Origin of the sequence: Frondihabitans sp. VKM Ac-2883 (assembly GCF_015350875.1) — a bacterium.
GTDB lineage: Bacteria > Actinomycetota > Actinomycetes > Actinomycetales > Microbacteriaceae > Frondihabitans.
On sequence record NZ_JADKSF010000004.1, the window covers coordinates 344,563 to 402,233 of the forward strand.

General features: G+C 67.9%; 57 protein-coding genes and 1 tRNA gene (1 of these 58 running past the window's edge). 53 read left to right on the forward strand and 5 right to left on the reverse strand.

Annotated features, from left to right (window positions below; genetic code table 11):
* Window positions 1–60 precede the first annotated feature (60 nt).
* Genes alaS through ITJ49_RS10110 form a run of 7 tightly spaced genes read left to right on the forward strand, consistent with a single transcriptional unit; the run spans window position 61 to window position 8,055 of the window.
* Window positions 61–2,721, forward strand: coding sequence for an alanine--tRNA ligase (alaS, locus tag ITJ49_RS10080; protein WP_194604700.1), 2,661 nt, complete (start codon window positions 61–63; stop codon window positions 2,719–2,721).
* Window positions 2,722–2,723: 2 nt separating this feature from the next.
* On the forward strand, window positions 2,724–3,239 hold the full coding sequence (gene ruvX, locus ITJ49_RS10085; protein ID WP_194604900.1) for a Holliday junction resolvase RuvX: 516 nt from the start codon (window positions 2,724–2,726) through the stop codon (window positions 3,237–3,239).
* 3 nt (window positions 3,240–3,242) lie between these two features.
* Window positions 3,243–4,670: an endolytic transglycosylase MltG gene (gene mltG, locus ITJ49_RS10090; protein ID WP_194604702.1), complete on the forward strand. Its 1,428-nt coding sequence runs from the start codon at window positions 3,243–3,245 to the stop codon at window positions 4,668–4,670.
* A gap of 52 nt (window positions 4,671–4,722) precedes the next feature.
* Complete coding sequence (gene aroC / locus ITJ49_RS10095) at window positions 4,723–5,940, forward strand: chorismate synthase (protein ID WP_055957967.1); 1,218 nt, start codon at window positions 4,723–4,725, stop codon at window positions 5,938–5,940.
* A complete protein-coding gene (locus ITJ49_RS10100; RefSeq protein ID WP_194604705.1) occupies window positions 5,940–6,455 on the forward strand; it encodes a shikimate kinase in 516 nt (171 codons plus the stop codon). Before aroC ends, ITJ49_RS10100 begins: the two co-directional genes overlap by 1 nt.
* A complete protein-coding gene (gene aroB / locus ITJ49_RS10105; RefSeq protein ID WP_194604708.1) occupies window positions 6,452–7,579 on the forward strand; it encodes a 3-dehydroquinate synthase in 1,128 nt (375 codons plus the stop codon). Before ITJ49_RS10100 ends, aroB begins: the two co-directional genes overlap by 4 nt.
* Complete coding sequence (locus ITJ49_RS10110; RefSeq protein ID WP_194604711.1) at window positions 7,576–8,055, forward strand: type II 3-dehydroquinate dehydratase; 480 nt, start codon at window positions 7,576–7,578, stop codon at window positions 8,053–8,055. The genes aroB and ITJ49_RS10110 overlap by 4 nt, the downstream gene beginning before the upstream one ends.
* Before the next feature lie 28 nt (window positions 8,056–8,083).
* Here the strand turns inward: ITJ49_RS10110 and ITJ49_RS10115 are convergent, their stop codons facing one another.
* Window positions 8,084–8,590 (reverse strand): hypothetical protein, encoded by a 507-nt coding sequence (locus ITJ49_RS10115; protein WP_194604714.1) that lies wholly within the window; start codon window positions 8,588–8,590, stop codon window positions 8,084–8,086.
* 53 nt (window positions 8,591–8,643) lie between these two features.
* On the opposite strand from ITJ49_RS10115, the gene ITJ49_RS10120 reads away from it, so the two are divergent.
* The 9 genes from ITJ49_RS10120 to ITJ49_RS10155 all read left to right on the forward strand — a co-directional run bounded on the left by ITJ49_RS10120 (window position 8,644) and on the right by ITJ49_RS10155 (window position 13,129).
* Window positions 8,644–9,450 (forward strand): dienelactone hydrolase family protein, encoded by an 807-nt coding sequence (locus tag ITJ49_RS10120; RefSeq protein ID WP_194604717.1) that lies wholly within the window; start codon window positions 8,644–8,646, stop codon window positions 9,448–9,450.
* A 140-nt stretch (window positions 9,451–9,590) separates the two neighbouring features.
* Complete coding sequence (gene efp, locus ITJ49_RS10125; RefSeq protein WP_055957947.1) at window positions 9,591–10,154, forward strand: elongation factor P; 564 nt, start codon at window positions 9,591–9,593, stop codon at window positions 10,152–10,154.
* A 14-nt stretch (window positions 10,155–10,168) separates the two neighbouring features.
* On the forward strand, window positions 10,169–10,585 hold the full coding sequence (gene nusB / locus ITJ49_RS10130; protein WP_055957945.1) for a transcription antitermination factor NusB: 417 nt from the start codon (window positions 10,169–10,171) through the stop codon (window positions 10,583–10,585).
* Between the two features lie 135 nt (window positions 10,586–10,720).
* Window positions 10,721–11,161: a MarR family winged helix-turn-helix transcriptional regulator gene (locus ITJ49_RS10135; RefSeq protein WP_194604720.1), complete on the forward strand. Its 441-nt coding sequence runs from the start codon at window positions 10,721–10,723 to the stop codon at window positions 11,159–11,161.
* 43 nt (window positions 11,162–11,204) lie between these two features.
* Window positions 11,205–11,648 (forward strand): OsmC family peroxiredoxin, encoded by a 444-nt coding sequence (locus ITJ49_RS10140; RefSeq protein WP_055957942.1) that lies wholly within the window; start codon window positions 11,205–11,207, stop codon window positions 11,646–11,648.
* Between the two features lie 208 nt (window positions 11,649–11,856).
* Window positions 11,857–12,183, forward strand: coding sequence for a DUF2185 domain-containing protein (locus ITJ49_RS10145; protein ID WP_370544460.1), 327 nt, complete (start codon window positions 11,857–11,859; stop codon window positions 12,181–12,183).
* On the forward strand, window positions 12,180–12,623 hold the full coding sequence (locus ITJ49_RS18205; protein ID WP_370544462.1) for a hypothetical protein: 444 nt from the start codon (window positions 12,180–12,182) through the stop codon (window positions 12,621–12,623). Before ITJ49_RS10145 ends, ITJ49_RS18205 begins: the two co-directional genes overlap by 4 nt.
* Window positions 12,551–12,748, forward strand: coding sequence for a suppressor of fused domain protein (locus tag ITJ49_RS18210; RefSeq protein ID WP_370544461.1), 198 nt, complete (start codon window positions 12,551–12,553; stop codon window positions 12,746–12,748). The genes ITJ49_RS18205 and ITJ49_RS18210 overlap by 73 nt, the downstream gene beginning before the upstream one ends.
* A gap of 39 nt (window positions 12,749–12,787) precedes the next feature.
* Complete coding sequence (locus tag ITJ49_RS10155) at window positions 12,788–13,129, forward strand: DUF2185 domain-containing protein (RefSeq protein ID WP_194604725.1); 342 nt, start codon at window positions 12,788–12,790, stop codon at window positions 13,127–13,129.
* Between the two features lie 34 nt (window positions 13,130–13,163).
* Here ITJ49_RS10155 and ITJ49_RS10160 read toward each other — a convergent pair whose 3' ends face one another.
* A complete protein-coding gene (locus ITJ49_RS10160) occupies window positions 13,164–13,793 on the reverse strand; it encodes a hypothetical protein (protein ID WP_194604728.1) in 630 nt (209 codons plus the stop codon).
* A 111-nt stretch (window positions 13,794–13,904) separates the two neighbouring features.
* Between ITJ49_RS10160 and pyrR the strand changes: the two genes are divergently transcribed.
* The 10 genes from pyrR (at window position 13,905) to ITJ49_RS10210 (ending at window position 24,472) form a co-directional block, all read left to right on the forward strand.
* Window positions 13,905–14,471, forward strand: a complete 567-nt coding sequence (pyrR, locus tag ITJ49_RS10165) for a bifunctional pyr operon transcriptional regulator/uracil phosphoribosyltransferase PyrR (RefSeq protein ID WP_194604731.1) — start codon at window positions 13,905–13,907, stop codon at window positions 14,469–14,471.
* Window positions 14,468–15,418, forward strand: a complete 951-nt coding sequence (locus tag ITJ49_RS10170) for an aspartate carbamoyltransferase catalytic subunit (RefSeq protein ID WP_194604734.1) — start codon at window positions 14,468–14,470, stop codon at window positions 15,416–15,418. The genes pyrR and ITJ49_RS10170 overlap by 4 nt, the downstream gene beginning before the upstream one ends.
* Window positions 15,419–15,431: 13 nt before the next feature.
* Window positions 15,432–16,790: a dihydroorotase gene (locus ITJ49_RS10175; RefSeq protein WP_194604737.1), complete on the forward strand. Its 1,359-nt coding sequence runs from the start codon at window positions 15,432–15,434 to the stop codon at window positions 16,788–16,790.
* The gene (locus ITJ49_RS10180) at window positions 16,787–17,290 is read left to right on the forward strand and encodes a hypothetical protein (protein WP_055957923.1); all 504 of its coding nucleotides are present in this window, start codon (window positions 16,787–16,789) and stop codon (window positions 17,288–17,290) included. Before ITJ49_RS10175 ends, ITJ49_RS10180 begins: the two co-directional genes overlap by 4 nt.
* Window positions 17,287–18,468, forward strand: a complete 1,182-nt coding sequence (carA, locus tag ITJ49_RS10185) for a glutamine-hydrolyzing carbamoyl-phosphate synthase small subunit (protein WP_194604740.1) — start codon at window positions 17,287–17,289, stop codon at window positions 18,466–18,468. Before ITJ49_RS10180 ends, carA begins: the two co-directional genes overlap by 4 nt.
* On the forward strand, window positions 18,468–21,761 hold the full coding sequence (gene carB / locus ITJ49_RS10190; RefSeq protein ID WP_194604743.1) for a carbamoyl-phosphate synthase large subunit: 3,294 nt from the start codon (window positions 18,468–18,470) through the stop codon (window positions 21,759–21,761). Before carA ends, carB begins: the two co-directional genes overlap by 1 nt.
* Window positions 21,758–22,642 carry an orotidine-5'-phosphate decarboxylase gene (pyrF, locus tag ITJ49_RS10195; protein ID WP_194604746.1) on the forward strand — a complete coding sequence of 295 codons (885 nt, stop codon included), beginning with the start codon at window positions 21,758–21,760 and terminating at the stop codon, window positions 22,640–22,642. Before carB ends, pyrF begins: the two co-directional genes overlap by 4 nt.
* Window positions 22,630–23,553 (forward strand): guanylate kinase, encoded by a 924-nt coding sequence (gene gmk / locus ITJ49_RS10200; RefSeq protein ID WP_055957916.1) that lies wholly within the window; start codon window positions 22,630–22,632, stop codon window positions 23,551–23,553. The genes pyrF and gmk overlap by 13 nt, the downstream gene beginning before the upstream one ends.
* 8 nt (window positions 23,554–23,561) lie before the next feature.
* Window positions 23,562–23,828, forward strand: coding sequence for a DNA-directed RNA polymerase subunit omega (gene rpoZ / locus ITJ49_RS10205; protein ID WP_055957913.1), 267 nt, complete (start codon window positions 23,562–23,564; stop codon window positions 23,826–23,828).
* A gap of 245 nt (window positions 23,829–24,073) precedes the next feature.
* Window positions 24,074–24,472, forward strand: coding sequence for a hypothetical protein (locus ITJ49_RS10210; RefSeq protein WP_194604749.1), 399 nt, complete (start codon window positions 24,074–24,076; stop codon window positions 24,470–24,472).
* On the opposite strand, the gene ITJ49_RS10215 is transcribed toward ITJ49_RS10210, so the two are convergent.
* Window positions 24,469–25,971, reverse strand: a complete 1,503-nt coding sequence (locus ITJ49_RS10215) for a SulP family inorganic anion transporter (protein WP_194604752.1) — start codon at window positions 25,969–25,971, stop codon at window positions 24,469–24,471. The genes ITJ49_RS10210 and ITJ49_RS10215 overlap by 4 nt on opposite strands.
* Window positions 25,972–26,156: 185 nt before the next feature.
* Here ITJ49_RS10215 and ITJ49_RS10220 point away from each other — a divergent pair, with 185 nt between their 5' ends.
* The 22 genes from ITJ49_RS10220 (at window position 26,157) to ITJ49_RS10320 (ending at window position 52,331) form a co-directional block, all read left to right on the forward strand.
* Window positions 26,157–26,606 carry a MerR family transcriptional regulator gene (locus ITJ49_RS10220; protein ID WP_194604756.1) on the forward strand — a complete coding sequence of 150 codons (450 nt, stop codon included), beginning with the start codon at window positions 26,157–26,159 and terminating at the stop codon, window positions 26,604–26,606.
* A gap of 195 nt (window positions 26,607–26,801) precedes the next feature.
* Window positions 26,802–27,788 (forward strand): aldo/keto reductase, encoded by a 987-nt coding sequence (locus tag ITJ49_RS10225; RefSeq protein ID WP_055957895.1) that lies wholly within the window; start codon window positions 26,802–26,804, stop codon window positions 27,786–27,788.
* 232 nt (window positions 27,789–28,020) lie between these two features.
* Window positions 28,021–29,250 carry a methionine adenosyltransferase gene (gene metK, locus ITJ49_RS10230; protein WP_194604759.1) on the forward strand — a complete coding sequence of 410 codons (1,230 nt, stop codon included), beginning with the start codon at window positions 28,021–28,023 and terminating at the stop codon, window positions 29,248–29,250.
* 26 nt (window positions 29,251–29,276) lie between these two features.
* Window positions 29,277–31,376 (forward strand): primosomal protein N', encoded by a 2,100-nt coding sequence (locus ITJ49_RS10235; protein ID WP_194604764.1) that lies wholly within the window; start codon window positions 29,277–29,279, stop codon window positions 31,374–31,376.
* 45 nt (window positions 31,377–31,421) lie between these two features.
* Window positions 31,422–32,381 (forward strand): methionyl-tRNA formyltransferase, encoded by a 960-nt coding sequence (gene fmt / locus ITJ49_RS10240; protein ID WP_194604767.1) that lies wholly within the window; start codon window positions 31,422–31,424, stop codon window positions 32,379–32,381.
* Window positions 32,378–33,943, forward strand: a complete 1,566-nt coding sequence (locus ITJ49_RS10245) for a transcription antitermination factor NusB (protein ID WP_194604770.1) — start codon at window positions 32,378–32,380, stop codon at window positions 33,941–33,943. The genes fmt and ITJ49_RS10245 overlap by 4 nt, the downstream gene beginning before the upstream one ends.
* A gap of 112 nt (window positions 33,944–34,055) precedes the next feature.
* Window positions 34,056–34,736, forward strand: coding sequence for a ribulose-phosphate 3-epimerase (gene rpe / locus ITJ49_RS10250; protein ID WP_194604773.1), 681 nt, complete (start codon window positions 34,056–34,058; stop codon window positions 34,734–34,736).
* A 5-nt stretch (window positions 34,737–34,741) separates the two neighbouring features.
* On the forward strand, window positions 34,742–35,005 hold the full coding sequence (locus ITJ49_RS10255) for a phosphoribosyl-ATP diphosphatase (RefSeq protein ID WP_055957877.1): 264 nt from the start codon (window positions 34,742–34,744) through the stop codon (window positions 35,003–35,005).
* Window positions 35,006–35,062: 57 nt separating this feature from the next.
* Complete coding sequence (hisG, locus tag ITJ49_RS10260; RefSeq protein ID WP_194604776.1) at window positions 35,063–35,902, forward strand: ATP phosphoribosyltransferase; 840 nt, start codon at window positions 35,063–35,065, stop codon at window positions 35,900–35,902.
* A gap of 13 nt (window positions 35,903–35,915) precedes the next feature.
* Entirely contained in the window at window positions 35,916–36,707 is a 792-nt protein-coding gene (gene hisF / locus ITJ49_RS10265; RefSeq protein ID WP_370544452.1) for an imidazole glycerol phosphate synthase subunit HisF, read from the forward strand.
* A 45-nt stretch (window positions 36,708–36,752) separates the two neighbouring features.
* The gene (hisI, locus tag ITJ49_RS10270; RefSeq protein ID WP_194604781.1) at window positions 36,753–37,145 is read left to right on the forward strand and encodes a phosphoribosyl-AMP cyclohydrolase; all 393 of its coding nucleotides are present in this window, start codon (window positions 36,753–36,755) and stop codon (window positions 37,143–37,145) included.
* Entirely contained in the window at window positions 37,138–38,679 is a 1,542-nt protein-coding gene (locus ITJ49_RS10275) for an anthranilate synthase component I (protein WP_194604784.1), read from the forward strand. The genes hisI and ITJ49_RS10275 overlap by 8 nt, the downstream gene beginning before the upstream one ends.
* Window positions 38,680–38,720: 41 nt before the next feature.
* Window positions 38,721–39,353 carry a Trp biosynthesis-associated membrane protein gene (locus tag ITJ49_RS10280; RefSeq protein WP_194604787.1) on the forward strand — a complete coding sequence of 211 codons (633 nt, stop codon included), beginning with the start codon at window positions 38,721–38,723 and terminating at the stop codon, window positions 39,351–39,353.
* 61 nt (window positions 39,354–39,414) lie between these two features.
* On the forward strand, window positions 39,415–39,681 hold the full coding sequence (locus ITJ49_RS10285) for a DUF6704 family protein (protein ID WP_055961830.1): 267 nt from the start codon (window positions 39,415–39,417) through the stop codon (window positions 39,679–39,681).
* Window positions 39,682–40,455, forward strand: a complete 774-nt coding sequence (gene trpC / locus ITJ49_RS10290) for an indole-3-glycerol phosphate synthase TrpC (protein ID WP_194604790.1) — start codon at window positions 39,682–39,684, stop codon at window positions 40,453–40,455. It abuts the gene before it with no gap.
* Complete coding sequence (gene trpB, locus ITJ49_RS17605) at window positions 40,455–41,684, forward strand: tryptophan synthase subunit beta (RefSeq protein WP_228514302.1); 1,230 nt, start codon at window positions 40,455–40,457, stop codon at window positions 41,682–41,684. Before trpC ends, trpB begins: the two co-directional genes overlap by 1 nt.
* On the forward strand, window positions 41,681–42,481 hold the full coding sequence (gene trpA, locus ITJ49_RS17610; RefSeq protein WP_370544453.1) for a tryptophan synthase subunit alpha: 801 nt from the start codon (window positions 41,681–41,683) through the stop codon (window positions 42,479–42,481). The genes trpB and trpA overlap by 4 nt, the downstream gene beginning before the upstream one ends.
* A 99-nt stretch (window positions 42,482–42,580) precedes the next feature.
* Window positions 42,581–43,597 carry a prolipoprotein diacylglyceryl transferase gene (gene lgt / locus ITJ49_RS10300; RefSeq protein ID WP_370544454.1) on the forward strand — a complete coding sequence of 339 codons (1,017 nt, stop codon included), beginning with the start codon at window positions 42,581–42,583 and terminating at the stop codon, window positions 43,595–43,597.
* Between the two features lie 380 nt (window positions 43,598–43,977).
* Window positions 43,978–48,549 (forward strand): glutamate synthase large subunit, encoded by a 4,572-nt coding sequence (gene gltB / locus ITJ49_RS10305; protein WP_194604793.1) that lies wholly within the window; start codon window positions 43,978–43,980, stop codon window positions 48,547–48,549.
* A complete protein-coding gene (locus tag ITJ49_RS10310) occupies window positions 48,542–49,999 on the forward strand; it encodes a glutamate synthase subunit beta (RefSeq protein WP_194604796.1) in 1,458 nt (485 codons plus the stop codon). Before gltB ends, ITJ49_RS10310 begins: the two co-directional genes overlap by 8 nt.
* A 132-nt stretch (window positions 50,000–50,131) precedes the next feature.
* Entirely contained in the window at window positions 50,132–51,577 is a 1,446-nt protein-coding gene (gene pyk, locus ITJ49_RS10315; RefSeq protein ID WP_194604799.1) for a pyruvate kinase, read from the forward strand.
* 130 nt (window positions 51,578–51,707) lie between these two features.
* Window positions 51,708–52,331: a hypothetical protein gene (locus ITJ49_RS10320; protein WP_194604802.1), complete on the forward strand. Its 624-nt coding sequence runs from the start codon at window positions 51,708–51,710 to the stop codon at window positions 52,329–52,331.
* A gap of 107 nt (window positions 52,332–52,438) precedes the next feature.
* On the opposite strand, the gene ITJ49_RS10325 is transcribed toward ITJ49_RS10320, so the two are convergent.
* Window positions 52,439–52,642 (reverse strand): cold-shock protein, encoded by a 204-nt coding sequence (locus ITJ49_RS10325; protein WP_055957839.1) that lies wholly within the window; start codon window positions 52,640–52,642, stop codon window positions 52,439–52,441.
* A gap of 323 nt (window positions 52,643–52,965) precedes the next feature.
* Here ITJ49_RS10325 and ITJ49_RS10330 point away from each other — a divergent pair.
* Together ITJ49_RS10330 and ITJ49_RS10335 are read left to right on the forward strand one after the other, a co-directional pair.
* Window positions 52,966–53,047: transfer RNA gene (locus tag ITJ49_RS10330), tRNA-Leu, on the forward strand.
* Window positions 53,048–53,132: 85 nt separating this feature from the next.
* Window positions 53,133–53,738 carry an ANTAR domain-containing response regulator gene (locus ITJ49_RS10335; protein ID WP_055961824.1) on the forward strand — a complete coding sequence of 202 codons (606 nt, stop codon included), beginning with the start codon at window positions 53,133–53,135 and terminating at the stop codon, window positions 53,736–53,738.
* A gap of 186 nt (window positions 53,739–53,924) precedes the next feature.
* Here ITJ49_RS10335 and ITJ49_RS10340 read toward each other — a convergent pair whose 3' ends face one another.
* On the reverse strand, window positions 53,925–54,278 hold the full coding sequence (locus tag ITJ49_RS10340) for a hotdog fold thioesterase (RefSeq protein ID WP_084816109.1): 354 nt from the start codon (window positions 54,276–54,278) through the stop codon (window positions 53,925–53,927).
* Between the two features lie 158 nt (window positions 54,279–54,436).
* Here ITJ49_RS10340 and polA point away from each other — a divergent pair, with 158 nt between their 5' ends.
* The 3 genes from polA to ITJ49_RS10355 form a co-directional block, all read left to right on the forward strand.
* Window positions 54,437–57,124, forward strand: a complete 2,688-nt coding sequence (gene polA / locus ITJ49_RS10345) for a DNA polymerase I (RefSeq protein WP_194604805.1) — start codon at window positions 54,437–54,439, stop codon at window positions 57,122–57,124.
* Between the two features lie 134 nt (window positions 57,125–57,258).
* Entirely contained in the window at window positions 57,259–57,570 is a 312-nt protein-coding gene (locus tag ITJ49_RS10350; RefSeq protein WP_194604808.1) for a PTS lactose transporter subunit IIB, read from the forward strand.
* A gap of 36 nt (window positions 57,571–57,606) precedes the next feature.
* Window positions 57,607–57,671, forward strand: partial view of a DUF885 domain-containing protein gene (locus ITJ49_RS10355; protein ID WP_194604811.1) — the 5' portion only. It continues 1,639 nt past the right edge of the window; the window shows 65 of its 1,704 coding nt (coding positions 1–65); its start codon is at window positions 57,607–57,609; its stop codon lies beyond the right edge, outside the window.

Here is a 57,671-nt window from a genome sequence, read left to right on the forward strand (position 1 = left end):
CCGTCGCGCCTCGAATCCGACGCACCAGCGACTCCGACACACCAGATCTGAGAGACCACCATGCAGACCGCTGAAATCCGCAACCGCTGGCTGAAGTACTTCGGCGACCGTGGGCACACCGTCGTGCCGTCCGCCTCCCTCGTGAGCGACGACCCCAGCCTGCTCTTCGTCGTGGCCGGCATGGTGCCGTTCATCCCGTATCTCTCCGGCCTGGTGCCGGCGCCGTACCCGCGGGCGACGAGCGTGCAGAAGGTCATCCGCACCAACGACATCGAAGAGGTCGGCAAGACGCCGCGCCACGGCACCTTCTTCCAGATGAACGGCAACTTCTCGTTCGGCGACTACTTCAAAGAGCGGGCGATCACCTATGCGTGGGAGTTGCTGACGACCCCGGAGGCCGATGGCGGGCTCGGGTTCGACCAGAAAGACCTGTGGGTCACCGTCTACAAAGACGACGACGAGGCCATCGCCCTCTGGAAGTCGATCGCGGGCCTCCCCGACGAGAAGATCCAGCGTCTCGACAAAGACACCAACTACTGGCACACCGGGCAGCCGGGCCCTGCCGGCCCCTGCTCCGAGATCTTCTTCGACCGCGGCCCCGCTTACGGCATCGACGGCGGCCCCGCCACCGACGACGACCGCTACGTCGAGATCTGGAACCTCGTGTTCATGCAGTACCAGATCGACAACGTGCGCTCGAAGGTCGACTTCGACATCGTGCGAGAGCTGCCCAACAAAAACATCGACACCGGCATGGGTCTCGAACGTGTCGCCTTCCTCAAGCAGGGGGTCGACAACATGTACGAGATCGACCAGGTGCGCCCCGTGCTCGACCGTGCCGCCGAGCTCTCCGGTCGGGCCTACGGCGCCGACCACGACGACGACGTCCGTATGCGCGTCATCGCAGACCACGTCCGCTCCGCGCTGATGCTCATGAGCGATGGCGTGACCCCGTCCAACGAGGGCCGCGGCTACATCCTGCGCCGCCTCCTCCGACGGAGCGTGCGCTCGATGCGACTCCTCGGTGTCGAAGGCGCGACCTTCCCCGAGCTCTTCGCCGCCTCGCGCGACGCGATGAAGGCCGCCTACCCCGAGGTCGAGACCGACTACAGCCGCATTTCGCGCCTCGCTTTCGCCGAGGAAGAGACCTTCCTCCGCACCCTGGCCTCCGGCACCGCGATTCTCGACGAGGCGGTCGACCAGACCGTCGCCGCCAGCAAGAAGGAGCTCAAGGGCGACACCGCCTTCCTTCTCCACGACACGTTCGGGTTCCCGATCGACCTCACCCTCGAAATCGCCGAGGAGGCCGGCCTCACCGTCGACCGCACCGCGTTCGACACCCTGATGCAGGAGCAGCGCTCCCGCGCCAAGGCCGACGCGAAGTCGCGCAAGACGGCCCTCGCCGACCTCAGCGTCTACTCGGCCTTCCGAGCCCAGGGCGAGACGGTCTTTACCGGCTACGACTTCCTCAACACCGAGTCGCGCATCCTGGGCCTGATCGTCGGGGGCGAGTCGGTCCATCGAGCAGTGGCCGGCGACATCGCCGAGGTCATCCTCGCCGAGACCTCGCTCTACGCCGAGTCGGGTGGCCAGGAGGCCGATGCGGGCAGCATTGTCGGCAACGGGTTCGACCTCGAAGTACTCGACGTGCAGAAGCCCGTAAAGGGCCTCATCAGCCACCGCGTGCAGGTGCGATCCGGCGAGGTCGGCGTCGGCGACGCCGCCACCAGCGTGGTCGACCCCACGTACCGTCGCGGAGCGACACAGGCGCACTCGGCGACGCACCTCATTCACGCCGCCCTGCGGCAGGTGCTCGGCCCGGAGGCGCACCAGGCCGGCTCGTACAACAAGTCGGGCTACATGCGCCTTGACTTCAACTGGTCGAACCCCCTGTCGGCGGGCACCCGCAGCGAGATCGAAGACATCGCCAACTCCAAGATCCGCGACGACCTCGAGGTCACGACTCGCATCCTCCCGCTCGACGAAGCGCGCGCGGCCGGAGCCATGGCCCTGTTCGGCGAGAAGTACGGCGAGGAGGTGCGCATGGTCGACATCGGCGGCCCCTGGTCGCGCGAGCTCTGCGCCGGCACCCACGTGTCGCACTCGTCGCAGATCGGGCTGATCAACCTCGTCGGTGAGTCATCGATCGGATCGACCAACCGCCGCGTCGAGTCGCTCGTCGGCGTCGACGCCTTCCGCGACTTCGCCACCGAGCGTTCGCTGATCAACCAGCTGACCTCGTCACTCAAGACGCCGCGCGAGCAGCTTCCCGATCGGATCGCCGACCTCGCCGGCCAGTTGAAGGCGGCCGAGAAACGGATCGCCGAGTTCGAAGCGGCCGCCCTGCAGACGCGCGTTCCCGCACTCGTCGAGAAGGCTTCGGCCGTGGGCGATCTGCGCGTCGTCTCAGAACACGTCGGTCAGGTGAAGTCGGCCGACGAACTGCGGAGTCTGGCGACGAACGTTCGCGAGCGTCTCGGATCCTCGGTTCCCGCCGTCGTGGCACTCGCGGCCGACGTGTCGGGCAAGCCAGCGGTCATCGTGGCGACCAACGCCCCGGCGCGCGACGCCGGCGCCAAGGCCGGCCTCCTGGCCCGCACCGCAGCCGGCATCCTCGGTGGTGGCGGAGGCGGTAAAGACGACCTCGCTCAGGGCGGAGGCTCCGATGTGTCGGCGATCCCCGCCGCACTCACCGCCATCGTCGAAGCGCTCAGGTCCTGATCATCGATACGGGGTTCCGCCGTGGGGCGCGGATCGGCGTCGATGTGGGCAAAGCCCGCATCGGCGTCGCGCGCACCGATCCCGACGGTCTGATCGCCACGCCGATCGAGACGGTCACGCGCTCGGGCAGCCCGAAAGACACCGGTGCTGCCGGCGACGACGTGAAGACGATTCTGGCGCACGCCACCGAGCTCGACGCGATCGAGATCCTGGTGGGCCTGCCTTTGTCACTGTCGGGCGGCGACACCCCGTCGACGTCCGACGCGCGCGAATTCGCGGAGCGTCTGGCGCGGGGCGCGGATCCTCGGCCAGTCCGTCTCGTCGACGAGCGGCTCTCGACGGTGACTGCGTCGTCGGCCCTCCGCGCCTCGGGTCGGTCGTCGAAAAAGCAACGGTCCGTGATCGATCAGGTGGCCGCCGTTATAATCGTGCAGCACGCCATCGACCTGGAACGATCGAGCGGACGTCCACCGGGCTCCCTTGTTCCCGTGACGACGAATTCCGACGAGAAACGGTAGAACGTGGCAGACGAACCCTCCTGGGACGACATCTTTGCCGGCACCCCCTCCGAGAAGCGCACGACGACGACGTCGCGGCGATCGGGAGAGACGGCCGACGAGCCGGAGCAGGGCGGCCAGCCCCTGCAGGGCGGCGCGGCGCAGAGCGGACAGGTTTCGCCGAGCGGACAGACCCCTCTTGTGACGCCCACGGTGGCCGATCCCGGCCCGTCCCGGCGCGACCTCCGAGCTCGGCGCGAAGAAGAGGAGCGTCGACGCGGACGCGCGGCTCCCCGCAAGACCGAGCGCCCGAAGCGAGCACCGCAGGCGTCAGCGGAGGCTGCGGCACCCCCACCGACGGCGCCGGTCGAGCGACGACGTTCTCGCTGGCGAAAGCCGGGCACCTGGATCCTGATCGCCGTTCTCCTTATCGTCGTCGGCGGAGGTGGAGCCGTCATCTCCACCCTTTACAAGCAGTACGCCCCCGGCATCCAGTCTCTGTTCGGCGGCGAGCCCGACGACGACTACGCCGGGTCAGGCAATGGCACCAAGGTCGAGTTCACGATCGTCTCGGGTGATATCGGCGAGACCATCGCGTCGAAGCTCGCTAAGGCCGGTGTGACGAAGACGTCGGCCGCGACCTACAGCCTGCTGCTGGCGAACAAAGAGATCTCGTTCCAGCCCGGCACTTACTCGATGTTCGAGCACATGAGCGCCCAGTCGGCCATCGACCGTCTCCAGTCGACGTCGGCCCGGATCACCACCAAGATTGTGATCCCCGAGGGCACGACCCTCAAGGGCATCATCAGTCTGACGGCCAGCGCGACGAAAATCCCGATCGCCAAGGTCAAGAAGGCCGCGGCCGACTACAAGTCGTTCGATCTGCCGTCGAATGCGACGAGTCTCGAGGGCTACCTGTTCCCCGCGACGTACGAGCTTGAACCGAACAAGACCGCTCACGCCTACCTGCAAGACATGGTCGACGAGATGAAGAAGCGTCTCACCGCCGCGGGGGTGCCCGAATCGAAGTGGGAGCGCACGGTCATCTTCGCGTCGCTCATTCAAAAAGAGGCCGGTCTCGCGGCCGACTACCCGAAGGTCGCGCGGGTGTTCCAGAACCGGATCGACGACGGAATGCTGCTGCAGTCCGACGCGACCGTGGCGTATGGCGCAGGCACGACCGACCGGGTCACGACGACCGACGCCGAGCGCGCGGACGCGAGCAACAAATACAACACCTACGTGCACAAGGGTCTGCCCGTCGGGCCGATCTCGAACCCCGGTGAGATCGCCATCGAGGCCGCCGTCAAGCCGGCGACCGGCACGTGGGTCTACTTCGTGACCGTCAACCTCGACAGCGGCGAGACCGTGTTCTCGACCACCTATGCCGAGCACCAGAAGGCCGTCACGCAGTTCCAGTCGTGGCTGCGGGCCCACCCCGAGTACCAGTAGGCCCGGGGGAGCCTCGCGACGGGGCAACCGTCGCGTGTGGAACAATCGACACATGCTTCGATGGTTGACCGCGGGTGAGTCTCATGGCCCCGAACTGATTGCCGTTCTCGAAGGAATCCCGGCCGGTGTGCCGGTGTTCCTCGAAGACATCCAGAGCGATCTTGCGCGCCGCAAGCTCGGCTACGGCCGCGGCTCGCGCATGAAGTTCGAGCAAGACGAGCTGCACATCTCGGGTGGTGTCATCCACGGGCGCACGATCGGCAGTCCCATCGCGCTGCGCGTCGGCAACACCGAATGGCCGAAATGGGAAGAGGTCATGAACCCCCAGCCGGTCGAGGTGAGCGAGGCATCCCGCGGACGCAGCGCCCCACTGACCAGGCCCCGACCCGGTCACGCCGACCTGGTCGGCATGCAGAAGTACGGCTTCGACTCCGCTCGCCCCATTCTGGAGCGCGCCAGTGCTCGCGAGACCGCGGCCCGGGTCGCTCTCGGTGCTGTCGCGAAGTCGTTCCTGGCCGAGCTCGGCATCGAGCTCGTCAGCCACACTCTCTCGATCGGACCCGTCCGCGTGCCCGAGGGTCGGCCCCTGCCCACACTCGACGACCTCGAGGCGCTCGACGGCGACCCGCTGCGCTGCTTCGATCCCGAGACGTCGGCCCTGATGGTCGCAGAGGTCGACGACGCGAAAAAGGCCGGCGACACTCTCGGCGGTGTCGTCGAGGTGCTCGCCTACAACCTCCCGCCCGGCCTCGGCTCGCACGTGCAGTGGGATCGCCGTCTCGACTCGCAGCTCGCCGCGGCCCTCATGGGCATCCAGGCCATTAAGGGCGTCGAAGTCGGTGACGGCTTCTTGACCACCACCCGCCGCGGATCCGAGGCGCACGACGAACTGCGTCAGACGAGTCGTGGCATCTCTCGCGACACCGATCGTGCCGGTGGCACCGAGGGCGGCATGTCGACCGGCACCGTGCTTCGCGTCCGTGCCGGCATGAAGCCGATCGCGACCGTGCCGCACGCACTGGCGACCGTCGACGTCGCCACCGGCGAGACGGCCAGCGCCCACCACCAGCGCTCTGACGTCTGCGCGGTTCCGGCCTCCGGCGTCGTCGCCGAGGCCATGGTCGCTCTCGTCCTCGCCAACTCCGTGCTCGAGAAGTTCGGTGGCGACTCCATCGACGAGACGAGCCGCAACATGACCAACTACCTGGCGGCCATCCCCGAGCTCCTGACGACGACGACCGAGAGCGGCGCCCCCGCGACCCAGTTCTGATGTCGGAAGAGCGTCCCCGCCCGGTCGTGCTGATCGGCCCGATGGGGGCCGGCAAGACCAGCGTCGGCCGCCGGGTCGCCAAACGCCTCGGTCGTGCTTTCGTCGACACCGACAAAGAGATCGTCAAGGAGCACGGCCCGATTCCCGCCCTGTTCGAGTTGCTCGGCGAACCCGGGTTCCGCGAACTAGAGCGCGGCGCGGTCGCCTCTGCCCTCGCAGGCACCGTCGTCGTGTCGCTGGGTGGTGGGGCTGTGCTCGACGAGGGCACCCGCGCTCGACTCCGCGACGAGCGAGTCGTTCTCTTGACGGTCACTCCCGAAGCCGTCGAATCCCGAATCCGAGGATCCGACCGTCCCCTCCTTCACCACGGCGGCATCGCGGCGTGGAAGCGCATCGCTGCCGAGCGCGCCCCCATCTACGCCTCGCTCGCCGACCTCACCCTCGATACCTCGAACAGACCCCTCTCGCATGTCGTCGACGACATCGTGGCGTGGGTCGAAACGGAGCCTTCATGACCGACGCACCAGAGACCGATCAGACAGCCGAGACGTCGACGGCGGGTACGCCGACGACCGTCATCTCGGTCTCCGGCGCCTCGCCCTACGACGTGCGAATCGGTCGCGGCGTCGTCGCGGAGGTGCCCGACCTCCTCGGCCCGCAGACCAAGAAGATCCTCATCGTGCACGCCCCGCCGCTCGGCGCCCGGGCCACGGCCCTCCGCGAGTCGCTGCTGGCCCGCGGCTACGAGGCGCTCATCGCCGAGATCCCCGACGCCGAGGCCGGCAAACGCGTCGAGGTGGCCTCCTTCTGCTGGCAGATCCTCGGCCAGGCCGACTTCGCCCGGACCGATGCCGTCATCGGCCTCGGCGGCGGAGCGACGACCGACCTCGCCGGATTCGTCGCGGCCACCTGGCTGCGCGGCGTTCAGCTCGTACAGATCCCGACCACGGTGCTCGGCATGGTCGACGCGTCGATCGGCGGCAAGACCGGGATCAACACCGCTGAGGGCAAGAACCTCGTCGGCTCGTTCTACGCCCCGGCCGGCGTGCTCGTCGACCTCGATCTGCTCGACGGCCTCGCGCGCAACGACGTCCTCGCCGGTTTCGCCGAGATCGTCAAGGCGGGGTTCATCGCCGAGCCCGAGATCCTCGACATAGTCGAGGCCGACGTCGATCGAGTCGTCGACCCGTCGACCCCGGAGTTCCGGCGCGTCGTGGAGCTCGCGATCGGTCTCAAGGCACGCGTCGTCGGCGAAGACTTCACCGAGGCCGGGCTCCGCGAGATCCTCAACTATGGGCACACGCTCGGCCACGCCATCGAGCACGCCGAGCGCTACCAGTGGCGGCACGGAGCCGCTGTCTCGGTCGGCATGGTGTTCGCCGCCGAGCTGTCGCGGCTGGCGGGGCGCCTGTCGGATGAGGTCGTGGATCGGCACCGCCGGATCCTCGTGTCTCTCGGTCTGCCGATCAGCTACCCGACCGGCCGCTGGAACACCCTGCTCGCAACGATGCAGCGCGACAAAAAGACCCGGGCCGGAATGCTGCGCTTCATCGTGCTCGACGACACAGCCCGGCCGACGGTGCTCGAGGCGCCCGACTCCAGTCTGCTGTTCGCGGCCTATCAGGAGATCGGGTCGTGACGTCGGTTCTGGTCGTCACGGCTCCCGAGGTCGACGGCCCCGACTCGCGGTACCCGTCGGCGCACTCGGTCTCGACCGGAACCGCCACCGGTCTCGCTGCTGCGCTCGAGTCCGTCGACGCGTCGATCACAGTGCTCGCCCGGCAGACCGACGACGAGGCCGAGCTCATCTCGTGGCTGCACGGAGCGGCCGACGAGGGGTGGGGCGTCGTCATCGACCCGGCGGCGTTCACGAGCTACTCGTACGGGCTCCGCGATGCCGCGGCGCTGGTCGTCGATGCCGGGCTGCCGGTGATCGAGGTGCACCTGACCAACCCGGCATCGCTGGGGGAGGCCCGGCAGTCGAGTGTGATAGCCGCCGTGTCGACCGGCATCATCGCCGGCTTCGGCCTCGACTCGTACCGGTTCGCGGTCGCTGCCGCCGGTGCCCGCGTCGCCGAGCGGCAGAGGGGCCGTCTGGAGCAGGCACAGCTCTGACGCCCCGGGCGCCGCAGCCGAGTCGGCCCTACGACCGCCCCCGAGTCCGACCACGAACGTCTGTGCCGTTCGCGAGGCTTCGGAACATCCGCGAGAGATACGCCGTGGCGAGAGCGGCCTGGCCGAGAGCCCACGTGGCGACGGCTGGCAGTACGAGCCCGCCTGCCGGCACCCCGGCTGCGGTGCGCACTCCGAGCAGCGTCGTCGCCACCACCGCCGCGACGAGCAGGACGACGGCGAGGATCCGCACGACGTACCTCGAGGCCGACCTCGACGGCGGCCTCAGGCGGCCCCTCAGGATGATCGCGTAGAGGGCGACCAGGAGGAGCATCGAGGCGAGCGCCGTCACGACGTTGACGAGATCGCCGAGGGGCCTCAGCACGGTGAATCCACCGATGACTACGGCGAACAGGAGGGCCTCAGTGGTCCACAGGCCGATGGTGAACCCGGGGGAGTCGTCGTTGGTCGGCCCGTACGAGACGAGGTCGGGGTTCGGGCGACGGTTCAACGGGACGTAGGGCTCGTCATCGCTCACGACCTGTGGACTCCCATGACGACACCGTACCCATCCGGCTTACGATGAGCCGCATGACGCCTTCCGCTCCCGTGTCCACGCTCGACGGCTGGGCCGTTGCGCCCTTCACCGGGGGCGGGCTGACCTACGACTGCTACGAGAAGGGCTCCGGCCCGGGCGTCGTGCTGATCCCCGAGGTGCCGGGTATCACGCCCGAGGTGCTGGGGCTCGCCGACCACCTCGTCGACGAGGGCTTCACCGTCGTTGTGCCCTCGCCCTTCGGAGAGCCGGGCCGTGCGCCGACCACGGGCTACGTCCTGGGCGTGGTCGCTCGTCTCTGCGTCGCCGCAGAATTCAGGGCTTTCGCAGTCGGTGCGCATCGGCCGATCACCGACTACCTGCGAGCGGTGGCCGCCGACCTCGCGGCGCGTACGCCCGGCACCGGGGTAGGCGTGATCGGTATGTGCTTCACCGGCGGCTTCGCTCTCGCGGCGGCTGTCGACGACTCCGTCTCGGCGTCCGTGCTGAGCCAGCCCTCCGTTCCGTTTCCTCTCGGAAAGGCGAGGGCCAAGGATCCAGGCCTCTCGCCTGCCGAATTCGACCGCGTGGCCGCCCGGGCCTCTGCCGGCGAGGTCTGCGCGCTCGGCCTGCGATTCTCGGGTGACCGCGCCGCTCAGGCCGCACGCTTCGCGACCCTGAAGAACCGTTTGGGTGACGCGTTCGAGATGATCGAACTCGACTCCTCGCCCGGCAACGAGGGCGGCTTCTCGAAGGGCGCGCACTCGGTGATCACGAGCGAGGTGAGTGAGGCACCGGGCCATCCGGCGCTGGCGGCGCGCGAGCGCGTGGTGGCGTTCCTCCGGGAGCGGCTCACCTCCTGATTTCTCGCCGAGCGCTCGCTCCCGTGCCCGTGATCCGAGCGTCGGCTACACTTGTCGATGGCCGAATCCGGCCGACGTGCCGCATCCCTCGGGGTGCCGTGCACCAGCCACTTTTCTCTCATCTTCAAAGGATTCCTCGCATGGCGACTACCAACGACATCAAGAACGGCGCCGTTCTCAACCTCGACGGCCAGCTCTGGAACGTCATCGAGTTCCAGCACGTCAAGCCCGGCAAGGGCGGGGCATTCGTCCGCACCAAGATGAAGAACGTGATGAGCGGCAAGGTCGTCGACAAGACGTTCAACGCCGGCACCAAGATCGACTTCGCGAACGTCGACCGCCGCGAATACACCTACCTGTACGCCGAGGCCGACGGCTACGTGTTCATGGACACCACCGACTACGACCAGATCAACGTGCCCGCCACGATCGTCGGCGACTCGAAGAACTTCATGCTCGAAAACCAGAACGTGCAGATGGCGTTGCACGACGGCGACCCGCTGTACATCGAGCTTCCCGCGTCGGTCGTACTCGAGGTCACCTACACCGAGCCCGGTCTCCAGGGCGACCGCTCGACCGGCGGCACCAAGCCCGCCACCGTCGAGACCGGCTACGAGATCCAGGTGCCGCTGTTCCTCGAGACCGGCACCAAGGTCAAGGTCGACACGCGCGACGGCAGCTACCTCGGCCGCGTCAACGACTAGGTCGCGCCTCCACAATGAGTGCTCGCACCAAAGCGCGTAAGCGCGCCCTCGACGTGCTCTACGTCGCCGACATCCGCCAGATCTCGATCGACGACGCACTCGTCGCCGAGACGCAGCGTGCCCTCGACACCCCCGAGCGCAACTCGAGCTGGGGCTACGCGCGCGACATCGTTCAGGGCGTCATCGAGAATCGCCCCGAGATCGACGAGCTGATCGAGACATATTCCCAGGGCTGGACCCTGGCCCGGATGCCCACGATCGATCGGGCCATCCTGCGCATCGGCATCTGGGAGCTCACGCACAACGACGACATCCCCGACGCCGTGGCGATCTCGGAGGCCGTCGAGCTCGCGCAGAGCCTGTCGACCGACGATTCGGGCAGCTTCGTCAACGGCCTGCTGGGCCGGATCGCGACAACGACCGCGTCCTAGCGGGGCCGCTCACGCCGAGTGCCGCCGAATGCTTTCCGCCCAGCCCGGGCGAGAGCATCTGGCGGCACTCGGCGTTTTGCCGGGACGATTAGTTGTGCACAACACTATTGCACGCAATGTGCTAGCGTGATCGTCATGCCCACCGCACCGACACCCCTGCTCGACGAGCAGATCTGCTTCGCGCTCTACAGCGCGTCGCGGGCGCTGACGGCGCGGTACCGCGATCTGCTCGAGCCTCTCGGCGTCACCTACCCCCAGTACCTCGTGCTGCTCGTGCTGTGGGAAGAGGGGCCCGTCACCGTCGGCTACCTCGGCGACCGCCTCAACCTCGACTCCGGCACGCTGTCGCCCCTGCTCCGCCGCCTCGAGACCTCCGGCCACGTCACTCGCACCCGCACGCCGGGCGACGAGCGCGTCGTCGAGGTGTCACTCACCGCGAGTGGCAGCGAGCTGCGGGGCGCGACCGCCTCGATCCAAGACGGTATCTGCCAGGCGACCGGGTTGGATTCTGAGGCTCTTCGCTCCCTGCAGCAGCAGATCGCCACGGTCGCGGCGCACGTCCGCCAGGCCGCCTGACTTCACCGACTCCGCATTCCCACCCCTCAAGAAAAGAGACATCATGCCCACTCGCACCTCTCGCACCGCCTGGAACGGAAGCCTCGAAGAAGGATCCGGCCAGGTCGAACTCAGCTCGTCGAAGATCGGCACCTACGACGTGTCGTTCCCGAAGCGTGCGGCTGACGACGCCAACGGAGCCACCAGCCCCGAAGAGCTCATCGCCGCCGCCCACTCGTCGTGCTACGCCATGCAGTTCTCGGCGATCCTCGGTGCCGCCGGCGGCACCGTCGAGGCTCTCGACGTCAAGGCCGACGTCACCCTCGGCCCGGACAAAGCAGACGGCGGCTTCAAGCTGACCGGCATCCACCTCACCGTGCGCGGCGAGGTCTCGGGCGTCGACGCCGACGGTTTCGCCAAGGCCGCCGCCGAGGCGAAGGCGACCTGCCCCGTCTCGAAGGCGCTGACCGGAGTCGAGATCACGCTCGACGCCCAGCTCGAGAACTAGCAGCGGCGCCCCGCGCGCACGCTCGTTTGCGGCGGCGACGGTGGTCTTCGGACCACTGTCGCCGCCGCTTTGCTGTGAGCAGCGCCGAACCGCCGCTTTCGGATTCGGCGACTCGCGCTTAGGTTGGAGGTAGGGGAAGGTGCCGTACCGCGCCGCAGTTGTCGCCAGAATGGAGAGGTACCTCCGTGACCACTGAATTCCTGAATTCATCAGGCATGCGGACGATTCGCTCGCATCGACTCGCATCCTCGATGGCTCGAGCCCGCTCGGCTGGGCCTTCCGCGAGGCACCGGTCGCGCCCGAAGACAACGGCTGGAGATTCCTGTCGCAAGACGACAACGAGACCTTCATCAACACGCCCGGCAACATCAGGGTCGCCGACTTCAATGCAGTCGCGGAAATCGAGCCCGCCGTCATCGCCATCTACGGGTTTCCGGTCGGCACCGATCTCACCTTCGTCATCGAGCCCAGCGGGGCCCGGAAGTTCGTCGACAGCACGACGCGCGAAGAGGTCGCGCTGCCGTACCTCCCGTGACCGACCTCCGCACGATCGCGAGAACGGCCGCCGGAATCTTCGGCGGTACACCCCGGGTCGTGAAGTTCTACGACGAGTCCGAAGAGCACTCCGTCGAGATCCTGAGTTGCACGCCCTCGCCCGAACCCGGACTTACCTCATACTCCACGATCGGCATGAGCGCGTTCGACAACGACACGACGATCGGCCCGCGGCAGCTTCGAGTCGAAGTCGTCGGCATCGCTGCCGACTCGACGACCGCGTTCTCGGGCGGCCTGTCTTCGTGTGCGTTCAATCTGGCCCACGACCGCTTCCAGATCCAGCCGAAGCGCGTCTTCCCGCGCGTATTCGAGGCTACGGGCAAGACGTCACGACGCCGCACGCGCTCATCTGGTATCCGTTCGGATGGGCGGGCGACTTCGAACCCCTCGTCGACGACGAGACCCATATCGAGTGGCTGATGGCGATACCGATCACCGACGCCGAATTCACGTTCTTCGAAGCGAACGACGCGGACGCCCTGATCGACGTCTTCGAGGCGAACGATATCGATCTCTACGACCTGGGCCGCGCGTCGGCGCTCTGATCGGTCCGGCTCGAAAGCGCAGTGACGGCAGTGACGGCAGTGACCACTAACTTCATTCCGAACGCGGGCGGTTCGATCGCCTCGTCGAAGTTCCTCAACGGCTCGAGTGCACTCGGGTGGGCGTTCCGCGAACCGTCGGTGGCGCCCGAAGACAACGGTTGGCGCTTCATGTCTCAGGACGACGACGCGGACTTCGTTAACACACCCGGAAACATGCAGCTCGCCGACTTCAACCGCGTAGCCGAGATCGAGCCGCTCGTGCTCGCCATCTACGACTTCCCCGTCGGCAGCGACTTCATGTTCGTGCAGGGGCCCGACGGCTCGCGCAAGTTCGTCGACAGCGCGACGCACGAAGACGTGGAGCTTCCCGACCGCTCGTGACCGACCTCCGCACGATCCGTCTGCCCGGTACGCCTCAGCCGAGCGAGTCGCGGACGCGCCGAGGATGCGTGACGAAGTCAAGGGCATCCTTCTGATCCAGAGTTCCCGGGAAGTTGGCCGAAGCGAACCGGCCGTTCGGATCATACGGACTTGTGGGCCGAACAAGCGGACACTGGGCCAGAGCCGCCAGCAGCACCCTCTTCGCCTCGTCCGAGAGCACTTCGTGGTCGTCGCGGAGAAGCAGGATCGTGGCTCGACGACGAGGGGATCGGCCCTGGCCGAAGCGGATCGATAGGGCCTGCCGAGGGTCGCTCGTCGGAGTGACCACCGACGCCGTGTCGATGACGTCGAAGCCGAGAACACGGGATCCCACACGGACCCGGCGGCCAGCTAGATCGATCGCGACCCGACGGTCGGTCGCCCCGATGATCGCGATGAGGAGAAGCGCGGAACCCGCCATGATCGCCGCGGAGATCACCAAGGCCACGCCCAGAGGAACGAAGTCCCACGGGGAGGTGTCGAATCGCGTTCGGGGGTTGAAGACGAGAAGGGGACTCGCCACCACCATCAGCCCTACGAAGAGACGACCTTGCCGAGCGAGCAGCGCCTTAAACGCCGACCTGTCGAATTCGAACCAGGTGCCCTTTTCGCTCGCGGACGTCACGAGGGGACCCTACCGCCCGGCGTGCCCGACCAGCCGAGACCGCTAGGCTTGGTCCCGTTCTTACGACCCACCTTTAAGAGCCGTCCAGAGAGACGGAGAAGGGAGGTCCGATTGAGCACACGCACCGTGCTGAGTCAGGCTGACATCACCCGCGCGCTCACGCGCATCGCCCACGAGATCCTCGAAGGCAACCGTGGCGCTGACGATCTCGTCGTGATGGGCATTCCCACCCGCGGCGTCGTTCTCGCCGATCGCATCGGCGAGGCCCTCCAGTCGATCAGCGGCCAGGCCGTTCCCGTCGGCGCCATCGACGCGACGCTCTACCGCGACGACCTCCGCCGGCAGCCGACCCGTGCGCCCAGGCCAACGACCGTGCCGAGCGGCGGGATCGACGGCAAGACCGTCGTGCTCGTCGACGACGTGCTCTATTCCGGCCGCACGATCCGAGCAGCCCTCGACGCGCTGAGCGCCATCGGCCGTCCCAAAGCCGTCCGGCTCGCCGTCCTGGTCGACCGGGGCCACCGTGAGCTGCCGATCCGCGCCGACTACGTGGGCAAGAACCTCCCGACCTCGACAGCCGAGCGCATCTTCGTCCGGCTCGAACCGGTCGACGCCCTCGACGAGGTGGCGATCGCCGACGAGCGAACCGACGCCCGCAGCGAAGGAGGAGCGTCGTGAAGCATCTCCTGAGCACCGCCGACCTGTCGCGCGACGAGGCCATCCAGATCCTCGACATCTCCGAAGACATGGCGGCCGTCTCGACTCGTGAGGTGCGCAAGCTGCCGACGTTGCGCGGCATCACGGTCGTCAACCTCTTCTTCGAAGACAGCACCCGCACGCGCATCTCGTTCGAGGCCGCGGCCAAGCGCCTCAGCGCCGACGTGATCAACTTCTCGGCCAAGGGGTCGAGCGTCTCGAAGGGCGAGTCGCTCAAAGACACCGCGCAGACGCTGGCCGCGATGGGCGCCGACGGCATCGTGATCCGGCACCCGGCATCGGGCGCACCCCGCGTACTCGCCACCAGTGGCTGGGTCGATGCCGGCGTGGTGAATGCCGGCGACGGCACCCACGAGCACCCGACACAGGCCCTGCTCGATGCGTTCACGATGCGCCGCCGGATCCTCGGCGATTCCGCTCGCGGACGCGACCTCGACGGCGTCAAGGTCATGATCGTGGGCGACGTGCTGCACTCCCGCGTCGCCCGATCGAACGCCTGGTTGCTGAAGACCCTCGGCGCCCACGTCACCTTCGTAGCCCCGCCGACGCTGCTGCCGAACGGCGTCGCTGCCTTCGACGCCGACGTCTTCTACGACTTCGACGAAGCGCTCGCGCGGGTGAAACCCGACGTCGTGATGATGCTGCGCATCCAGCAGGAGCGCATGAACGACGCGTTCTTCCCCAACGGCCGCGAGTACGCCCGCTCCTGGGGCCTGAGCGCCGCACGCCTCCACGGGCTGCCCGAGCACACCCTCGTCATGCACCCCGGGCCGATGAACCGCGGGCTCGAGATCAGCGACGAGGCGGCCGACTCGCCCCGATCGACCGTGCTCGAGCAGGTCACGAACGGCGTCTCCGTCCGCATGGCCGTGCTCTATTTGACCCTCGCCGCCGGCGTCACGAACTGAGAAGAGACCAACGATGAACGACTACCTCCTCAAAGGCGCGACCCTCAGCGACGGTCGCACCACCGATATCCTTCTCGGACCAGGATCCAGCGGCACCGCCTCCCGCGCAGCCGTCAAGGCGCTCGGAACGAACCTCTCCGAGGCCGGCGCCACGGTCATCGACGCCGATGGCCTCCTCGCGCTGCCGGGCCTCGTTGACCTTCACACCCACCTGCGCGAACCCGGATTCGAGGGCAGTGAGACGGTTCTGACCGGCTCGCGTGCCGCCGCGAAGGGTGGCTTCACGGCCGTCAACGCGATGGCGAACTCGTCACCGGTCGCCGACACCGCCGGGGTTGTGGAGCAGGTGCAGGCCCTTGGAGATCGCGCAGGCTATGTCACCGTGCGGCCGATCGGGGCCGTCTCACAGGGGCTGAAGGGCACCCACCTCTCCGAGATCGGCGCGATGGCGAACTCGCGCGCGGCCGTTCGCGTCTTCTCGGACGACGGGCTCTGCGTCGCCGATCCACTGCTGATGCGCCGAGCCCTTGAATACATCAAGGGCTTCGGGGGAGTGCTCGCCCAGCACGCCCAGGAGCCACGCCTCACCGAGGGTGCGCAGATGAACGAGGGCGAACTCAGCGCGACGCTCGGGCTCGGCGGCTGGCCGGCCGTCGCCGAAGAGGCGATCATTGCCCGCGATGTGCTACTCGCGCACCACGTCGGCGCCCGCCTTCACATCTGCCACGTCTCGACCGCGGGCAGCGTCGAGGTCGTCCGCTGGGCGAAGTCGCGGGGCTTCGAGGTCACCGCCGAGGTGACTCCGCATCATCTGCTGCTCACCGAAGACCTGGTATCGACCTACGACGCCCGCTACAAGGTCAACCCGCCGCTCCGCCGCAGCGAAGACGTCGAAGCTCTCCGTGGCGCCCTCGCCGACGGCACTATCGACATCGTCGCGACCGACCATGCTCCGCACACCGCCGAGGCGAAGTCGTGCGAGTGGGCGGGCGCGGCCAACGGCATGGTCGGCCTCGAATCGGCGCTGAGCGTCGTCCAGAAGACCATGGTCGACACCGGCCTCCTCGACTGGGCGGGCGTCGAGCGAGTGCTCTCGGCCGCTCCCGCCCGTATCGGGCAGGTCAGCGGACAGGGTCAGCCGATCGGAGTGGGCTCGCCGGCCGAGATCACGCTCTACGATCGAAGTGTGAGCAGGAGTTTCTCGATCGACGACCTCGCCGGCAAGAGCACCAACTCGCCCTACCTCGAGCGCGAGCTGCCGGGGCGAGTCGAGGCCACGTTCCATGGCGGCTACGCCACCGTGCTCGACGGCGCCGTCGTCGACACCGAGACGGTCTCCGCGCACGCCGCCGCGTTGGTCGGCACTCCGTGATCCGCTGGCTGATCGGCGCCGGGTTTCTCGTCGCGGCCGTCGGCATCTACTTCTGGATGCGCGCGGGCTGGCTCGCGCGACGACGACGACAGGCCGATGTGACCCGTCCGACCCCGGCACCCGCCTCCGCCGAACTCGGCGAACTCCTCGCCGAGCGTGACCTGTTCTACGTCGCCACGACGAAGGCCTCCGACCGGCTCGACCGGATCGTGGTCGGTGGCCTCGGCTTTCGTGGCCGCGCCGTCGTCAGCGTCCACCCCGACGGTGTCGTGCTCGACATCGCGGGGGAGCCGCCGATCCTCATCGCCCGAGCCGACCTGCGCGATGTCGGCCGCTCGACCTGGACCATCGATCGAGTCGTCGAGACCGACGGGCTGATCAAGCTCGGTTGGCGCCTCGGCGACCTCGACGTCGACACCTATCTCCGCGACTCCGACGATCCCCGAGAACTCGTCGCCGCGATCAGCACCCTCATCAGCACTGGAGAGAAAACCTCGTGACAGATTCGTCCACCGCGAACACGGCCGTCCTCGTTCTCGAAGACGGCACCCGCTTCGTCGGTCGCCCTTACGGCGCCACCGGGCGCACCCTCGGCGAGGCGGTCTTCGCCACCGGCATGACCGGCTACCAGGAGACCCTCACCGACCCGTCGTACGCCGGGCAGATCGTCGTCATGACGGCGCCGCACATCGGCAACACCGGTGTCAACGACGAAGACCCCGAGTCGAGCCGAATCTGGGTCTCCGGCTTCGTCGTCCGCGACGCCAGCCGTGTCGTGTCGAACTACCGCGCCCAGGGCAGTCTCGACGAGCAGCTCACCGGCGACGGCATCGTCGGCATCCGCTCGGTCGACACCCGCGCCATCACCCGCCGTCTCCGCGACGTCGGGTCGATGAAGGCCGGCATCTTCTCGGGCGACGAGGCCGGGCTCCCGGACGACGAGCAGCTCGCGATCGTGAAGAACGGCCGCGACATGCGCGGGCTCAGCCTCAGCGGCCAGGTCTCCACGCGGGAGCGGTACGACGTTCCTGCGGTCGGCGACCGTGTCGGATCCTTGGCCGTGCTCGACCTCGGCGTGAAGACCTCGACGATCCGCTATCTCTCGGAGCGCGGCTTCGACGTGATGGTGCTGCCGCAGTCGACCACGGTCGACGATCTCAAGGCCCTCGCGCCCGATGCGCTCTTCTATTCGAACGGCCCCGGCGACCCGTCGGCCTCCGACTCCCAGGTCGAACTGCTGCAGAGTGCCCTCCGCGACGGAACGCCGTTCTTCGGCATCTGCTTCGGCAACCAGCTGCTCGGTCGCGCCCTCGGCTTCGGCACGTACAAGCTGCCGTTCGGCCACCGCGGCATCAACCAGCCGGTGTGGGACAAGACCACGGGCACCGTCGAGATCACCAGCCAGAACCACGGCTTCGCCGTCGACGCCCCCATCGACGGAGTGCTCGACTCGCCCGCCGGCTTCGGCCGCGTCGAGGTCAGCCACTTCTCGCTGAACGACAACGTCGTCGAGGGCCTGCGTGCCCTCGACATCCCCGCCTTCTCGGTGCAGTACCACCCCGAGGCCGCCGCAGGCCCCCACGACAGCAACCATCTCTTCGACCGGTTCCGCGCTCTCGTGATCGAGCGCTCATCGACGGCCGACGCCGTCCAGGCCGACCCCAAGGAAAGCAACTGATGCCCAAGCGTTCCGACATCAACTCCGTCCTCGTCATCGGCTCCGGCCCGATCGTCATCGGCCAGGCGGCCGAGTTCGACTACTCGGGCACGCAGGCCTGCCGCGTCCTTCGCGAAGAAGGCGTGCGCGTCATCCTGGTCAACCCGAACCCGGCGACGATCATGACCGACCCCGACTTCGCCGACGCGACCTACATCGAGCCGATCACCTCCGAGGTGCTCGAGTCGATCATCATCAAGGAGCGCCCCGACGCGGTGCTCCCGACCCTCGGCGGCCAGACCGCCCTCAACGCGGCGATCGCTCTCGACGACGCCGGCATCCTGGCCAAGCACGGCGTCGAGCTCATCGGCGCGAAGGTCGAAGCGATTCAGAAGGGCGAAGACCGCCAGATCTTCAAAGAACTCGTGCTTGAGTCGGGTGCCGATGTCGCGCGCTCGCACATCGTGCACCGGGTCGACGAAGCCCTCGCCGCTGCCGATGATCTCGGCTACCCGCTGGTCGTCCGCCCCTCGTTCACCATGGGCGGCCTCGGGTCGGGCTTTGCCCACACTCCCGAGGAGCTGACCCGCATGGTCTCGGACGGCCTGCACTCCAGCCCGACCACCGAGGTCCTGCTCGAAGAGAGCATCACCGGCTGGAAGGAGTACGAGCTCGAGCTCATGCGCGACACGGCCGACAACACCGTCGTGATCTGCTCGATCGAGAACTTCGACCCGGTCGGCGTGCACACCGGCGACTCGATCACGGTCGCCCCGGCGCTGACTCTCACCGACCGCGAGTACCAGAAGCTCCGCGACATCGGCATCGACATCATCCGCCGCGTGGGCGTCGACACCGGCGGCTGCAACATCCAGTTCGCGATCGACCCGGCCGACGGCCGCATCATCGTGATCGAGATGAACCCCCGCGTCTCGCGCTCCAGTGCCCTGGCGTCGAAGGCCACCGGCTTCCCGATCGCCAAGATCGCCGCGAAGCTCGCCATCGGCTACCGCCTCGACGAGATCCAGAACGACATCACCAAGGTCACCCCGGCCTCGTTCGAGCCCACTCTCGACTACGTCGTCGTCAAGGTGCCGCGGTTCGCGTTCGAGAAGTTCCCGGCCGCCGACACCACGCTCACCACCACCATGAAGAGCGTCGGCGAGGCCATGGCCATCGGCCGCAACTTCACGCAGGCCCTTCAGAAGTCGCTCCGGTCGCTCGAGAAGCGCGGCTCGAGCTTCCACTGGAAGGGCGAGCCCGGAGACGTCACCGCCCTGCTCCAACTCGCGAGCGTCCCGACCGACGGCCGCATCGTCACGGTGCAGCAGGCCCTTCGCGCCGGCGCCACCGCTGAGCAGGTCTTCGAATCGACAAAGATCGACCCCTGGTTCATCGATCAGATCGTGCTGATCAACGAGGTGGCCGAGCGGGTGGCCGCAGCCGACGAGCTCTCGTACGAGGTCATGGAAGAGGCGAAAGACCACGGCTTCAGCGACGCACAGATCGCCGAGCTCCGCGGTCGTCTCGAACACGACATCCGCGACCACCGCCACTACCTCGGCCTCCGCCCGGTCTACAAGACCGTCGACACCTGCGCGGGGGAGTTTCCCGCCACGACGCCGTACCACTACTCGTCGTACGACTTCGAGACCGAGGTCGTGCCCTCCGACCGGCGCAAGGTGATCATCCTGGGCTCCGGCCCCAACCGCATCGGGCAGGGCGTCGAGTTCGACTACTCCTGCGTGCATGCCTCGTTCGCCCTGTCTGACGCGGGCTTCGAGACGATCATGATCAACTGCAACCCCGAGACGGTCTCCACCGACTACGACACCAGCGATCGGCTGTACTTTGAGCCCCTTACGCTGGAGGACGTCCTCGAGATCGTGCACGCCGAGAGCCAAGCGGGCGAGCTCGTGGGTGTCGTCGTGCAGCTCGGCGGCCAGACCGCTCTCGGCCTGGCCCAGGGCCTCGCGGCGGCCGGCGTGCCGATCCTCGGCACCAGCCCCGACGCAATCGACTCCGCTGAAGAGCGCGGTCTGTTCTCGAAGATCCTCGACGAGGCCGGCCTCCTCGCCCCGAAGAACGGCACCGGAACCGACTTCGAGAGCGCCGTGGCCGTCGCCGACGAGATCGGCTACCCCGTCCTCGTCCGCCCGTCATACGTGCTCGGCGGACGCGGCATGGAGATCGTCTACTCGTCCGAGCTGCTCGCCGACTACTTCGAGCGCACCCGTGACGAGGTCGTCATCGGCCACGGCCAGCCGCTGCTGGTCGACCGGTTCCTGGACGACGCGGTCGAGATCGACGTCGACGCGCTCTACGACGGCACCGAGCTCTACGTCGGCGGCATCATGGAGCACATCGAGGAGGCCGGCATCCACTCCGGCGACTCGAGCTGCACGCTTCCGCCGGTGACGCTCGGTCGGGGCGAGATCGATCGGGTCCGCGAGGCTACCCTCAAGATCGCCGAAGGCATCGGGGTCTCCGGCCTGCTCAACGTGCAGTTCGCCATCGCCGCCGGAGTGCTCTACGTGCTCGAGGCCAACCCGCGCGCCAGCCGCACGGTGCCTTTCGTCTCGAAGGCGCTCGGCATCCCGCTGGCCAAGGCTGCTTCGCGCATCATGGTCGGCGCGTCCATCCGCTCTCTGGTCGAGGAGGGCCTTCTTCCGGTTCAGGACGGCTCCGATGTGCCGCTCGACTCGCCGATTTCCGTCAAGGAGGCAGTGCTCCCGTTCAAGCGCTTCCGCACCAAGGAGGGCCAGGTCGTCGACAGCGTGCTCAGCCCCGAGATGCGCTCCACCGGCGAGGTGATGGGCATCGACCGCAACTTCCCGCTCGCGTTCGCGAAGAGCCAGACGGCGGCCTACGGCGGACTCCCGACCTCCGGCGTGGTCTTCGTCAGCGTGGCCGACCGCGACAAGCGCGCGATCGTGCTCCCGGTTCTCCGCCTGCAGCAGCTCGGCTTCGAGATCACGGCGACCGAGGGCACGGCGACCGTCCTGATCCGCAACGGCATCACCACGCGCATCGTCGGCAAGTACTCCGAGGGCGGCGAGAGCGTGGTCGACCTGATCAACCGCGACGAGGTCGACATTGTCATCAACACGCCGTCGGGCTCCAGCGGCCGGGCTGACGGCTACGAGATCCGCGCGGCAACGGTGGCGGCCGACAAGGCCCTCTTCACCACGATGGCGCAACTGCAGGCGGCTGTCGCCTCGATCGAGTCGATCCACACGGGCTACGACGTGACGAGCCTTCAAGACTATGCAGTGGAGCGTCAGGCGGGCCTCGACCGGGCCGCCGCGCTGTGAGCGACGCCGCCGGCGGTGCGTCGTTCGGCAGCCGCCTGGCGGCGTCGTTCGACCGCTACGGCCACCTCTGCGTCGGCATCGACCCGCACCCGTTCCTCCTCGAGGAGTGGGGGCTTCCGGTGTCAGCGGAGGGCGTTCGGTCGTTCGGGCTGACCGTCATCGAACAGACCGCAGGATCCGTCGGCATCGTCAAGCCGCAGGTCGCCTTCTACGAACGGTACGGCTCCCAGGGTTTCGCCGCTCTCGAAGACGTCTTGCAAGCGGCTCGCGACACCGACCTCCTCGTGATCGGCGACGCCAAGCGCGGCGACATCGGCACGACGATGGATTCGTACGGCGACGCCTGGTTCGCCGACGACTCGCCGTTGCGCGTCGACGCCCTCACCTGCGCGGCCTATCAGGGGCTCGGCGCCAACGCCGGCTTCCTGCGCCGGGCGCGGGAGGCCGGTCGCGGCGTCTTCGTTCTGGCCGCGACATCGAACCCGGAGGCCCGCCTCACGCAGACGGCGCGCCTGGCGAGCGGCAAGACGGTCGCAGCCGGTATCGTCGACGATGTGCTGAACGACAATTCCGCCTCTGACCAGGGCGATTCCCACGTCGCGCCGATAACTGCCGACCTCGGCGACGTCGGTCTCGTGCTGGGCGCGACTCTCGACCTCGTCGACTACGGCATCGCCCTCGATCAGCTGGCGTCGACTCCCATCCTCGCTCCCGGCTTCGGTGCGCAGGGGGCCCGGTACGGCGACGTGAAGAGCCTCTTCGGCCCCGCCGCCGCCAGCGTGCTGGTCTCGGCGTCGCGGTCGATCCTCGGGTCCGGCCCTTCGGGTGTTCGCGACGCCGCCCGACGAGCTTCCGACGAGGTGACCGCATGCCTCGCATGACGCCACCGCCCGTCGACCGCGCCGCCGCCGCCAAAGCCGCCGTCGCCGCTCGCCGCGCCCGCGCCGAGGTCAAGCACGACGTCTCAGAGCGCCGTCGCACCGCGCTCGACGTCGCCGACGCCGCCTGGGCCGGCGAAGTCACCGCACCCGAGGCGACCCTTCGCGTGCGCGAGCTCCTCACGAGCATCCCCGGCATCGGGCCGACCCGTGTCGCCCGCATCATGGAGCAGCTCGGCATTGCCGACTCCAAGCGAGTCGGAGGTCTGGGTGTACGCCAGCGCGTGATCCTAGGGGATTGGCTCTCGCAGCGGGAGGCCCGTGGGCGCCTCAAATCGAAGCTCGTCGTGCTCGCTGGGCCGACCGCCGTCGGCAAGGGCACCGTCTCGAGCTACATCCGCGAGAACTACGACGTTCACCTGTCGGTGTCGGCCACGACGCGAAAACCGCGCCCGGGCGAGATCGACGGGGTGCACTACTACTTCGTCACCGACGACGAGTTCGACCGGATGATCCGCGACCGCGAACTTCTCGAGTACGCCACCGTGCACAACTCGCACCGCTACGGCACGCCGCGGCCCCCGATCGACGCCGCTCTCGACAAGGGTCAGAGCGTGCTACTCGAGATCGACATCCAGGGTGCCCGTCAGGTGCGCGCGGTCATGCCCGAGGCCGTGCTGGTGTTCCTGCTGCCCCCGACGTGGGACGAACTCGTTCGCCGACTCATCGGCCGCGGCACCGAAGACACCGCCGAACAGCAGCGTCGCCTCGAGACCGCCAAGGTCGAGCTGGCCGCTCAAGACGAGTTCGACCACAAAGTCATCAACAACGACGTCAGCGAAGCGGCCCGAGAGGTCGTAGACTTGATGGCAATGCCCGCGGCCGCTCGTGCCACGAGGCATCCGAAAGCTTAGGAGGCACCATGGCCGACAGGAACAAGGGCATTATCGACCCGCCCATCGACGACCTGCTCTCGAAGGTCGAGTCGAAGTACGCACTCGTCATCTTCGCGTCGAAGCGCGCGCGTCAGATCAACGACTACTACGCCGACCTCCACGAGGGTTCGCTGTTCGACAACGTGGGGCCGCTCGTCGACTCGACCATCGACGACAAGCCTCTCTCCGTCGCGATGAAAGAGATCAACGAAGACAAGCTCACGTCGAAGCCCCTCGCGGTCGTCGCCGAGTAACACCTTCCCTTCTCAAGCGGGTCGTCCCTTCGGGGCGGCCCGCTTTTGCGTGGCGCGGTGAGACCTCACAATTGACGGGTTTCAGCGGCGCCGCCGGGCTAGTTTTGAGGTCTCACGGTGCCGCGTGCCGGGCGACCCTTGCGGCGCGGCGGCGGATCCTGAGGTGCTGGTGTTCGGCCCCGAACATCAGCAGATCGTGGACGATCACCTCATGGCGAAGCCGCGAGGCGGCGTATGGTCACAGCGTGAGCGAGACCGGCGGATACCGCGTCACCGAGTTCGATGTCACGCGTGTAGACGACCGCACCGTCGTTGCCGTGCTTGCCGCGGAGGGGCGCATCGAGAGCTGGCCACAGGTGATTCGACAGGCTCTGGCGACCCCTGGCGCGCCAGCCCTGACCACGACGAGCCTCGACGACGAGCAGGCCTTTCTGGTGCCGAAGGGCTTACTCGCGTACCACCACGGGGGTGTGCAGCTCGAGTTCTCGAGCTCGGCCGCTGTCTCGCGCGTCACGGGGCGCAGCCATGTACTCGGGGCCTGGGGCTTCCGCAAGCCGAGTACGCCACCGTGGATGGCACCCCACGTGCGACAGCTGTTCGAGGCAATTCGCCAGGTACTCGTGCAGCCCGCCACCGACCCCTAAGCCCCGAACCGCCCCGTGAGCCGCGAGTGGAAGAGCGTGCTCCGCTGATCCAGGCCGTCGAACCCGACCTCGATCCCGTGGTCACGGTACTTCGTCTCGATCGCGTCGAGGGAGGCGACGGTCGAGGCGTCCCAGATCTGCGCACGACTCAGGTCGATGGTGACGGTTGCGGGATCCTCGCTGTACGAGAACCGGTCGACGAGATCGTTGCTGCTGCCGAAGAAGAGGGGCCCGGTGACGTCGTAGTGAACGGCTGAGCCATCGGCCGACTCCGTGCGCTCGACGGAGATGACGTGCGCGACCCGACGGGCGAAGAGGACCATCGCGAGCACGACTCCGACGAGAACGCCATAGGCGAGGTTGTTCGTCGCGACGACGACCGCCACCGTCAGCCCCATGACGAGCGTCTCGGGAAGAGGCATGCGGCGGAGCGTGGAGGGTTTGAGGCTGTGCCAGTCGACGGTTGTGACGGCGACCACCATCATGACGGCGGCGAGGGCGACCATCGGGATCTGGCCCATGATCGAGCTCAATCCCGTCACGAGGGCCAGGAGGAAGACCCCGGCGACGACGGTCGAGATGCGGGTGCGGGCGCGACCGGTCTTCACGTTCAAGACCGTCTGGCCGATCATGGCGCAGCCCGCGATGCCGCCGTAGAAGCCGGCGAGGATGTTCGAGACGCCGAGTGCCCACGACTCACGCCCCTTGTGCGACGGGGTGTCGGTCATCTCGTCGACCAGCTTGGCGGTGAGGAGGGTCTCCATGAGTCCGACGAATGCCACGCTCAGAGCTGTCGGCCAGATCAACTGGAGGGTCGCGAGGTTGAGCGGCACGAGGAACGGCGTGATACCGGGAAGCTGGCCCGTGAGCGGGCCCTCGTCGGCGACATCCGGCACGACGAGCTTCGCGACGATGACGATCGCCGTCACGACCACGATCGCGATGAGCGGCGACGGGACGACCTTGGTGAACCGCGGCACGATAAAGATGATGGCGAAGGTCAGAGCGAACAGCACATAGGCCAGCCACGGCACGTTCAGCACGTGCGGCACCTGCGCGGTGAAGATCAGCACACCGAGTGCGTTGACGAACCCGACCATGACCGAGCGGGGGATGAACCGCATCAGTCGTGCGAGCCCCGCGAAGCCGAAGACGATCTGCACGATACCGGCGAGAATTACGGTCGGTAGGACGTACTGCACGCCATGGTCGTGCACCAGCGGGGCAATGACGAGGGCGACGGATCCGGCGGCGGCCGTGATCACACCCGGCCGACCTCCGAGAATCGACATCGTGAGGGCCAGCACGATCGACGCGACGAGGCTGACCATCGGGTCGACCCCGGCGACGATCGAGAACGAGATGACCTCGGGCACGAGGGCGAGGGTCGTCACCATGCCCGCAAGGACTTCACGAGAGAGCTGCTGCGGCGAGCGCAGGGCGCTGAGCACGGTGATCGGCTTGGTGGCCGGGCGGACTGAGGGCGTAGCTGAGGCCATGGGGCTGCTCCTGAGTGGTCGGCTCTCTCGGGAGAGCGATTGATAAGACGGAGGCGCGCCCCGTTGCGCGTGAGCCCATCCCGTCGTGATCGGCGAGGAGTGGGAAGATCGAGAGGGCCGGTGTATTCGCGGCCCTTTCTTCAACCCTACCGTAACGTAAGGGTTGAGCGACGAGGATGGTGACGATGGCTACTGAGATGACGGCCGAGGAGGTCGTGGCGACGATGCACATCGGAAAGATGGCCGACCGGTCACAGATGTCGCTCCGCACGATTCGCCACTACGACGAGGTCGGGCTCCTCACGCCGTCGGGGCGCACCGAGGGCGGATTCCGCCTCTACACCGAGCGCGACTTCTCGAGGCTCATGGTCATCCGCCGCATGAAGCCCCTGGGGTTCACTCTCGACGAAATGGCCGAGCTCCTCCGGGTCGTCGATCGCCTCGGCGAATCCGAGTCTGGTGCCGAGGCCGGTGTAGGAGCAGGAGCAGGCGAAGAGACAGCAGCAGCAGGTGGAGCCGGCGAGGCCCGCGCCGCGCTCGACGGTTTCATCGAGCAGGCGACCGCTCGGCGAGCGAAGCTCGAGGAGCAGATCAGCATGGCGGACGAGTTCATCGAGCTGCTCAAAGCGCAGTAGCGCCCGCAGCACGTCGGATCCTGCCCCCTTGAGTGTTGCCACTTGCGAGGCTGCCCGCCTAGCCGCGGGCATTTCACGACACTCGACGCACGCCGGCGTCGCACTCGGGCGAGGCTGAGCGCCGATCGGCCGGATCGGGAGCAAGCTCGATGGGGCGGCAGCTACACCCGACGCCGCCAGACAAAGAGGAGACATATGCAGACCCGCACACTGGGCGACCTCGAGGTCGGAGCACTCGGCCTCGGCACCATGGGAATGAGCGCCTTCTACACGGGCGCCGGCACCGACGACGACGAATCGGTCCGCACCATCCACCGCGCCATCGACCTCGGTGTCACCCTGTTCGACACTGCAGAGGCGTACGGCCCGTACTCGAACGAGGAGCTGCTCGCCAAGGCTCTCGGTGATCGCCGCGACGACGTCGTCATCGCCACGAAGTTCGGCCTGCTGCGCCATACGCCGGGGGAGTCGACCCCGAGCACCGAGCGTCACATCACCTCCGACCCCGGCTCGATCCGAGTGGCCCTCGAGGGATCCCTTCGACGCCTCGGCACCGATCACATCGATCTCTACTACCAGCACCGCGTCGACCCCGACGTGCCCATCGAAGACGTCATCGGTCAGCTAGCCGGCTTCGTCGAGGAGGGGAAGATCCGGCACATCGGGCTGTCCGAGGCGAGCGCCGCGACCATCCGGCGAGCGCACGCCGTCCACCCGATCACAGCCCTGCAGAGCGAGTACTCCCTCTGGACACGCGACCCCGAGGGCGACGTCCTCGACACCCTCCGCGAGCTCCGGATCGGCCTCGTGCCGTACTCCCCGCTCGGCCGCGGTTTCTTGACGGGGGCGATCACGAAGCCGTCCGACCTCGACTCCGACGACTTCCGTCTCGCGAACCCCCGGTTCCAGGAGGAGGCGTTCGCGACGAACATGCGTCTCGTCGACGAGGTCCGTCAGGTGGCGGGCGAGGTCGACGGCACTCCCGCCCAGGTGGCCCTCGCTTGGCTGCTCGCGCAGGGTGACGACCTGGTGCCGATCCCGGGCACGAAGCGCGTGACGAGACTCGAAGAGAATCTCGGTGCCGCCGACCTCACGCTGAGCGCCGATCAGGTCGCACGCCTCTCGGCGCTGCCGGCAGCGTCGGGCGACCGCTACCCCGACATGTCGCCGATCGGCCGCTGAGCCCGTTCCGGGAGAACCGCCACGAGACGGAAGCCGAGGATCCGCGGGCCGGATCCTCGGCTTCCGTCTCTTCCGCTGTGTGAGCCGCTCTGCCCCGGCCCAGCCACTGCGTCTCCACAACCGCGATCTCGTTCACACGTCGTCACGCGACCGGGGGAGCGTCGCCACCCCCGGCTAGAGTTGCAAACGCCGAATCGAACGGCATCTCCACCGCTTTCGTCTTAGGGAATCCGTGACCTCCAGCAGCCCCCGCACCACCGGTAGCCTCCGCCTCTTCACGTCCGAGTCCGTGACGGAGGGGCACCCCGACAAGATCTGCGATCAGATTTCCGACCGCATCCTCGACGCGCTCCTCAAGGTCGACCCGCACAGCCGGGTCGCCGTCGAGACGCTCGTCACGACCGGTCTGGTGCACGTCGCGGGCGAGGTCACGACGACGGGCTACGTCGACATCCCCACGATCGTGCGCGACCTCATCACGGGCATCGGCTACAACGACTCGTCGGTGAGTTTCGACGGCCGCACCTGCGGCGTCGAGGTGTCGATCGGGGCACAGTCGCCCGACATCGCTCAGGGCGTCGACAATGCCCTCGAGACTCGCACGGGTGCGGGCTCCGCCGACGACGCCCTCAACTCGCAGGGTGCCGGCGACCAGGGCATCATGTTCGGGTTTGCCACGACCGAGACCCCGCAGCTCATGCCGATTCCGGTGTGGCTCGCGCACCGTCTCGCCGAGCGCCTCACGGCCGTCCGCAAAGACGCTGTGCTCGACTACCTGCGGCCCGACGGCAAGACGCAGGTCACAATTGGCTACGACGGCTACACGCCGAAGACGGTCGACACCGTCGTGCTCTCGACGCAGCACTCGCCGAGCGTCTCGATGGAGCAGCTCGAGCGCGACGTGATCGAGCACGTCATCCGCCCGGTCCTCGCCGCCGAGGCGCCCAGTCTCGACACCTCCGCAACGAAGTTCATCATCAACCCGACCGGGCGCTTCGAGATCGGCGGCCCCCAGGGCGACGCCGGGCTGACCGGCCGCAAGATCATCGTCGACACTTACGGCGGGGCCTCGCGTCACGGCGGCGGTGCGTTCTCGGGAAAAGACCCGTCGAAGGTCGACCGGTCGGCCGCCTACGCGATGCGCTGGGTGGCGAAGAACGCCGTTGCCGCTGGCTTCGCCGAACGTCTTGAGATCCAGATCGCCTACGCGATCGGCCGCGCCGCACCGGTGGGTCTCTACGTCGAGACCTTCGGCACGGGTCACGTGCCCGACGAGACGATCATCGACGCCATCGGCCAGGTGTTCGACCTTCGGCCCGCCGCAATCATCCGCGATCTCGACCTTCTCCGACCGATCTACGGGGCGACGTCGGCCTACGGGCACTTCGGTCGCGACCTCCCCGACTTCACCTGGGAGGCACTCGACCGCGTCGATGCCCTCCGGGCCGCGGCAGGCCTCTAGAGATCATCGTCGAAGGCAAGTCACGCATGTCACGGGCCGTCGCGCGGGTGCTGGTCGACACTCCGCTGCCGCAGCTCGACCGACTGTTCGACTACGCCGTGCCCGAACGGCTGGTCGACACGGTCGGCCCCGGCATGCGCGTCAAGGTGCCGTTGCGCTCGGCCGGGCGGATGGCCGACGCGTTCGTGATCGAAATGGCCGACGGCTCCGAGCACGAGGGCAGCCTCAGCGAGATCGAAGAGCTCATCTCGGAGGTGCCGGTGCTGGCACCCGAGGTCTGGCGTCTGGCGCGCGCGCTCGCCGATCGCGCCGGCGGGTCGGCGAGCGACGTGCTTCGGCTCGCCGTGCCGACGCGACAGGTGCGTGTCGAGAAGGCGTGGCTCGCCGCGCGTGCGGCAGCCGCCGACGCAAGGGCGGAGGCAGAGGCCGAAGACGCAACGACACCGGCAACGGCGGGGACCGAGACAAGCAGCACCGACAACGTGTCGACCCCCGAGCTCGACGACGTGGCCACCCGCGGCATCACCGGCTACCGCTCGGTCGACCTCGTGGCCGCCGTGCGCGGCCGCGCCCGTCTCGCCCTCGACGCGGTGCCGCTCGTGGTCGAGCTGCCAGCGGTACCGGGCCTGCCGCCGCGCTGGGTCGGCCGTTGGGCCGTCACGCTCGCCGAGCTGGCCGCCGTCGCGGTGGCGGATGGCGAATCGGCCATCCTCGCCGTTCCCGACTACCGCGATCAAGAGCAGCTCGTCTCGGCCCTCGAGGCAGTGCTTCCGCCCGAGAAGATCGTGCGGCTCGACTCCAGACAGTCGAACCCCGACCGCTACCGCGCCCTCCTCCGGGCGCGAGGTGACGAGGCCCTGGTCATCGTCGGCAACCGCTCCGTGCTCCTCGCCCCGTCGACCACACTCGGGCTGATCGCCCTGTGGGACGACGGCGACCCGCTCTTCTCTGAGCCACTGACCCCCTACGCCCATGCCCGCGACACCGCCCTGCTCCGCTACGAGCAGCAGCACCCGGCCTTGGTCTTCGCGGGCCACGCGCGCTCCACCGACGTACAGCGACTGGTCGAGATCGGGTGGCTGAGCGAGGTGCTACCAGATCCTCGTTATCAACCGCACGTGATCCCTACCACCCAGCAGGGTTCCCGCGACGGCTTCGCCGCCAACGCGCGCATTCCATCGACGGCCTATCTCGAGGCCCGGAATGCCGTCGAGCACGGCCCCGTGCTCGTGCAGGTGGCGCACCCCGGGTATGCGCCTCGGCTGGCGTGCACCGAATGCGGCGACACGGCGCGGTGTCTGCGCTGCAGTGGGCCGCTCCAGAAGAAGAGCGCCGACGCGACGCCGGCGTGCGCCTGGTGCGGTGCCCTCGCGGTCGGCTGGCACTGCGTCACGTGCGAGAACACGATGATGCGGTCGGTCGGCACCGGCGCGGGTCGCACCGCTGACGAGCTCGGTCGGGCGTTCCCGGGCGTGCGCGTCATCGTCTCCGACGGGTCACGGCCGGTGCTCGAGGTCGACGACGAGTCCGCCATCGTCGTCGCGACGCGCGGCGCCGAACCGATTGCGCCCGGTGGTTACCGGGCCGTGCTCCTCCTCGACGGCGAGCGGATGCTGGCCCGCGAGAGTCTGCGGGTAGCCGAAGACTGCGTGCGCTGGTGGGCCGACGCGATCGCCCTCGCCCGCCGTCGCGCCCCGATCTTCCTCGTCGGGGTCGGCGGCACGATCGCCTCCGCCATGGCGACCTGGAACCTCGCCCGATTCGCCTCGTCCGAGCTGGCCGACCGACGGCAGCTCCGATTTCCGCCGTCGGTGCGCGTCGCCACGGTCACCGGTCGCACCGACACCGTCGAGACCGCTCTCGACGCCCTCCCCGAATCGATCCGCAAAGAGACCCTCGGCCCCGTCGACGTCGAAGGCGGCACCGTTCGCGCCATCGTCCGGTTCGACTACGCGCACGGGCACGACGTGGCATCGATCCTCCGCGGTCGGGTGATCCGGGCCGCGACCGACCGCCGCAAACCACCGCGCGATCTGCGCCCCGGCGATGCCCGCAACACGAACCGCCGCACGCCCGCTCCTACACTCAGAGTGCGGTTCGACGACGTCGAGCCCTTCTCCGATTGATTTCAGTCGCCCGTCCCACCCCGATCACCACTCGAAAGCCTCGAATTGCGCCTCGTCTTCGCCGGTAGCCCCGCCGCCGCTGTTCCCTCCCTCCGAGCTCTCGCCGCCGGTCAGCACGACATCGTCGCCGTCCTCACCCGCGACGACACGCCCCAGGGCCGAAAGCGCGTGCTCACCCCGACTCCTGTCGCCGACGCCGCCGTCGAACTCGGCATCCCCGTTCTCAAGGCCCGCCGCATCAGCGACGAGATCACGGCGGCGGTCCGAGCCACCGGGGCCGACCTCGGAGTGATCGTCGCGTACGGCGCCCTCCTGCGCGAGCCGCTGCTCTCGACGCCAAGCCACGGCTGGATCAACCTGCACTTCTCCCTCCTGCCGAGCTGGCGGGGTGCCGCACCGGTGCAGCGCGCCCTCATGGCGGGCGATGCCGAGACCGGGGCAACCGTCTTCCAGCTCGTGCCCGAACTCGACGCCGGCGAGCTCCTCGGCACGATCCACAAGCCGCTCCGCGGCGACGAGACGGCGGGCGAGCTTCTCGGCGAGCTGGCCATCTCGGGCGCTCTGCTGCTGACGCAGGTCGTCGACGAGATCGCATCAGGATCCCCGACCCGCACCGAGCAGACGGGTCCCGTCACGCTCGCCCCCAAACTCGCTCTCGACGACGGGCTGCTCGACTTCACCGACAGCCGAGCCGCCCTCCACAATCGCTGGCGCGGCGTCACGCCCGAGCCGGGAGCGCACGCTCTGCTCGATGGCGCCCGATTCAAGGTGCTCGAGCTGCGGGTGCCCGAAGCGGGGCCGAGCGCCGAGGTAGCGCCGAGCGAAGTGGCGCCGGGGCGGATCCTTCTCGACGGTCGACGGGTTCTGGTCGGAACCTCGACGGAGCCGCTCGAGCTGATGACCGTGCAGCCGTCCGGCAAGAAGCCGATGGCCGCCGCCGATTGGCTGCGCGGGGTGCCCGACAGAGACTCGCTGGCCTTCGACGGAGCAGGAGCAGCCTCGTGAGCGAGCAGCGCGATTCTGCCGAGAACCGCTCTGGCGCGAACCATCCCAGGGCGAACCACGACGGGGCGGGCCGCCGTCGACCGAACCGCACCGGCCCGCGCGGCGGCTCTGAGCGCACCCCGCGCGTCGAGCCGCGCGTCCAGCCGGCCCGACAGGTGGCGCTCGACGTGATCCGCGCGGTCGAGCACGACGACGCCTACGCCAACCTCCTTCTGCCGCAGCGCATCGTGCGTGCCGGGTTGTCGCCCCAAGACGCCGGGCTCGCCACCGAGCTCACCTACGGCACCCTGCGCATGTCCGGCTACTACGACCGCGTCCTCTCCATCGCGGCTCGCCGGCCGACCGATCAAATCGATCCGGCCCTTCTCGACGTGCTCCGCCTCGGGGCGCACCAGCTGCTCGCGACCCGGGTCGCTCCGCACGCCGCCGTCGACGAGTCGGTCTCACTGGCGCGTCAGGTCGGCAGTCGCTCGGGCACGGGATTCGTCAACGGCGTGCTGCGAACCGTCTCGCGCTCGACCCCCGACGAGTGGCTCGCCCGGGTGCTGGCCGAGACGACCAGCCCCGACGATGCCCTTGCCGCTCGCTACTCGCATCCCGAATGGGTGGTTCGCGCCCTTCGCGGGGCCCTCGCCGCCGAGGGTCGCTCCGACGAACTCGAGACCCTGCTCGAGGCCGACAACGAGCCGGCCCGCGTCAGCCTGGTGGCCCTGCCCGGCCTCGCCGACCCTGCCGCCGTCGAGGGTGTCGAGGAGGGCCGGTTCTCGCCCGTCGCCCTCACCGCACCGCACGGCGACCCCGCGAGCCTCGCCGACGTCCGATCCGGCACGGTCCGAGTGCAAGATGAAGGGTCGCAGCTCGCCGCCCTCGCCCTTTCGCGCCTGAAGCCGATCGAGCCGGGGGAGCGCTGGCTCGACATGTGCGCGGGGCCCGGCGGCAAGGCGGCCTTGCTCGCGGCCGAAGCCGCCGTCGGCGGTGCGAGACTGACTGCCAACGAGCTCGTCCCGGGTCGTGTCGGTCTGGTCAAGCAGGCCCTCGCCGCCGTCACCGCGGCAGCCCGAGCGGCGGGTTCGTCGTCGCCGGCCGCCACGGCCTCCGTACCCGAGCTCGTCGAGGTCAGGCAGGGCGACGCCACCGAGATCGGGGCGTCCGAGCCCGAGACGTACGCGCGGATCCTGCTCGATGCCCCCTGCACCGGCCTCGGCGCACTCCGCCGCCGCCCCGAAGCCCGATGGCGCAAGCAGCCGCGCGACGTGGCCGAGCTGACCGGGCTGCAGTCCGAGCTCTTCTCGTCGGCCCTCGCCGCGCTCGCGCCCGGTGGCACGCTCGCCTACGTGACCTGCTCGCCGCACACGGCCGAGACCCGCGGAGTCGTCGAGTCCGGTCTGAAACGATGGGCTCGCGATGGCGGTACGCCCATCGACACGATCGACGCCACCGAGGTGCTGCAGAGCGTGGCGGTCGCCGAGCTCGACCTCGGTGCCGGGCCGTTCGTGCAGCTCTGGCCGCACCGACACGGCACCGACGCGATGTTCGTGGCGTTGCTACGCAAGCGCGCCTAGCTCGCGCCTCGCAACCTCGCGCGGGCAGACACCGCTTTGCGGGCGAAACACCGCTGAAAAGCGGCGTCCTGCCCGAAAAGTCGTGCCGCAAACCGCCCGATAGGCTTGACGGGTGCCCAGCAATCACCCCATCCGCATCAGCCCCAGCATCCTCTCGGCCGATTTCGTCAACCTCGAGCGCGACCTCGGTCGCATCTCGACGGCCGACCTCGTGCACGTCGACGTGATGGACGGCCATTTCGTGCCCAACCTCACGCTGGGCCTGCCCATCGTCGAGCGCATCCAGCAGGTGAGCCCGCTGCCCCTCGATGTGCACCTGATGATCGACGACCCGCTGCGGTGGGCCCCGAAGTACGCCGAGACCGGCGCTTTCTCCGTCACTTTCTCGCTCGAGGCGGCACCCGATCCCCGTGCCGTCGCCAAGGCGATCAGGAGCGCAGGATCCCGGGCGGCCGTCGCCATCAAACCGGGCACACCGATCGAGCCCGTTCTCGACCTCCTCGACTACATCGACATGATCCTGGTCATGACCGTGGAGCCGGGGTTCGGCGGGCAGTCGTTCATGGGCGAGACGATGCCGAAGCTCCGGGCCGCTCGCGACGCCATCGATGCGTCCGGCCGCGAGATCTGGCTCGAGGTCGACGGCGGTATCACCGCTGAGACCATCAAGACCGCCGTAGAGAACGGTGCCGACACGATCGTCGCGGGATCCTCCGTCTATGGTCCGACCGGCACCCCGGAGCCCGTCGACCGCATCGCCGCGCTCCGCGCGAGCGCGAGCCAGGTAGCGTAGGCGTCGTGAAATCGTTCGACGACCTGTTTGCAGAGCTCAGCGCCAAGATCACGGAGCGCCCCGAGGGCTCCGGCACCGTCAAAGAATTCGACGCCGGAGTGCATCAGATCGGCAAGAAGATCGTCGAGGAGGCCGCCGAGGTGTGGATGGCCGCCGAGTACGAGGGCGACGTCGCCACCGCCGAAGAGATTTCGCAGCTGCTGTACCACCTGCAGGTGCTCATGCTGGCCAAGGGCCTCACCCCGGCCGACATCTACCGACATCTCTGAGCCCGGCTCGACGTTCCGAGCCCCACCGGCCCCGACACTTCTAGAGAAATCGGACTCATGCTTCGCGTAGCTGTACCCAACAAGGGCTCGCTCTCCGAGACCGCCAGCCAGATGCTCACCGAGGCCGGCTACACCGGTCGTCGCGACCCGAAGTCGCTCTACCTCGCCGACGAGCGCAACGGCGTCGAGTTCTTCTACCTGCGTCCTCGCGACATCGCGACCTACGTCGGCTCGGGTGCCCTCGACGTCGGCATCACCGGCCGCGACCTGCTGCTCGACTCGGGCTCGCCGGCGCGCGAGGTGACCAGCCTCGACTTCGGCTCGTCGACCTTCCGCTTCGCCGGCCCCGCGGGCAAGTACCACGAACTGTCCGACCTCGAGGGCGTCCGCGTGGCCACGAGCTACGCGGGTCTCGTCCGCGAGTTCCTGCGCGAGAACGGCGTCACCGCCGAGCTCGTCAGCCTCGATGGCGCCGTCGAGAGCGCCGTTCAGCTGGGCGTCGCAGATGCCATTGCCGACGTCGTCGAGACGGGTACGACCCTCCGGGCGGCCGGTCTCGAGATCTTCGGCCCGGTGATCCTCAAGTCAACGGCCGTCCTGATCGCCTCCGACGAGTCCATCGCCGGCCTCGACGTGCTGCAGCGTCGCCTTCAGGGTGTCCTGGTCGCGCGCCAGTACGTCCTCATGGACTACGACCTCCCCGTGCGCCTGCTCGACCAAGCGACCAAGGTCGCCCCGGGCATCGAGTCGCCGACGGTCTCGTCTCTCCACGACCCGGAGTGGGCTGCCGTCCGCGTCATGGTGCCGCGCACCGACACGAACCAGATCATGGATGCTCTCTACGACCTCGGGGCTCGAGCGATCCTGGTCAGCCCCATCCACGCCGCGAGACTGTGACGGGCGAGCGACCGTGACTCACCGAACGCATGCCTCGGGTGACTCGACCCTCGCCATCCGGGTGATTCCCTGCCTCGACGTGGCCGAAGGCCGTGTCGTGAAGGGCGTCAACTTCCTCGACCTGCGCGACGCGGGCGATCCGGTGGAGCTGGCGCGCACCTACTACGAGCAGGGTGCCGACGAGATCACCTTCCTCGATGTGACCGCGTCGGTCGAGGGTCGGGGCACCACCTACGACATGGTCCGCCAGACCGCCGAGCAGATCTTCATCCCGCTCACCGTGGGCGGGGGAGTGCGCTCCACCGACGACGTCGCGCGCCTCCAGGGCGCCGGTGCCGACAAGGTGGGCGTCAACAGCGCCGCGATCGCCCGCCCGGAGCTCCTGGGCGAGATCGCCGACCGGTTCGGCGCTCAGGCACTCGTCCTCTCGCTCGACGTCAAGCGATCGCCCGCGACGCCGTCCGGCTTCGTCGTGACCACCCACGGCGGTCGCCGCGAGACCACCCTCGACGCGGTCGCCTGGGCCCGCGAGGCCGTCGAGCGGGGGGCCGGAGAGCTGCTGGTCAACTCGATCGACGCCGATGGCACGAAGCGCGGCTTCGACCTCGAGCTCATCACCCTGATGCGCGAGAACGCCGCCGTGCCGGTCATCGCGTCGGGTGGCGCCGGGCGGCTCGACCACTTTGCCCCGGCGATTCAGGCCGGCGCCGATGCGGTGCTCGCGGCCAGTGTGTTCCACAATGGAGAGCTGACGATCGGCGACGTCAAGTCGGCCCTCGCAGAATCCGGTGCCATCGTCCGCTGACCGGGCGGCCGGGGCACCGTGCGCCTCACCAATCGAAGGATCACCATGACCGAGCAGCTCACCCGCGAGACCGTCGAGCCCGTCGTCGAGCGGGCCGCCTTCGATGCGAAGGGGCTGCTGCCGGCGATCATCCAAGAAGAGAGCACCCGCGACGTCTTGATGATGGGCTGGATGGACGCCGAGGCGCTCCGTCGCACCCTGACCGAGGGCCGGGTCACGTTCTGGTCGCGCTCGCGCCAGGAGTACTGGCGCAAGGGCGACACCTCGGGTCACGCCCAGTTCGTGCGTAGCGCCGCTCTCGATTGCGACGGCGACACCCTGCTCGTCACCGTTGAGCAGATCGGCGCCGCCTGCCACACCGGCGAGCACGCCTGCTTCGACGTCGACCCCCTCGTTCCCGCGACCGGCTCCTCCTCGATCGGCTCTCCGCATGTCTGACAGCACCACCCGCGCCGAATTCGACGCGCTCCTCGACGGACACCGGGTCATCCCGGTCGTTCGCAGTCTCTTCGCCGCCGAAGAGACCCCGGTCGGCATCTACCGCAAGCTGGCCGACGGCCGTCCCGGTACGTTCCTGCTCGAGTCCGCCGAACAGGGCGGCATCTGGTCGCGATATTCGTTCATCGGCGTCTCGTCGTTCGGCGTTCTCACCACGAGCGGAGTCACGACGCGAGAAGGATCCTCGATCCAGACCGAGTGGATCGACTACGGCGTGTCACGCGAACGGGCGCTGGGTGACGCATCGGGCGCTCCGCTCGACGTCCTGTCTCGCCTCCACGACCGCTGGAAGACCCCCGTGATCCCCGCCCACCCGCCGCTCACCGGTGGTCTCGTCGGATTCATCGGCTGGGAGGCCGTGCGGCAGCTCGAGAACTTGCCCGATGCTCCACCCGCCGAGTTCGACGTGCCGGCTCAGGCGCTCAGCTTCGTCTCCGAGCTCATTGTGCTCGATCACCGCACGGGCACGGCGCTGCTCATCGCCACCGCCCTCAACGACGGCACCGACGACGGCGAGACCCTGTGGACGACGGCGCAGAAGCAGCTCGATGCCCTCCAGACGAAGCTCGCCGGGCCGAGCCCCGCGCACCTTGCCCAGGTCGATATGTCTCTCGAGCCGTCGCCGGTGCGCCGGTCGACCAATGCCGAGTACGCCGAGGCCATCGCTCGCTCGAAGCAGTTCATCCACGACGGCGACGTGTTCCAGGTCGTGATCTCGCAGCGCTTCGACCACGAGCTGACGGCGCCGGCCATCGATGTGTACCGGGTGTTGCGAACCCTCAACCCGAGCCCGTACATGTACCTGGTCAGTCTCGAAGACAGCGCCGGCGTTCCGTATCAGATCGTGGGTTCCAGCCCCGAGGCCCTGGTCAAGGTCCAGGGCTCGCGCGCCTACTCCCACCCGATCGCGGGCTCGAAGCCACGCGGCGCGACCCCCGAAGAAGACCTCGCGTTCGCGACCGCGCTCGAGAGCGACGACAAGGAGCGCGCCGAGCACCTGATGCTCGTCGATCTCGCCCGGAACGACCTTCTCAAGGTCTGCGTGCCGGGCAGCGTCGAGGTCACCGAGTTCATGCACGTCGAGCGCTTCAGCCACATCATGCACCTGGTCTCGAGCGTCGAGGGCGACCTCGCCCCGGGCCGCAACGCCATCGACGCCTTCCGCGCGACCTTTCCGGCCGGCACTCTCTCCGGGGCGCCCAAGCCCCGAGCCCTTGAGATCATCGACGCCTTGGAGCCAGCCCAGCGCGGTGTCTACGGCGGCGTGGTCGGCTACTTCGATTTCGCAGGATCCGCCGACGTCGCGATCGCCATCCGAACCGTTCTTCTGCAGCCCGGCATCGCCCGCGTCCAGGCCGGCGCCGGCCTCGTGGCCGACTCCGATCCCGCGTCCGAGAACCAGGAGGCCCGCAACAAGGCCGCCGCACCCCTAAGAGCGGTCGCCGTGGCCAACGCCATGACGCCCCTTCACTGATCCGTGCCGGTCGACCAGGCCGACGCCAGACAGGCAGCGTCATGACAATCACTCCGCAGCGGACCCGCTCGACCAAGCTCCCGTCGATCCTCGCCGGACTGGCTCTGGCCGGTCTCACCCTGCTCACGTACACGCAGACCTGGGTGAACTCGACCGTCACGAGCCCGAGCGGCGGCACCGTGCGGGTGGTGGCCGACGGCAGCGCAGCGGCGCCCGCCCTGTCGGCGCTGGCATTGGCGGGGCTCGCCCTCTTCGGGGCGATCACGATTGCGGGCCCGGTGTTCCGCGTCATCCTGGGGGTCCTCGAGATTCTCCTGGGTGGGTGCGTCGCCCTGTCCGCGATCCTCGCGGTCTCCGACCCCATCGGCGCTGCGGCCCACGCGATCACGAAGCTGACCGGCGTCGACGGCGACTCGTCCGTCCGTGACATCGTCCAGAACCACTCGATGACCGCCTGGCCCTGGGTCGCACTCCTCGCGGGCGTTGCCATGGCGGCGCTCGGCGTCGCGGTCATCCTCACCTCGAAGCGCTGGCCCGCCTCCACCCGTCGCTATCAGGCCGTCCGCCTCGTCGACGAGAACGGCACCACCGATCCGGTCGTGGCCTGGGACACTCTCTCGACGGGAGCAGATCCGACGGCTCGCGGCGAGGATGACCCGAACGACAACCGATAGACTCGGGTCTCGTACCCCCAGCATTCCAAGGAGCACCGTGAGTATCGAGAGCACGAACCATGTGACGAAGGCGTCGGCCGGCAAGGCCGCCGAGGCGAGCCACGACAGCGACTCTGACGGGCACGGCAACTCGCCGGCGGCCTGGACGGCCGTCGTCATCATGCTCGTTGCATTCGCCGTCGGCACCATCGCCTTCTGCGCCGATGTGCCGATCGTGGTCTGGATCGCAGCCGGGTTCATCGTGATCGGGGCCCTCGTCGGCCTCGTCCTCAAAAAGATGGGCTACGGCGTCGGCGGCGCCCGCTACGTTCCGAAGGCTCACCAGTAAGTGCTCGACGACCTCTACGCCGGCGCTCTCGCCGACGCCGAAGCGCGCCGTTCTCTCGTCTCCCTCGCTGATGTAGAACGCGCTGCGCTCGCAAAGACTCCTGCCCTCGACGCCCGTGATGCGCTCCAGCCAGCCGACCGGGTGAAGATCATCGCCGAGGTGAAGCGCGCGAGTCCCTCTCGCGGTGCCCTCTCCGAGATCGCCGATCCTGCCTCCCTCGCGCACTCGTACGAGACCGGTGGCGCGAGCGCCATCAGCGTCCTCACCGAGGGGCGCAAGTTCAAAGGCACCCTGGCCGACCTGGTCGCTGTCCGCGCGGCCGTCTCGGTGCCGGTGCTCCGCAAAGACTTTATCGCCGAGCCGTACCAGGTGTTCGAGGCACGTGCCGCCGGGGCCGATCTCGTGCTCCTCATCGTCGCGGGCCTGCCGCAGCAGAAGCTCGTCGAACTGCACCAGCTCACTCTCGAGCTGGGCATGACGGCCCTCATCGAGACGCACTCCGCCGACGAGGTCGTTCGCGGTCTCGATGCCGGGGCCACCGTCCTGGGCGTCAATGCTCGCGACCTGACCACGTTCGAGCTCGACCAAGACCTCTTCGGCTCGCTTGCCGGCAGCATCCCCTCGGGTGTCGTGCGGGTCGCCGAGTCCGCCGTCAAGTCGCCGGCCGACGTGGCTCACTACCGCCGTTCGGGGGCGGACGTCGTCCTGGTCGGCGAGGCTCTCGTAGTCCACGGCGACCCTGTCGACGCCCTCACCACTTTCCTGGAGGTCTGATGACCACCCTGCACGATGTAGTTGGCCCGTATTTCGGCGAGTTCGGTGGGCGCTATGTGCCCGAATCTCTCGTCGCAGCCCTCGATGAGCTCGACGAGGCCTACAAGGCGGCCGCCGTCGATCCGTCCTTCCAGGCCGAGCTCGCCGAGCTGCACAAGACCTACACGGGTCGTCCGTCGATCATCACGGATGTGCCCCGCTTCGCGGAGCACGCCGGCGGCGCACGGGTCATCCTGAAGCGCGAAGACCTAAACCACACCGGCTCGCACAAGATCAACAACGTGCTCGGGCAGGCGCTCCTCGCGAAACGCCTCGGCAAGACCCGCCTCATTGCCGAGACCGGCGCCGGCCAGCACGGGGTGGCGACGGCCACCGCCGCGGCTCTCTTCGGCATGGAATGCGTGGTCTACATGGGCCAGGTCGACACCGAGCGCCAGGCGCTCAACGTCGCCCGCATGCGCCTCCTGGGCGCCGAAGTCGTGTCGGTGGCCACCGGCTCGCGCACGCTCAAAGACGCGATCAACGACGCCCTCCGCGACTGGGTCGCCAGCGTCGAGACGACCCACTACGTGCTCGGCACGGTCGCCGGCCCGCACCCCTTCCCGACGATGGTCCGCGACTTCCACAAAATCATCGGCGAAGAAGCCCGCGAGCAGGTGCTGGCACTCACCGGCAAGCTCCCCGACTACATCACCGCGTGCATCGGCGGCGGTTCCAACGCCATCGGCATCTTCAACGCGTTCCTCGACGACCCTTCCGTCGAGCTCTACGGCTTCGAGGCGGGCGGCGACGGCATCGAGAGTGGGCGCCACGCCGCCTCGATCACGCTCGGCAAGACCGGCGTGCTCCAGGGCGCGAAGTCGTACCTCATGCAAGACGACGACGGCCAGACCGTCGAGAGCCACTCGATCTCGGCCGGGCTCGACTACCCGGCGGTCGGCCCCGAGCACGCCTGGCTCGCCAAGATCGGTCGCGTGCACTACGAGCCGATCACCGATGCCGAGGCGATGGAGGCCTTCCGCCTGCTCACCCGCACCGAGGGCATCATCCCGGCGATCGAGTCGGCTCACGCGCTGGCCGGAGCGATCAAACTCGGGCTCAAGCACGGGCCCGATGCGACGATCCTGGTGTCGCTGAGTGGGCGAGGCGACAAAGACGTGGCGTCCGCGAGCCGCTACTTCGGTCTGCTCGAGGGCGAGATCGTCGACGACGGGGCGGTGCAACTGTGATCGACTCCACCACCAGCAAGGTCGGCGCGGCGATCCACGCCCGGAAAAACGCCGGGTCGGGTGCCGTCATCGGCTATCTGCCCCTCGGGTTCCCCGACATTCAGACGAGCATCGACGCCGCTGTCACCCTGGCGAACAACGGGGTCGACGTGCTCGAGCTCGGTCTGCCCTACTCCGACCCGGTGATGGACGGCCCGGTCATCCAGGCGGCCACCCAGCGTGCTCTCGCTGAGGGGTATCGCGTTCGCGACACGTTCCCCGCCGTCCGCGAGATCGTGTCGCAGGTGAAGACGCCCGTTCTGGTCATGACGTACTGGAACCCCGTAGCGCAGTTCGGCGCTCAGAGGTTCGCCGACGAGCTGTCCGCCGCCGGGGGAGCCGGGCTCATCACCCCCGACCTCATTCCCGACGAAGGCTCCGAGTGGATGGCTGCGGCCACCGCCGCCGACCTCGATCGTGTCTTTCTCGCCGCCCCCTCGTCCTCCGAGACACGCCTGAAGCAGGCCGTCGAGGCGAGCCGGGGCTTCGTCTACACCGTCTCGACGATGGGCATCACGGGCGCCCGCTCCGACGTCGACTCGGCCGCGGCCACTCTGGTCGCACGCCTCCGGGCCGTCGGGGTCGACAATGCCTGCGTGGGCCTCGGCATCTCCACCGCCCAGCAGGTGCGCGAAGTTCTCGCCTACGCGGATGGCGCGATCATCGGCTCCGCTTTCGTCCGTGCCCTCGCCGAGGGTGGCCTCGAGCGACTCGCGGCCGTGTCGAGCGACCTCGCTTCGGGCAGTAGAGTCTCGTAGCGGCGGGGTTCGTCGCACGACACCGCACGAACACCCCGGTTTCGGCCGTGACGGATCCTTCGGTCCGGCCCCTGTTTCCCCACGAAAGGCACCTGAACGTTGCTGCCCCTGAGCATTCCGAGCCCGTCTGCCTCGTGGCAGTACTTCGACCTCACGGGGTGGATCAACGACACGTTCGGTGCGTCGATTCCCTTTAGCCTCCGGATCCACGCGTACGCCATCTGCATTCTGCTCGGCATCGTCGCGGCGGTCCTCGTCACCAACTACCGGTTGAACCGTCGCGGTGCCGAGCGCTGGATCATCATCGACCTCGCCATCTGGTGCGTGCCGTTCGGCATCGTCGGCGGGCGCGTCTTCCACGTGGTCACGCACCCCGACGACTACTTCAACGGCCAGCCGCTCTGGCACGTTTTCGCGATCTGGGAGGGCGGGCTCGCCATCTTCGGCGCGCTGATCTTCGGTGCTCTCGGCGCCTGGCTCGGATGCCGCCAGACCGGCCTCCGCTTCACCGTCTTCGCCGACGCACTCGTGCCCGGCCTGATGCTCGCGCAGGCGTTCGGCCGCCTCGGCAACTACTTCAACCACGAGCTGTTCGGCACTCCGACCACGCTGCCCTGGGGCCTCGAGATCGAGACGACCAACGCCGCGTACCCCGTGGGCCTGCCCGCCGGCACGCTGTTCCACCCGACGTTCGCGTACGAGATCATCTGGAACCTCTTCGGCCTCGCCGTGATCCTGCTGATCAACCGCAACGTGAAGCTCGAGTGGGGCAAGACACTCGCCCTCTACTTCATCTGGTACGGCGTCGGCCGGGCCTGGTTCGAGTCGATTCGCACCGACTACAGCCAGCTCTTCTTCGGTATCCGCACCAACGTCTGGGCCGCCGTGGCTGCCGTCATCCTCGGCATCATCATCTTTGCGTGGCAGAGCCGAAACCACACCGGAATGGTGCCGAGCGCCTACGTCCCCGGCCGCGGGCCGAACGACGCCGACACCCGCACTAACGCCGACACCGCTGAGGGCGACGGCGCTGAGCTAGACTCCGTAGACGAGACCGACGCCGACGACGCCGACGCGACCGCCGCCACCAGCGACAGCGATACCGTCAAAGCCTGACCAGGCTCCTGCCGGCCGCACCCAGATCCAAAGCACCCTGCACCGCAAGCACTCTGCACGACAGGATGCCTGCACCAAGCAACCCTGCAGCACCGCACCAGCACCACCCTGCATCACTGGCAGCCGCATCACAGCAGCGGCACCAGCAACCGCTCCACCTCTCCGATCCGCACACAGATCGCCGAGACGTCCACGTGGGTCTCTTTAGACCCACCGCGACGAGACGCCCCGAAGGCCACGACCCCGAGCCCCCGGCGCCTGCCACACCCACTCGGTTTTCTGCCGAGTGCCAGCGAATCGGGCCAGCGACGCCCCGCCCTGCGTAAGTTTTCCTCTACTAGTCAGTCACGACTAGTCCCACATCGTGAGGACGGATCGACATGGCTCTCACGCCAGCGCACCAGACCTTCAGCACCATTCCCGCCGCCCAGGGTCTCTACGACCCTGCCCAGGAGAAAGACGCCTGCGGCCTGGCCATGGTCGCCACGCTCCGCGGCACCCCGGGCCACGACATCATCGATGCCGCGCTCGGGGCCCTGCGCAACCTCGAGCACCGGGGGGCGGTCGGTTCGGACGCCGGCACGGGCGACGGTGCCGGGATCCTGATGCAGGTTCCCGACGCCTTCTTCCGTGAGGTGGTTGAGTTCGACCTGCCCGAGGCGGGTCACTACGCGGTCGGCATCGCCTTCCTCCCCACCGACTTCGACGAGCGGAAGACCCTTCAGGCGGCGATCGAGAAGATCGTCGTCGAAGAGAGCCTCCGGGTCGTCGGCTGGCGCGACGTCCCCGTGCGCTCGGGCGAGCTCGGCACCCTGGCCCGCAACGCCATGCCGGCGTTCGAGCAGCTGTTCGTCGCGGCCGCGCACGGCTCCGACCACGTCGAAGGCGTCGCCCTCGACCGCCTGGCCTTCCGCATGCGCAAGCGCGCCGAACGCGAGCTCGGCGCCTACTTCACGTCGCTCTCGAGCCGCACCATGGTTTACAAGGGCATGGTCACGACCCTCCAGCTGGAGCCGTTCTACCCCGACCTCTCCGACGAGCGGGTTGCCTCGAAGCTCGCGATCGTGCATTCGCGCTACTCGACGAACACGTTCCCGTCGTGGCCCCTTGCGCAGCCGTTCCGCATGATCGCGCACAACGGCGAGATCAACACGGTCCGCGGCAACCGCAACTGGATGCGGGCCCGGCAGTCGCAGCTCGAGTCCGAACTGATCGGCGACGTGACCCCGCTGCTGCCCATCGTCACGCCCGGCAACAGCGACTCGGCCTCGTTCGACGAGGTCGTCGAGCTCCTCAGCCTGACCGGTCGCTCGCTGCCGCACGCGATCATGATGATGGTTCCCGAGGCATGGGAGAACCAGGTCGGCATCGACCCGGTGCTCCGCGACTTCTACGAGTATCACTCGATGCTCATGGAAGCATGGGACGGCCCAGCGGCGATCACCTTCACCGACGGTTCGCTTGCCGGTGCCACCCTCGACCGCAACGGCCTCCGCCCGGGTCGCTACCTCGTCACCGACGACGGACTCGTGGTGCTCGCCAGCGAGATCGGCGTGCTGCCCGACATCGACCAGTCGAAGATCGTCCGCAAGGGTCGTCTGCGCCCCGGCAAGATGTTCCTGGTCGACACCGAGGCAGGCCGCATCATCGAAGACGACGAGATCAAGCAGCAGCTCGCGTCGTCCGAGGAGTACGGCGAGTGGCTCGAGATGGGTCGCATCCACCTCAAAGACCTCCCCGAGCGCGAGCACATCGTGCACACACCGGCGTCGGTTACGCGCCGCCAGCGCACGTTCGGCTACACCGAAGAAGAGGTCAGGATCCTGCTGACCCCGATGGCCAAGGCCGGTGCAGAGCCGTTGGGTGCGATGGGCAGCGACACCCCCATCGCGGTACTCAGCGATCGTCCACGCCTCCTGTTCGACTACTTCACCCAGCAGTTCGCCCAGGTGACGAACCCGCCGCTCGACTCGATCCGCGAATCCGTCGTGACGTCGCTGAAGCTCGGGCTCGGCCCGGAGCGCAACCTGCTCGACGCCACACCCGAGCACGCCCGCCAGGTGATCCTCGACTTCCCGGTGATCGACAACGACGAGCTCGCCAAGATCCAGCACATCGACCCGGCACCCGGCTCGCGTCTCACCGCCACGCTCCGTGGTCTGTACCGCGTCGACCAGGGTCCCCGCGCGATGGAGGACCGCATCGCGGCCCTCTGCGCCGAGGTCGACGAGGCGATCGCCGAGGGCTCGGAGTTCATCGTGCTGTCCGACCGCGACTCCACCGCGGAGTTCGCGCCGATCCCGTCGTTGCTCATGCTCGCGGCGGTCCACCACCACCTCATCCGCACTGAGAACCGCATGAAGGTCGGCCTGATCGTCGAGGCCGGCGACGTGCGCGAGGTCCACCACGTGGCGACCCTCATCGGCTACGGTGCGTCGGCGATCAACCCGTACCTGGCGATGGAGACCTGCGAGAACCTGGTCCGCAGCGGCATGATCACCGGCATGTCGCCGGAGCAGGCCGTGAAGAACGTGATCAAGGCGCTCGGCAAGGGCGTGCTCAAGATCATGTCGAAGATGGGCATCTCGACCGTGTCGTCGTACGCGGCCGCCCAGGCGTTCGAGGCCGTGGGCCTCAGCCAGGAGTTCATCGACACCTACTTCACCGGCACCTCGACCCGCCTCGGCGGTGTCGGCGTCGACGTGATCGCGGCCGAGAACGCCGAGCGTCACCTCAGCGCCTACCCGGCCGACGGTGCGAGCCCCGCTCACGAGCGCCTCCAGACCGGCGGCGAGTACCAGTGGCGCCGCGAGGGTCCGCCGCACCTCTTCAACCCCGAGACGGTGTTCCGCCTGCAGCACGCGACTCGCACGAGGCGCTACGACATCTTCCGCGAGTACACGAAGATGGTCGACGACCAGGCCGAGCAGCTGATGACGCTCCGCGGTCTCTTCACTCTCCGCACACACGCCCGCCCGACTGTTCCCCTCGACGAGGTCGAGTCGGTGGAGTCGATCGTCAAGCGCTTCTCCACCGGTGCGATGAGCTACGGCTCCATCTCGAAAGAAGCCCACGAGACGCTGGCGATCGCGATGAACCGCCTCGGCGGCAAGTCGAACACCGGCGAGGGCGGCGAAGACGTCGACCGGCTCCTCGACCCGGAGCGTCGCAGCGCCGTCAAACAGGTCGCCTCCGGGCGATTCGGTGTGACGAGCATGTACCTGACACACGCGACCGACATCCAGCTCAAGATGGCTCAGGGCGCCAAGCCCGGCGAGGGCGGTCAGCTGCCACCGTCGAAGGTGTACCCCTGGGTTGCCCGCACTCGTCACGCGACGCCCGGCGTCGGACTCATCTCGCCGCCGCCGCACCACGACATCTACTCGATCGAAGACCTCAAGCAGCTGATCTTCGACGTCAAGCGCGCCAACCCGACCGCTCGGGTGCACGTGAAGCTCGTGTCGCAGTCGGGTATCGGCGCCGTCGCCGCGGGTGTGACCAAGGCTCTCGCCGACGTCGTCCTGGTCTCCGGCCACGACGGTGGCACCGGTGCCAGCCCGCTCAACTCGCTCAAGCACGCGGGAACCCCGTGGGAGATCGGCCTGGCCGAGACGCAGCAGACGCTCATGATGAACGGCATGCGCGACCGGGTCGTCGTTCAGGTCGACGGTCAGATGAAGACGGGTCGCGACGTGATCGTCGCCGCCCTGCTCGGTGGTGAGGAGTTCGGTTTCGCGACCGCACCCCTCGTCGTGTCGGGCTGCATCCTGATGCGGGTCTGTCACCTCGACACCTGCCCCGTCGGTGTCGCCACGCAGAACCCCGAGCTCCGCGCCCGGTTCACCGGCAAGGCCGAGCACGTCGTCAACTTCTTCGAGTTCCTCGCACAGGAGGTGCGCGAGTACCTCTCCGAGCTCGGCTTCCGCTCGCTCGACGAGGCGATCGGCCATCACGAGTTGCTCGGCGTCGACCGCGCTGTCGACCACTGGAAGGCGTCGGGGCTCGACCTCTCTCCCGTGCTCGTCGGCCCGGTGTTCGCCGGCGACGAGCCGCGCCGCAACTTCGTCCAGCAGGATCACGAGCTCGAGAAGCACTTCGACAACCAGCTCATCGCCGCGTCCGCCGATGTCATCGCCACCGGCGGCTCGATCGCGCTCGACCTCCCGATCCGTAACACGGAGCGTGCCGTTGGAACGATGCTCGGCCACGAAGTGACCGTTCAGCACGGCGAGCACGGCCTCCCCGCGGGCAGCATCGACATCACCCTCCGAGGATCCGCCGGGCAGTCGCTCGGTGCCTTCCTTCCGGCGGGCATCACGTTGCGACTCGTCGGCGACAGCAACGACTACGTCGGCAAGGGCCTCTCCGGCGGCACGGTCATCGTGCGTCCGCCCGAGGAGGCGAGCTTCGCGGCCGAAGACAACGTCATCGCCGGCAACGTCATCGGCTACGGCGCGACCCAGGGCAGCATGTTCATCCGCGGCATCGTGGGGGAGCGCTTCCTGGTCCGCAACTCGGGCGCCAGCGCCGTCGTGGAGGGCGTGGGCGACCACGCGCTCGAATACATGACGGGCGGTCTCGCCGTCATCCTCGGGGAGACCGGCCGCAACCTCGGCGCCGGCATGTCGGGCGGTACCGCCTACGTGCGCGGTCTCCGCCGCGAGAACGTCAACGACGACTCGCTGACGGCCGGTGAGCTGCTGCTCCAGCCGCTCGGCAGTGCCGACATCGAGATCCTCGAGGATCTCCTCCGTCAGCACCTCGCCGAGACCGGATCGCCGGTGGCCGAGAAGCTGCTCGTCGACATCGAGAAGTCCGCGGAGGAGTTCGTGAAGGTGCTGCCTCGCGACTACGCCGCTGTCATGGAAACCCGTAAGACCGCTGCTGCCGAGGGCCTCGACCTCGACGGTGACGAGGTCTGGAATCGAATCATGGAGGTGACCGGTGGCTGACCCCAAAGGTTTTCTGAAGGTCCAGAAGCGCGAGCTTCCCCCGCGTCGTCCCGTCTCTGTCCGGCTCATGGACTGGAAAGAGGTCTACGAGCAGCAGGAGAGCGGTGAACTGCGCCGCCAGGCGGGTCGCTGCATGGACTGTGGCGTGCCGTTCTGCCACCAGGGCTGCCCCCTCGGCAATCTGATCCCGGAATGGAACGATCTCATGTGGCGCGGTGAGGGCCGCCAGGCCATCGAGCGTCTGCACGCGACGAACAACTTCCCGGAGTGGACGGGTCGGCTCTGCCCCGCGCCCTGCGAATCGTCCTGCGTGCTGGGTATCAACCAGCCGCCGGTCACGATCAAGCAGGTCGAGGTCTCGATCATCGATCAGGCCTTCTCGAACGGCTGGGTCACCCCCCACCCGCCCGAGCGTCTCACCGGCAAGACCGTCGCCGTCGTCGGCTCTGGCCCTGCCGGCCTGGCTGCGGCTCAGCAGCTCACCCGCGCAGGCCACACCGTCGCCGTCTACGAGCGCGACGACCGCATCGGCGGCCTCCTCCGCTATGGCATCCCCGACTTCAAGATGGAGAAGAAGCAGATCGAGCTCCGTCTCGCTCAGATGCGAGCAGAGGGCACCCGTTTCCGCGCGGGCGTCGAGATCGGTCGTGACATCGCCTGGGATGACCTCCGCGCTCGCTACGACGCCGTGATCGTGGCGACAGGGGCGACCGTTCCCCGAGACCTGCCGATCCCGGGCCGCGACCTGCCGGGCGTCCACTTCGCCATGGAGTACCTCGTGGCCCAGAACAGGATCGGTGCCGGCGATTCGCTCGGCGACCAGATCTCGGCCGAGGGCAAGCACGTCGTCGTGCTCGGCGGCGGCGACACCGGTGCCGACTGCATCGGCACCGCGCACCGCCAGGGCGCGCTCAGCGTCACCAACCTCGCTATCGGCCAGCAGCCTCCGTCGGAGCGCCCCGACAGCCAGCCCTGGCCGATGCAGCCGACGCTCTTCGAGGTCGCGAGTGCTCACGAAGAGGGTGGCGAGCGGGAGTACCTCGCTTCCACGGTCGAGTTCCTCTCGAACGACGTCGGCGAGGTTCGGGCCATCCGCGTGGCCGAGACAGAGTTCGTCGACGGGCGCCGCGTGCCGAAGTCCGGCACCGAGCGCGAGATCCCGGCCGACCTGGTCCTGCTCGCACTCGGTTTTACCGGTCCGGAGCGCGAGGCTCTCGAGGGCCAGCTGGAGATACCCTTCACCGACCGCGGAATGATCGAGCGCGACGTGTCGTACGAGACCAGCCAGCCGGGCGTGTTCGTCACGGGTGACGCCGGACGCGGTCAGTCGCTCATCGTGTGGGCTATCGCCGAGGGCCGCGCCACAGCGGCCGCCGTCGACAAGTACCTCGAGGGTGCGACTTCTCTGCCCTCGCCGGTCAAGCCGACCGACCGGGCTCTGTCTCTCTAACCGATTGCTCGCCCTCCAGCCATCCGCCGGTTCGATTCCAGCCGCTTTGCGGGAATAAACTGGCGATACGGCCTCGACCGTCACCTGCGTGCATCAGTTCCACCGACGCAGCCACCTCCAACGAAGGAACAAATGAGACGTGCAAAGATCGTCGCCACCCTCGGGCCGGCGACTTCGAGCTATGAAGACATCCGGGCCATCATCGATGCCGGAGTCGACGTCGCGCGAATGAACCTGAGCCACGGCACATACGACGTCCATCAGGGTGTCTACGACAACGTCCGCCAGGCGGCCGCCGATTCGGGCCGCGCCGTCGCCGTCCTGGTCGACCTCCAGGGTCCGAAGATCCGCCTGGGCAAGTTCTCCGATGGGCCGCACGAGCTGGCCGTCGGTGACATCTTCAAGATCACGACCGAAGACATCCTCGGCACCAAAGAGATCTGCGGAACGACCTTCAAAGGCCTCCCTCAAGACGTCTCCGCGGGCGACCCGCTCCTCGTCGACGACGGCCGGGTGAAGCTCCGGGTGCTCGACACCGACGGCACCGTCGTCACGACCGAGGTCGTCGTCGCCGGTACGGTCTCGAACAACAAGGGCATCAACCTGCCCGGAGTCGCGGTCAACGTTCCCGCCCTCTCCGACAAAGACGAGGCCGACCTGCGCTGGGGCCTCAAGCTCGGCGCCGACTTCATCGCCCTGTCGTTCGTGCGAAATGCCGACGACATCGATCGAGTTGCCGAGATCATGGCGGAGGAGGGCCGCAAAGTTCCCGTCTACGCCAAGATCGAGAAGCCCCAGGCCGTCGACAACCTCGAGGCCATCATCGACGCGTTCGACGGCATCATGGTCGCCCGTGGTGACCTCGGCGTCGAACTCCCGCTCGAGGCGGTCCCGATCGTGCAGAAGCATGCAGTCGAGCTGTCCCGCCGCATGGCGAAGCCGGTCATCGTCGCGACTCAGATGCTCGAGTCCATGATCTCCTCGCCCATCCCGACCCGCGCCGAGACCTCCGACGTCGCGAACGCCGTTCTCGACGGAGCCGACGCAGTCATGCTGTCGGGTGAGACCAGCGTGGGCGAGTTCCCGGTCATCACGGTGCAGACGATGGCTCGCATCGTCGCCTCGACCGAAGAGCACGGCCTCGAGCGCATTCCCGCGCTCGGCACCAAGCCGCGCACCCTCGGTGGTGCTATCACGCTGGCTGCGGCCGAGGTCGCCGAATTCGTGCAGGCCAGCTACGTGTGCGTCTTCACCGAGGGTGGCGACACCGTTCGCCGCATGGCACGTCTGCGTCACGCGATTCCGATCGTCGCCTTCACGACCGACGAGGCGATCCGCCGTCGCATGGCGATGAGCTGGGGCGTCCAGTCGTACCTCGTCGACCCGGTCACGCACACCGACGCGATGTTCGGCCAGGTCGACGACGTCCTCCTGGGCAACACTCTCGCCGACACCGGCGACAAGGTCATCGTCATCTCCGGTTCCCCTCCCGGAATCTCGGGGTCGACGAACGACCTCCGCGTCCACCGGGTGGGCGACGCGCACGCAGGCGCCGCACCGGCGTACGCGCGCGACTAGTCGTCTCGACCCGGAAGGCCGGCACCTCTTCGGAGGTGCCGGCCTTCTCTGTCGATCCGTCTTGTTCGGGGGCCGTGTTCCTCCTGAGAATCGAGGATCCCACCGCTCACCCCATCCTAGGATCGTCACCATGGCGATCAACGGCTCGCATCCCGGATGCTTCATGGCCGGCGCACGGCTCTACGCCGTCCCCTCCGATACCGGGCACGACGTGGCCGAGACTCAGGCCAGCTGGGCCCGTGCGGGTTCACCGCACCACCGCCGCCCTCGCATCCACTGGAGCGTCGTGGTCGGGGGAGTGGCCGGTGGCATCCTGATCGATGCCTCGGCAATCAGGTCGTCCAATCTGGCCGACCCTGTTGCGCTGATGATGATGTTCGTTCTCGGCGGCCTGGTCGGTTTCGCCAGCGCCTACGGGATCCGCGAGGCCTGTCTCGGACGGGAGCCCGAGCCCGAAGTGGCCCGGCTTCCCGCCGTCGAGATCCCGGGAGACGTCGCTCGCGGGGCACCCGACGATGCCACGGCCGACGAGCTCGTGCTGTGGAGCGTCGTGACCAAGCGGTATCGAGCCGCCCTCGCTGCGCGGGATGATGCGCCGTTCGTGCCGGATCCTCGGGTCTCGACACCGTCGTCGACTGGGGCGACGACGTCGACCGCGGCCGAAGCGGGTGCGCTGGCCGAGTTGGCGTACATCACGGCGCGACACGATTTCGAGCCGGTTGCCGAGTTGCTTGGGTTGGCCACTCCTCGCTGAACGCGTCTCCGCGTCACTCGAACAGGCTGGCGCTCGCGTACCAAGCTGGCGCACGCGAAAAGACCCCACCTGCCGAAGCAGACGGGGTCTTTCGAAGTGCGGGGGTCTTAGAGAACGCGGATGTTCTCGGCCTGGAGGCCCTTGTTGCCCTGAGCGGTCTCGAATTCGACCTTCTGGTTCTCTTCGAGGTTGCGGTAGCCGTCGCCGGAGATCGCAGAGAAGTGCGCGAACACGTCAGTGGATCCGTCGTCGGGGGTGATGAAGCCGAAGCCCTTTTCGGAGTTGAACCACTTCACGGTGCCTGTTGCCATTTTTCTATTCCTTCAATCAGAGGTGTTCGATCCCTTACCTGTGGGATCTCTCGTCGCGGTGCTTTTTTGGTCCGCTCCCTCTAAGAACGATGAGACTCGGGCGACCGTTTCGCCTGAAAGACGAACCGATGCCGCGTGCCCCATCGCGAAGTACAAATGCGTAACACAACAACCAGTACTGACAACCGTAGCCCAGGACGATGACCCGCGGGGGGATTCCAGCCACAAAGTCGCGAAGAAAGTGATTCTTTTGGCCCGTCCGGTCTCGGGGCCAGGCCGCGAACACCAGCGACGGCGACCTGTCCGCTAGGATCGACGACTGCGCGAATGTGGTGGAATTGGCATACACGGGGCACTCAAAATGCTCTGCCTCACGGCTTGCGGGTTCGAGTCCCGCCATTCGCACCCTGGCCGCGTCTCCACAGAGGCTCCGGTCCGGATCGCGACGATGCGAGCCCCCTCCTCAGAACAGACCGGTAGGATTCCAATCGTGAGTGACCTAGAAGCAACACCAGCAGCTCCCCGCCGAGTAGTCGTCGCCGAAGACGAGTCACTCATCCGTCTCGACATCGTCGAGATCCTTCGCGACAACGGCTTCGAGGTCGTCGGCGAGGCGGGCGACGGCGAGACTGCGGTCGCCTTGGCCACCGAACTTCGTCCCGACCTGGTGATCATGGACGTCAAGATGCCCAAGCTCGACGGCATCTCCGCGGCCGAGACTCTGTCGAAGAATCACATCGCTCCCGTGGTTCTCCTCACCGCCTTCAGCCAGAAGGAGCTCGTCGAGCGCGCCAGCGAGGCGGGCGCCCTCGCCTACGTCGTCAAGCCGTTCACCCCCAACGACCTCCTGCCCGCGATCGAGATCGCTCTCTCGCGCTACACGCAGATCATCACCCTCGAGGCCGAGGTCGCCGACCTGGTCGAGCGCTTCGAGACGCGCAAGCTCGTCGATCGCGCCAAGGGTCTGCTGAACGAGAAGATGGGTCTCACCGAGCCCGAGGCCTTCCGATGGATCCAGAAGGCGTCGATGGATCGCCGTCTCACCATGCACGATGTGGCCCAGGCCATCATCGAGCAGCTCAGCGTCAAGAAGTAGCTGTACTCACCGCGGCGGCCGGTTCCCTCTGGGAGCCGGCCGCTTCTGCGTGCCCGCCCCTCTCAGTCGAATTTGAAGGAGATTGTCGCCCTCGAGCCCGCAGATCCCTATGAATTCGTCAGCTCACCGACGTTTCTCCTTCAAATTTGCAACGGGGGCGCGGCCAAGGCTCCAGCCAACAGCCGCCTAAGAGGTACGCGCATCTCGAAGGATGTTGGTGATCCGCACCGTCGAGAGGCGCCGCCCCTCCTCGTCGGTCATGACGATCTCGTGCGTCGTCAGCGTGCGGCCCAGGTGGATCGCGGTGCACGTGCCCGTGACGACGCCCGACGAGGCGGCTCGGCTGTGCGAGGCGTTGAGCTCGATGCCCATGGCGATGCGGCCCGGCCCGGCGTGGACGCTCGCGGCCATCGACCCGAGCGACTCGGCGAGCACGACGTGAGCCCCGCCGTGCAAGATGCCGACCGGCTGCCGATTACCGTCGACCGGCATGGTGGCGACCGCGTGCTCAGCGCTCAGCGCAACGATCTCGATGCCCATCTTCTCGGCGAGCTCGCCGGCGCCGCGGCCGTCGAGGAAGGCGAGGGCGGCGGGGCTGAACGGCTGGTCGGTCACGATTTCTCCAGGGCGGCGAGACGGAAAAGAGCCCAGGATCCGAGGCCAAGACGAGTGTCGGAGGGGGCGGCTAGGCTGACGGGGTGCCGAGCTCAGAAAAGCCTACCCTTCTCGTAATCGACGGTCATTCCCTGGCCTTCAGGGCCTTCTACGCCCTGCCCATCGACAGTTTCGTCAATCGCGACGGCCAGCACACGAACGCCATCCACGGCTTCATCTCGATGCTGCTCAACCTGCTGAAGAACGAGAAGCCGACTCACTTGGCGGTCGCCTTCGACATCTCCCGGTATTCGTTTCGCACGCGTGAATACCCCGAGTACAAAGGCACCCGCAACGAGACTCCGGTCGAGTTCGTCGGTCAGATCCCTCTGCTCGAAGAGGCGCTGCACGCGATGGGCATCACCACGATCACCAAAGAAGACTTCGAGGCCGACGACATCCTCGCCACCCTCGCCGCCCGGGGGTCGTCCGGCGGCTACAAGGTGTTCGTGGTCTCGGGTGACCGCGACGCCATCCAGATGGTCAACGACGACGTCACACTGCTCTACCCCTCGGCCCGTGGCGTCACCGACCTCACGCGCTACGACCGCGACAAGGTGTTCGAGCGCTACGGCATCGAGCCCCACCAGTATCCCGAGGTCGCGGCCCTCGTCGGTGAGACGAGTGACAACCTGATCGGCGTCGACAAGGTCGGCGAGAAGACGGCCGTGAAGTGGATCAACCAGTTCGGCTCTCTCGACGAGGTCGTGGCGCACCGCGACGAGATCAAGGGCGTCGTCGGCGACAAGTTCCGCGAGCAGTACGACCGCGCTGTCCGCAACCGCAAACTCAATCGTCTCGTCACCGACGTCGATCTGCCGGTCGGCCCCGATGATCTCGAGCGACGCCCGATCGACGTGCCCGCCGTGCGCGAGGTGTTCGATCGACTGCAATTCCGCACGCTGCTCGAGCGCGTGGTCGCGTTGGCCGAGGGCGGTGCCGCCGGATCCTCGGCTCCCGCCGCAGGCGTCTCCGCCGAGCCTGAGGCACCCTCCGGCCCCGTCGTCCCGGTCGTTCGCACACTCGTCGACGAAGAGCTGGCGCACTGGCTGCGCACCCACGCCGCCGCCGACAAACCGCCGGTCGGCGTGTCGGTCGAGTACGGCAGCGACGGCACAGTCACCGGCCTCGGCATCGCGGCCAGCGACGATTCGGTCTACATCCCCTGGGCGGCGGGCCGAGGTGACTACGTGGCTCTCGAGGCGTGGCTCGACGCCGACTCACCCAAGGTCGTGCACGACGCCAAGCGCGCGTACAAGGCGCTCAAGCGAGTCGGTCTCACCCTGACCGGCCTCGTCGGCGACCCGCGCATCGCCGCGTGGCTCCTGCGACCGGGGCGTACTTCGTTCGCACTGGCCGACCTTGTCTACGAGCACCTGGCCGAACGCATGCCGGTCGCCGACCCCGACCAACTCGTACCCGCCGACGACGCCGGCGGTGCCGCTGCCGAGGCGTGGTTCGCCCTCCGTGTCTCAGCCGAGCTCGACGAGCTGCTCGACGAGGGCTCCCGGGGCGTGTTGCGCGACCTCGAGCTTCCGCTCGTTCCGGTGCTCGGCGATATGGAGCTCACGGGCGTGGCGACCGACCGCCCCGCTCTCCGAGCCCTCTCTGCACGCCTCGCCGACACGGCGGCGACGCTCGCGGCCGAGGCATTCGAGGTAATCGGCCGTGAGGTCAACCTCGGCTCGCCCAAGCAGCTGCAAGAGGTGCTGTTCGAGCAGCTCGACATGCCGAAGACCCGCTCCATGAAGACCGGCTACTCGACCGATGCCGCCTCCCTCGCCGACCTGCAAGAGAAGCACCCCCATCCCTTCCTGGGTCTCCTGCTCAAGCATCGCGACGCCACGAAGCTGCGCCAGATCATCGACACCCTCGACAAGGCGATCGACGACAACGGCCGCATCCACACGACCTACGACCAGACGGGCACGACCACCGGCCGTATCTCGTCGATCGACCCGAACCTGCAGAACATCCCGGTCAAGACCGCGGTCGGCCACGAGATCCGGGCCACGTTCCAGCATGGTCCCGACTATCAGACGCTCCTGACGGCCGACTACTCGCAGATCGAGATGCGCATCATGGCGCATCTCTCGGGCGACGAAGGCCTCATCACCGCGTTCACCGAGGGTGAAGACCTGCACCGGTTCGTCGGGGCCCGCATCTTCGGCGTCGAGCCCTCCGAGGTCAGCCCCGCGATGCGCACCAAGGTCAAGGCCATGTCGTACGGCCTCGCCTATGGGCTGAGCGCCTTCGGGCTGTCGAAGCAGCTGCGTATCGAGACCGCAGAGGCGAAGCAGTTGATGACCGACTACTTCTCGCGATTTGGGGCGGTGCGCGAGTACCTCCGCAACGTCGTCGAGCAGGCCCGCGACGACGGCTACACCGAGACGATCTTCGGGCGTCGGCGCCCGTTCGCCGACCTGAAGTCGTCAAACCGCGTGCTCCGTGAGAACGCCGAGCGCGCCGCTTTGAACGCGCCGATCCAGGGCTCCGCCGCCGACATCATGAAGCGCGCCATGCTCGGCGTCCGCTCTGAGATCGACCAGCGCGAGCTGCAGTCGCGGGTGCTGCTGCAGGTGCACGACGAACTCATCGTCGAGGTCGCCGAGGGCGAGGCCGAGATAGTCGAAGACGTCGTTCGGCGCCGGATGGGCTCGGCGGCCGAGCTCCGTGTTCCCCTCGACGTCTCGGTCGGCCTCGGCGAGAGCTGGGATGCCGCGGCGCACTGACTGACCGCTGCCCGAGCGCTCGGGCTCGGGCGGCGCTCACGTGCTTCTCGAGCATCGTGCCTCCCGCCTCGTGGGCAACACACCCTCGCGCGGAGCATCATTGGATAATCCCCGCCGCCGACCTAGGAGCTACCGTGGCCACCCTCGATGGAGCACACGTCAAGAAATTGGTGGTTGCTTGCGACGCCGGCATGGGCTCCAGCATCATGCTCGCGACCACGCTCAAGAAGCAGCTGAAGAAGAGCGGGGTCGAGGTCTCGCACTCTGCCGTTCACGAAATCCCCGCTGACGCCGACGTCGTCGTCACGCAGAACAACCTCGCCCTACGTGCCCGACAGGCTGCTCCCGAGGGCACTCCCGTCGTCCCGTTCCAACTGTTCATGGGCGATCCGGCCGTCACCCGCCTGGTCGAGGCCATTCAGTCGGGCTCGTCGATCGAGCTGTAGAGAGCCGATGGGGGAGGCTCTAGCTAGGCTCGGTACATGAGCACCGACGCCACCGCCCCCGTCCGTTCGAGCACCCCTATCGATGCCATCGCCGAGCGATG

Bases quoted from the DNA above. Each gene is read 5' to 3' on its own strand.
- ITJ49_RS10135 (WP_194604720.1), top strand. From the start codon at position 10,721: ATGCCCACCGCACCGACACCCCTGCTCGACGAGCAGATCTGCTTCGCG.
- pyk (WP_194604799.1), top strand. From the start codon at position 50,132: ATGAGACGTGCAAAGATCGTCGCCACCCTCGGGCCGGCGACTTCGAGC.
- ITJ49_RS10280 (WP_194604787.1), top strand. From the start codon at position 38,721: ATGACAATCACTCCGCAGCGGACCCGCTCGACCAAGCTCCCGTCGATC.
- aroC (WP_055957967.1), top strand. From the start codon at position 4,723: ATGCTTCGATGGTTGACCGCGGGTGAGTCTCATGGCCCCGAACTGATT.
- ITJ49_RS10100 (WP_194604705.1), top strand. From the start codon at position 5,940: ATGTCGGAAGAGCGTCCCCGCCCGGTCGTGCTGATCGGCCCGATGGGG.
- efp (WP_055957947.1), top strand. From the start codon at position 9,591: ATGGCGACTACCAACGACATCAAGAACGGCGCCGTTCTCAACCTCGAC.
- alaS (WP_194604700.1), top strand. From the start codon at position 61: ATGCAGACCGCTGAAATCCGCAACCGCTGGCTGAAGTACTTCGGCGAC.
- aroB (WP_194604708.1), top strand. From the start codon at position 6,452: ATGACCGACGCACCAGAGACCGATCAGACAGCCGAGACGTCGACGGCG.
- carB (WP_194604743.1), top strand. From the start codon at position 18,468: ATGCCCAAGCGTTCCGACATCAACTCCGTCCTCGTCATCGGCTCCGGC.
- hisI (WP_194604781.1), top strand. From the start codon at position 36,753: ATGACCGAGCAGCTCACCCGCGAGACCGTCGAGCCCGTCGTCGAGCGG.
- ITJ49_RS10235 (WP_194604764.1), top strand. From the start codon at position 29,277: ATGTCACGGGCCGTCGCGCGGGTGCTGGTCGACACTCCGCTGCCGCAG.
- trpB (WP_228514302.1), top strand. From the start codon at position 40,455: ATGACCACCCTGCACGATGTAGTTGGCCCGTATTTCGGCGAGTTCGGT.
- ITJ49_RS10215 (WP_194604752.1), bottom strand. From the start codon at position 25,971: ATGGCCTCAGCTACGCCCTCAGTCCGCCCGGCCACCAAGCCGATCACC.
- ITJ49_RS10220 (WP_194604756.1), top strand. From the start codon at position 26,157: ATGGCTACTGAGATGACGGCCGAGGAGGTCGTGGCGACGATGCACATC.
- ITJ49_RS10340 (WP_084816109.1), bottom strand. From the start codon at position 54,278: ATGGGCATCGAGATCGTTGCGCTGAGCGCTGAGCACGCGGTCGCCACC.
- ITJ49_RS10320 (WP_194604802.1), top strand. From the start codon at position 51,708: ATGGCGATCAACGGCTCGCATCCCGGATGCTTCATGGCCGGCGCACGG.
- ITJ49_RS10120 (WP_194604717.1), top strand. From the start codon at position 8,644: ATGACGCCTTCCGCTCCCGTGTCCACGCTCGACGGCTGGGCCGTTGCG.
- ITJ49_RS10325 (WP_055957839.1), bottom strand. From the start codon at position 52,642: ATGGCAACAGGCACCGTGAAGTGGTTCAACTCCGAAAAGGGCTTCGGC.
- gmk (WP_055957916.1), top strand. From the start codon at position 22,630: ATGCCTCGCATGACGCCACCGCCCGTCGACCGCGCCGCCGCCGCCAAA.
- gltB (WP_194604793.1), top strand. From the start codon at position 43,978: ATGGCTCTCACGCCAGCGCACCAGACCTTCAGCACCATTCCCGCCGCC.
- hisG (WP_194604776.1), top strand. From the start codon at position 35,063: ATGCTTCGCGTAGCTGTACCCAACAAGGGCTCGCTCTCCGAGACCGCC.
- rpoZ (WP_055957913.1), top strand. From the start codon at position 23,562: ATGGCCGACAGGAACAAGGGCATTATCGACCCGCCCATCGACGACCTG.
- ITJ49_RS10140 (WP_055957942.1), top strand. From the start codon at position 11,205: ATGCCCACTCGCACCTCTCGCACCGCCTGGAACGGAAGCCTCGAAGAA.
- ITJ49_RS10275 (WP_194604784.1), top strand. From the start codon at position 37,138: ATGTCTGACAGCACCACCCGCGCCGAATTCGACGCGCTCCTCGACGGA.
- nusB (WP_055957945.1), top strand. From the start codon at position 10,169: ATGAGTGCTCGCACCAAAGCGCGTAAGCGCGCCCTCGACGTGCTCTAC.
- ITJ49_RS10175 (WP_194604737.1), top strand. From the start codon at position 15,432: ATGAACGACTACCTCCTCAAAGGCGCGACCCTCAGCGACGGTCGCACC.
- ITJ49_RS10225 (WP_055957895.1), top strand. From the start codon at position 26,802: ATGCAGACCCGCACACTGGGCGACCTCGAGGTCGGAGCACTCGGCCTC.